43 protein-coding genes and 3 pseudogenes (1 of these 46 running past the window's edge) are annotated in these 57,671 nt (G+C 68.9%); 18 read left to right on the top strand and 28 right to left on the bottom strand.

What is annotated here, in order from left to right; all coding sequences use genetic code 11:
* The 5 genes from ABH937_RS19330 to ABH937_RS19310 form a co-directional block, all read left to right on the top strand.
* On the top strand, window positions 1-280 hold the final stretch of the coding sequence (locus ABH937_RS19330) for a hypothetical protein (RefSeq protein ID WP_280691436.1). Its footprint begins 1,292 nt before the window's first position; 280 of the gene's 1,572 nt are visible here — the last part of the coding sequence; its start codon lies beyond the left edge, outside the window; it ends in the stop codon at window positions 278-280.
* 149 nt (window positions 281-429) lie between these two features.
* Entirely contained in the window at window positions 430-1,104 is a 675-nt protein-coding gene (locus ABH937_RS19325) for a hypothetical protein (RefSeq protein WP_280691437.1), read from the top strand.
* A gap of 235 nt (window positions 1,105-1,339) precedes the next feature.
* Complete coding sequence (locus ABH937_RS19320) at window positions 1,340-1,780, top strand: hypothetical protein (RefSeq protein ID WP_280691438.1); 441 nt, start codon at window positions 1,340-1,342, stop codon at window positions 1,778-1,780.
* Between the two features lie 245 nt (window positions 1,781-2,025).
* Window positions 2,026-3,654 (top strand): hypothetical protein, encoded by a 1,629-nt coding sequence (locus ABH937_RS19315; RefSeq protein ID WP_370218937.1) that lies wholly within the window; start codon window positions 2,026-2,028, stop codon window positions 3,652-3,654.
* Window positions 3,655-3,825: 171 nt separating this feature from the next.
* Window positions 3,826-4,425 (top strand): transposase, encoded by a 600-nt coding sequence (locus ABH937_RS19310; RefSeq protein WP_280691440.1) that lies wholly within the window; start codon window positions 3,826-3,828, stop codon window positions 4,423-4,425.
* Between the two features lie 521 nt (window positions 4,426-4,946).
* Here ABH937_RS19310 and ABH937_RS19305 read toward each other — a convergent pair.
* On the bottom strand, window positions 4,947-6,590 hold the full coding sequence (locus tag ABH937_RS19305) for a phospholipase D-like domain-containing protein (RefSeq protein WP_370218936.1): 1,644 nt from the start codon (window positions 6,588-6,590) through the stop codon (window positions 4,947-4,949).
* A gap of 1,171 nt (window positions 6,591-7,761) precedes the next feature.
* Between ABH937_RS19305 and ABH937_RS19300 the strand changes: the two genes are divergently transcribed.
* On the top strand, window positions 7,762-8,319 hold the full coding sequence (locus ABH937_RS19300) for a hypothetical protein (RefSeq protein ID WP_280691442.1): 558 nt from the start codon (window positions 7,762-7,764) through the stop codon (window positions 8,317-8,319).
* An 845-nt stretch (window positions 8,320-9,164) separates the two neighbouring features.
* On the top strand, window positions 9,165-10,451 hold the full coding sequence (locus ABH937_RS19295) for a phenylacetate--CoA ligase family protein (RefSeq protein WP_370218935.1): 1,287 nt from the start codon (window positions 9,165-9,167) through the stop codon (window positions 10,449-10,451).
* A gap of 122 nt (window positions 10,452-10,573) precedes the next feature.
* Here the strand turns inward: ABH937_RS19295 and ABH937_RS19290 are convergent, their stop codons facing one another.
* The 10 genes from ABH937_RS19290 to ABH937_RS19245 form a co-directional block, all read right to left on the bottom strand.
* Window positions 10,574-11,104, bottom strand: a complete 531-nt coding sequence (locus ABH937_RS19290) for a hypothetical protein (RefSeq protein WP_280691444.1) — start codon at window positions 11,102-11,104, stop codon at window positions 10,574-10,576.
* Window positions 11,105-11,538: 434 nt separating this feature from the next.
* Window positions 11,539-14,130 (bottom strand): acyl-CoA reductase, encoded by a 2,592-nt coding sequence (locus ABH937_RS19285; protein ID WP_370218934.1) that lies wholly within the window; start codon window positions 14,128-14,130, stop codon window positions 11,539-11,541.
* Window positions 14,127-15,311, bottom strand: coding sequence for an acyl-protein synthase (locus tag ABH937_RS19280; RefSeq protein WP_280691446.1), 1,185 nt, complete (start codon window positions 15,309-15,311; stop codon window positions 14,127-14,129). Before ABH937_RS19280 ends, ABH937_RS19285 begins: the two co-directional genes overlap by 4 nt.
* Entirely contained in the window at window positions 15,308-16,465 is a 1,158-nt protein-coding gene (locus ABH937_RS19275; RefSeq protein ID WP_280691447.1) for a GNAT family N-acetyltransferase, read from the bottom strand. Before ABH937_RS19275 ends, ABH937_RS19280 begins: the two co-directional genes overlap by 4 nt.
* Before the next feature lie 195 nt (window positions 16,466-16,660).
* Window positions 16,661-19,861 (bottom strand): non-ribosomal peptide synthetase, encoded by a 3,201-nt coding sequence (locus tag ABH937_RS19270; protein WP_370218933.1) that lies wholly within the window; start codon window positions 19,859-19,861, stop codon window positions 16,661-16,663.
* Between the two features lie 244 nt (window positions 19,862-20,105).
* Window positions 20,106-20,798 (bottom strand): formyltransferase family protein, encoded by a 693-nt coding sequence (locus ABH937_RS19265; RefSeq protein ID WP_370218932.1) that lies wholly within the window; start codon window positions 20,796-20,798, stop codon window positions 20,106-20,108.
* 226 nt (window positions 20,799-21,024) lie between these two features.
* Entirely contained in the window at window positions 21,025-22,071 is a 1,047-nt protein-coding gene (locus ABH937_RS19260) for an NAD(P)-dependent oxidoreductase (RefSeq protein ID WP_280691450.1), read from the bottom strand.
* Window positions 22,068-24,032, bottom strand: a complete 1,965-nt coding sequence (locus ABH937_RS19255; RefSeq protein ID WP_280691451.1) for a fatty acid CoA ligase family protein — start codon at window positions 24,030-24,032, stop codon at window positions 22,068-22,070. The genes ABH937_RS19260 and ABH937_RS19255 overlap by 4 nt, the downstream gene beginning before the upstream one ends.
* The gene (locus ABH937_RS19250; RefSeq protein ID WP_280691452.1) at window positions 24,029-24,973 is read right to left on the bottom strand and encodes a hypothetical protein; all 945 of its coding nucleotides are present in this window, start codon (window positions 24,971-24,973) and stop codon (window positions 24,029-24,031) included. The genes ABH937_RS19255 and ABH937_RS19250 overlap by 4 nt, the downstream gene beginning before the upstream one ends.
* A 3-nt stretch (window positions 24,974-24,976) precedes the next feature.
* Window positions 24,977-26,038, bottom strand: coding sequence for a 3-oxoacyl-ACP synthase III family protein (locus ABH937_RS19245; protein WP_280691453.1), 1,062 nt, complete (start codon window positions 26,036-26,038; stop codon window positions 24,977-24,979).
* Window positions 26,039-26,623: 585 nt separating this feature from the next.
* On the opposite strand from ABH937_RS19245, the pseudogene ABH937_RS19240 reads away from it, so the two are divergent.
* Window positions 26,624-27,919, top strand: a pseudogene (locus ABH937_RS19240) (transposase family protein); the annotation flags it as partial.
* Between the two features lie 364 nt (window positions 27,920-28,283).
* On the opposite strand, the gene ABH937_RS19235 reads toward ABH937_RS19240, so the two are convergent.
* From ABH937_RS19235 to ABH937_RS19225, 3 genes and pseudogenes are all read right to left on the bottom strand, one after another.
* A complete protein-coding gene (locus ABH937_RS19235) occupies window positions 28,284-28,709 on the bottom strand; it encodes a hypothetical protein (protein WP_280691454.1) in 426 nt (141 codons plus the stop codon).
* 782 nt (window positions 28,710-29,491) lie between these two features.
* Window positions 29,492-29,596: pseudogene (locus tag ABH937_RS19230) on the bottom strand (transposase); the annotation flags it as partial.
* A 423-nt stretch (window positions 29,597-30,019) separates the two neighbouring features.
* A complete protein-coding gene (locus ABH937_RS19225) occupies window positions 30,020-30,610 on the bottom strand; it encodes a TetR family transcriptional regulator (protein ID WP_280691455.1) in 591 nt (196 codons plus the stop codon).
* 153 nt (window positions 30,611-30,763) lie between these two features.
* Between ABH937_RS19225 and ABH937_RS19220 the strand changes: the two genes are divergently transcribed.
* Together ABH937_RS19220 and ABH937_RS19215 are read left to right on the top strand one after the other, a co-directional pair.
* Window positions 30,764-31,930, top strand: coding sequence for an alkane 1-monooxygenase (locus ABH937_RS19220; protein ID WP_280691456.1), 1,167 nt, complete (start codon window positions 30,764-30,766; stop codon window positions 31,928-31,930).
* Window positions 31,927-32,094 carry a rubredoxin gene (locus ABH937_RS19215; protein WP_280691457.1) on the top strand — a complete coding sequence of 56 codons (168 nt, stop codon included), beginning with the start codon at window positions 31,927-31,929 and terminating at the stop codon, window positions 32,092-32,094. Before ABH937_RS19220 ends, ABH937_RS19215 begins: the two co-directional genes overlap by 4 nt.
* A gap of 93 nt (window positions 32,095-32,187) precedes the next feature.
* On the opposite strand, the pseudogene ABH937_RS19210 reads toward ABH937_RS19215, so the two are convergent.
* Window positions 32,188-32,505: pseudogene (locus tag ABH937_RS19210) on the bottom strand (RNA-guided endonuclease TnpB family protein); the annotation flags it as partial.
* A 118-nt stretch (window positions 32,506-32,623) separates the two neighbouring features.
* On the opposite strand from ABH937_RS19210, the gene ABH937_RS19205 reads away from it, so the two are divergent.
* Window positions 32,624-32,797, top strand: coding sequence for a rubredoxin (locus ABH937_RS19205; RefSeq protein WP_280691458.1), 174 nt, complete (start codon window positions 32,624-32,626; stop codon window positions 32,795-32,797).
* Entirely contained in the window at window positions 32,790-33,977 is a 1,188-nt protein-coding gene (locus ABH937_RS19200) for an NAD(P)/FAD-dependent oxidoreductase (RefSeq protein WP_280691459.1), read from the top strand. The genes ABH937_RS19205 and ABH937_RS19200 overlap by 8 nt, the downstream gene beginning before the upstream one ends.
* 95 nt (window positions 33,978-34,072) lie before the next feature.
* Here ABH937_RS19200 and ABH937_RS19195 read toward each other — a convergent pair whose 3' ends face one another.
* Complete coding sequence (locus tag ABH937_RS19195) at window positions 34,073-36,439, bottom strand: glycoside hydrolase family 65 protein (RefSeq protein ID WP_370146537.1); 2,367 nt, start codon at window positions 36,437-36,439, stop codon at window positions 34,073-34,075.
* A gap of 310 nt (window positions 36,440-36,749) precedes the next feature.
* Between ABH937_RS19195 and wecB the strand changes: the two genes are divergently transcribed.
* The 4 genes from wecB to ABH937_RS19175 all read left to right on the top strand — a co-directional run bounded on the left by wecB (window position 36,750) and on the right by ABH937_RS19175 (window position 41,076).
* Complete coding sequence (wecB, locus tag ABH937_RS19190; protein WP_280691461.1) at window positions 36,750-37,937, top strand: non-hydrolyzing UDP-N-acetylglucosamine 2-epimerase; 1,188 nt, start codon at window positions 36,750-36,752, stop codon at window positions 37,935-37,937.
* Window positions 37,938-38,102: 165 nt separating this feature from the next.
* Window positions 38,103-39,446 carry a hypothetical protein gene (locus ABH937_RS19185; RefSeq protein WP_280691462.1) on the top strand — a complete coding sequence of 448 codons (1,344 nt, stop codon included), beginning with the start codon at window positions 38,103-38,105 and terminating at the stop codon, window positions 39,444-39,446.
* The gene (locus ABH937_RS19180) at window positions 39,431-40,198 is read left to right on the top strand and encodes a DUF4239 domain-containing protein (RefSeq protein ID WP_280691463.1); all 768 of its coding nucleotides are present in this window, start codon (window positions 39,431-39,433) and stop codon (window positions 40,196-40,198) included. Before ABH937_RS19185 ends, ABH937_RS19180 begins: the two co-directional genes overlap by 16 nt.
* 383 nt (window positions 40,199-40,581) lie before the next feature.
* Window positions 40,582-41,076 (top strand): GNAT family N-acetyltransferase, encoded by a 495-nt coding sequence (locus tag ABH937_RS19175; protein ID WP_280691464.1) that lies wholly within the window; start codon window positions 40,582-40,584, stop codon window positions 41,074-41,076.
* 34 nt (window positions 41,077-41,110) lie between these two features.
* Here the strand turns inward: ABH937_RS19175 and ABH937_RS19170 are convergent, their stop codons facing one another.
* Together ABH937_RS19170 and ABH937_RS19165 are read right to left on the bottom strand one after the other, a co-directional pair.
* Window positions 41,111-41,734, bottom strand: a complete 624-nt coding sequence (locus tag ABH937_RS19170) for a hypothetical protein (protein WP_280691465.1) — start codon at window positions 41,732-41,734, stop codon at window positions 41,111-41,113.
* Between the two features lie 1,221 nt (window positions 41,735-42,955).
* Window positions 42,956-44,086, bottom strand: coding sequence for a sigma-70 family RNA polymerase sigma factor (locus ABH937_RS19165; protein ID WP_280691466.1), 1,131 nt, complete (start codon window positions 44,084-44,086; stop codon window positions 42,956-42,958).
* A 1,637-nt stretch (window positions 44,087-45,723) separates the two neighbouring features.
* Here ABH937_RS19165 and ABH937_RS19160 point away from each other — a divergent pair.
* Both ABH937_RS19160 and ABH937_RS19155 read left to right on the top strand, forming a co-directional pair.
* On the top strand, window positions 45,724-46,305 hold the full coding sequence (locus ABH937_RS19160; protein ID WP_280691467.1) for a hypothetical protein: 582 nt from the start codon (window positions 45,724-45,726) through the stop codon (window positions 46,303-46,305).
* Between the two features lie 637 nt (window positions 46,306-46,942).
* Window positions 46,943-47,665: a class E sortase gene (locus tag ABH937_RS19155; RefSeq protein WP_280691468.1), complete on the top strand. Its 723-nt coding sequence runs from the start codon at window positions 46,943-46,945 to the stop codon at window positions 47,663-47,665.
* 158 nt (window positions 47,666-47,823) lie between these two features.
* Here the strand turns inward: ABH937_RS19155 and ABH937_RS19150 are convergent, their stop codons facing one another.
* From ABH937_RS19150 to ABH937_RS19105, 10 genes are all read right to left on the bottom strand, one after another.
* Complete coding sequence (locus ABH937_RS19150) at window positions 47,824-48,210, bottom strand: transposase (protein WP_280691485.1); 387 nt, start codon at window positions 48,208-48,210, stop codon at window positions 47,824-47,826.
* Between the two features lie 282 nt (window positions 48,211-48,492).
* Complete coding sequence (locus ABH937_RS19145; RefSeq protein ID WP_370146497.1) at window positions 48,493-49,893, bottom strand: alkaline phosphatase family protein; 1,401 nt, start codon at window positions 49,891-49,893, stop codon at window positions 48,493-48,495.
* Window positions 49,884-50,477, bottom strand: coding sequence for a hypothetical protein (locus tag ABH937_RS19140; protein ID WP_280691470.1), 594 nt, complete (start codon window positions 50,475-50,477; stop codon window positions 49,884-49,886). Before ABH937_RS19140 ends, ABH937_RS19145 begins: the two co-directional genes overlap by 10 nt.
* Window positions 50,478-51,563: 1,086 nt before the next feature.
* Window positions 51,564-51,902 (bottom strand): hypothetical protein, encoded by a 339-nt coding sequence (locus ABH937_RS19135; protein ID WP_280691471.1) that lies wholly within the window; start codon window positions 51,900-51,902, stop codon window positions 51,564-51,566.
* Between the two features lie 729 nt (window positions 51,903-52,631).
* Window positions 52,632-53,165 (bottom strand): hypothetical protein, encoded by a 534-nt coding sequence (locus ABH937_RS19130; RefSeq protein WP_280691472.1) that lies wholly within the window; start codon window positions 53,163-53,165, stop codon window positions 52,632-52,634.
* Between the two features lie 667 nt (window positions 53,166-53,832).
* Entirely contained in the window at window positions 53,833-54,141 is a 309-nt protein-coding gene (locus ABH937_RS19125) for a hypothetical protein (RefSeq protein WP_280691473.1), read from the bottom strand.
* A gap of 139 nt (window positions 54,142-54,280) precedes the next feature.
* Complete coding sequence (locus ABH937_RS19120) at window positions 54,281-54,592, bottom strand: hypothetical protein (protein WP_280691474.1); 312 nt, start codon at window positions 54,590-54,592, stop codon at window positions 54,281-54,283.
* 77 nt (window positions 54,593-54,669) lie between these two features.
* Window positions 54,670-55,116, bottom strand: a complete 447-nt coding sequence (locus ABH937_RS19115; protein WP_370146533.1) for a hypothetical protein — start codon at window positions 55,114-55,116, stop codon at window positions 54,670-54,672.
* Window positions 55,117-55,333: 217 nt separating this feature from the next.
* Window positions 55,334-55,693, bottom strand: coding sequence for a hypothetical protein (locus ABH937_RS19110; protein WP_370218931.1), 360 nt, complete (start codon window positions 55,691-55,693; stop codon window positions 55,334-55,336).
* Between the two features lie 6 nt (window positions 55,694-55,699).
* A complete protein-coding gene (locus tag ABH937_RS19105; RefSeq protein ID WP_280691477.1) occupies window positions 55,700-56,833 on the bottom strand; it encodes a hypothetical protein in 1,134 nt (377 codons plus the stop codon).
* Between the last annotated feature and the right edge of the window lie 838 nt (window positions 56,834-57,671).

Raw genomic sequence — 57,671 nt, 5'->3', positions numbered from 1 at the left:
CTTCTGCGCGGTCATCCTCACCGACGGCGCCAGCGGCCCCTTCCAGGAGACGGTTCCCACCGTGTACTGCACCCTTCTGCTCATCCCGCTGCTGTTCGCCACTCTCGGTCTCGTGGGCGACAACGTTCCTCCGCGTCCCCAAGACGACGACCGGGGCCAGGGTGCCGGCCAGGCAGTTCGCGTTGAGCAGCGGCCGGTGGACACTCCCCGTTCTCGGGTGGGCACGCGTGCGGGGACACCCGAGACAGCAGGCGGCGCTCGGGTGTCCCCGCCGTCATAGCGGGAACACCCGCCCCCTGCTCATGGCAGCAGGTGAAATGACGATCCGTCACCCACCTTGCCCACAAACGGCGGTGGTTGCGTCATTGACCCCCCTCTGAGCGCTCTCCCCGAGCAGTAGTTCCACTTCTTTCCCGAAAGGCACACATCATGATGAAATCCATCCAGCGGGGCCTGGCAGCGATCGGCGCCACCGGTGCTATCGCGGCCGGTCTGGTGCTGGGCATGGCGGGCAACGCGTCGGCCACCACCGGCGACTGGGGGTGGGGTACCCCTGGGGGGACCATCTTCCAGCCGGGCACGACGACCTTCACCGGGACGTACCCCAGCTCCGCCCTCTCCATCAGCTGCTTCAGCAGCAACGGGTGCCAGTACGACCCGACGATGGTGATCGTCGGTACCCCGCTGAACGGCGCCACCCTGGGGCCGGTGGGCCAGACTTCATCGCTCGTGGCCCTCCAGAACAACGGGACCCCGATCGGCCCGGTCGGCACCTGCACCATCACCAGCTCGACCCAGGTGGTGTGCTCGCCCACCAGCACCGGAAGCATCTCCGATGGTCAGCTGCTGTCCATGACCGGCTCCGCGACCCTGACGGTGCCCAGCAACCTGCCCAACGGCACCCCGGTGTACGAGACCTCGTGGCGCGACGACGGTGGGATGACCGGTAACTACGACGGCAACGACAGCAACATCGCCACCGTGATCAGCCCGGCCGGCGCGCCGATCATCGACCCGGCGGTGGGCGCTGGCACCACTGCGGCGGCCGGCGTCGGTGTCGGCGGCCTGGCGCTGCTTCGCCGCCGTCGCGCCTCCCGGGGCTGACCTGGGCGTTCACCACAGCCGTGCCACGTCAAGTCGCACCCCTTAGCGGACTCCTGACGCGGCACACGCCATGCAGCTGGGGCGGGGCTTTCTCGAAAAGCTCCGCCCCAGCCGTCCTTGGAGGTTCACGATGGAGCTGCGCGGTCGGGTCTGGGGAGCTACCGCACTCGAGCAAGGCGGTCATTACCCGTGTGACGGCCTCGTGCCGACCCCCTACGAGGGCTGGACGCGCGCCGTGAGTATCGGGGCCCCCACCGTGGTGGTCTTCCACTGGGTCCAACAGCTGACACTCGCCCCCTACAACCGCGGCCGGGCCAACTCCCCTCTGCGCAGGGGACCGCGACGTCTCAAGGTCGGCCTGGCAGCGCTGGTCCTGCGGCGCGACTTCTGGGTCTTGGACACCGCCGGCCCCACAGATGTCCAGCAAGTCACCGCCCTGCTCCCCGAGCCCACATGCAGCCGCTACGGCCGCATGGCGATCACCTGCACGGTCCAGCCCCAGGACGAGACCGCCCGCCTCGTCATCAAGTTCGACATCGAGAAGAAGGACGGGCTGCAGCACACCGTCTTCAGGCAGCTGCTGGCATGGGGCGACCTACTCGTGATGCGCAGGCAGCTGCTGAGGCTGAGGCGACTCGCCGAGCGGGATGCGGCACTGTGGCGCTCAGGCATGTGATGCCCTGGCACGGCCCGAGACTGCTTCACACCTCCTGCTTTCCCACAGCAAGGACGCCCCCGTCTGGAGAGATGATGCGCCGCCTGCGCCGGGCCCGGCTCGTGAGCCGAGCAATCCTTCGGTGCATCCGCCGGCTTTGGCCGCACACCGCCGTACCGCACCAGCCAGGTGCCAACAGGATCCGCGCGCGCTGGGCAAGCGCTCCGAACCCTCACGACGACCTGCGCAGCGACGGCAAAGCCCAGGTGCCGCAGAGCAGCCCCAGGCTGATCCACCACGACGGACGGCTCGCCGAGCTGCGTGACGACCTCCTGTCCGCGGATGTCTTCGTGCGCAACTTCGCCGAAGTCGCCGACGTCCTGGCCACCGCCGGGCTGCGCTTCGCGCCGATGCCTGGGCAGGACTGCCGGATCTGCGCCGTGATCGCCCCGGGACAGCGCACCAGGGTCCTGGCAGCTCTCGCGAAAGCCTTCGCCGGGCAACCGGTCTACGCCGACCTCCTCGGACACGACGTCACCTTGGGCACCTCACTGGCCGAGCACCTGCCACAAGCCGTACGCGCCCTGGAGTCCCCGCCCACCCACCAGTCGTTGCCGGAGCTCGGCAACACAGCGCCGCCCGCACCCGCGGTGAAGGTGAAGGGCGTTCGAATCTACCGCCCGGTGGTAACAGGAAGACGCACCCTGGGCTACGGACCGGAGCACGGCTGCGATCTGGATTTTTGGGACTCGGCCACGCCTTCGCTCGGAGCCATCGCCGCCATCCATGAGCCGCCGTTCGGCTGGTGGCTGCCGTCCCTGGCATCGGACAGCACACTGCGCATCGGCGAGCGCGACTACCCGGTGCCGGCAGCATTCACCCAACCCCTGCTGGAAGACGTCACCTTCCCGGTGGACGCGGTAGTCACCTGGGTCGACGACACCGACCAGACCTGGCGCCAGCGCCACAGCCTGGCCCAGGCTCAGGCCCAGCTGTCCGGACACCCACCCTGCGGGGCCCGCGAGGAGCGTTTCCGCAACCGCGACGAGCTGCGCTACTGCCTGCGCTCGATCGCGATGTACGCCCCGTGGATTCGGCACATCTACCTGGTCACCGACGATCAGCGACCGACCTGGCTGCAGGCCGAACGCCCAGGGCTCACCGTGGTCTCGCACCGCGAGATCTTCCAGGACCCCACGGCGCTTCCGGTCTTCAACTCGCACGCGATCGAGTCACAGCTGCACCGCATCGCAGGCCTGGGCGAACACTTCCTCTACTTCAACGACGACGTGTTCTTGGGACGCCCGGTCAAGCCTGAGCAGTTCTTCCAAGGAAACGGCGTGCCGCTGGTGAACCTCGACTCCCGCATCATTCCGCCAGGTCCAGCCACACCGGAGGACGACAACTACGTGGCTGTGCTGAAGAACACCAGGGCTCTAGTGGAGCGCGAGTTCGGCCGCTCGACCAGCCGCGCCTTGAGCCACTCCGCCCATCCTCTGCTGCGCAGCCTGCTGGCAGCGACCGCGGATTCCTTCGCAGCCGAGCTGGTCCAGACCACCCGTTCGGTCTTCCGCTCGCCCAGCGACCTGGCTCCGATCACCCTGGCGGTCAGCTGCGGCTTCCTCGCCCGCCAGGTCGCCTGGGGCGAGGTCCGTCACCGGCACGTCAACGTGGACTGTTCCACGAACATTGACCACTTGTCCGGCTTGCTCAAGGCACGGGACATGGACACCTTCTGTCTCAACGACGGCACCGTGCAAAAAGCGCTGCGGGCCCAGCAGGACGAGATGGTTGCCACCTTTCTGGAGGACTACTTCCCGGTCCCCGGGCCTTTCGAGCAAGACCGGCCCACGCCTCCCCCACAGCCCGGGGGCTTGGTCGAACGGGGCAGGTGACGCATGGGAAAACCAGCAACTGGCGAAGCCCGCAGGGCCAGTGGCCGCTGAAGCACCCAAGCTCACCAGCTACCGGATAGGTGGCGGGTTGAGGCCCAGAGCGGTGGCCGCCACGGCGACCTCGCCGACGCCGGCCGGCTGCCCGACCAGGAACTCGTCGACGCCGACTACGTGAGTGTCGACCACATCCTGGCCGCCCGGGCACTGCACGAAGTCGAGCGGATCGGCCCGCTGCCTCCGGACTCCGCCTGGCAGGCCCACGGCCCCGAGGACTTCGACCTCACCCGCTTCACCATCGACTGGGAGCATCAGAACGTCATCTGCCCCAACGGAGCTGCCAGCCGCAACTGGAGGGACGCCAGCAGCGCCGACGGCCTGCCAATCGTCCAGGTGCCGTCAAAATGCCCGACTGCGGGCCCTGCCCCGACCGGCCCTGGTGCACCCGCCACCAACGCCCGAGGCCTGACCTTCCGGGACCAGCCACAGTTCGAGGCCCAGCGTCGCATCCGCGAAGAACAGGCCACCGAGGCCTGGCGCGATCAGTACGCCACCCGCTCCGGCGTCGAGGGCACCATGGCGCAGGCCTCCCACCGCTGCGACGTCCACCACGCCCGCTACCGAGGTCTGGCCAAGGTCCACCTGCAGCACGTCCTCACCGCGATGGCCCTCAACCTCGTCCGCGTAGACGCCTGGCTCACCGGAACCCCACCCGGCAGCAGTTGGACCTCGCGACTCACCGAACTGCGCCAGTCACTCGCCCTCGCTGTGTGAATTGGCCAGCAGAGCCCTCAGCGGGGGTACTTCAAGCGGCGCGTCGCCCGTAACATCGGGCTGCTGCACACCCACGCAGGGGCACCCAAAGCCGCACGGCGAGCGCTGCAAGTGACGAACCAGCAACGCCATGTAGCCAGCCTGGCAAACCGGCATGTACGCTGCGCTCGTTGCCGTGGGCGGAACAAAGGCGGGGGTCCGGTCGCCTTCCGTGGGGGAATCACGACCGGACCCGGACGCGTACCGCCCGGCTCGACCGCTGCCTCGTGGGGGAGACGGCGACAGAGCCGATCGATCCGGCGGCACGGTCCGGCCGTCGTCTCGTGGGGAGCGCGGCCGGACCACCACTTGCTATCTGCTGTCATACCCGCAGGCGTGGGAGTCCCTGCATGCCCCAAGCCTCAATCAGATAACCATTTTCCCAAGCCGGGACAGGGCGGAGCGCACCTGACCAAGCTGTACAACCAGTCCGATCCCTCTCCTGGAAAGCCGCCCGTGGACAGATGCCTGGCCGCAGCAGGTCAGGCAGAGCAGATCCCCCGCTTGTAGTCGACCGTCGCAGCCGCCTGGGAGTACTGCCACTGGGGCGTGAGGAGCACGGCGTCGAGCTGGGAGGCCGCTGCCGGAGCCTCCACGATGTAGCCGAAGTCCTGCAGCCAGACCGGGTAGAGGTTCTTGGAGCCGATGTAGAAGGCCGAACTGTCCACGGATACAAGCTTGGTGTGCAGAGCGTAGGAGTGACCGTCGGCCCAGGTGGGATCCGCAGCCGCGCGCAGCGGAGCGAGCTGCAGGTTCTGACACATCGCCGCGTTCGCACTCGACGCGTGAGCGGTGATGGCGGTCAGCCGGTTGCGCAGCAGGTCGGTGATCTCGGTCAGCGACTTCATGTTGGAGTACCCGCTGCCGAAGCTGCCGCCGGAGTCCGGGGTGCTGACGACGATGCGGACCTTCACCCCAGCGGCGAGCTTGGCGGCGAGCAGGTCGTAGAGGCGGATGTCGTAGCGAGGCAAAGGCGGGCAGAGGCCGTTGAGGTCCTGCTGGGAGATCTCGATGTGACTCGTGGCGCTTGCGATCAGCGCGCGCAGGGCGCTCTCCTCGGGGTTGACCGTTTCGTAGTCGCGGTCCTGGTTGGTGTTGTCGTGCAAGGTGATCGGGCCGCACCTACTGTCGGTGGCGAGCGGCGGGAGCGGGCGGTAGGTAGAGGTCGGGTCGACGTCCTTGATACCGACTCCCAGTCCTCCGATGGCGATCACCGGCACATCGCCTGCGGGTGGAGCGGGAGTCGGATTGCGGTCCTTCTCCAGAGTCGGCTGGCAGGCGGCGCCGTTGGAGGAGGCGAACCAGGCGGCCGAGAAGATTCCCGTGTTCCGGCAGGTCCAGGTCCACAGGGTGTCGAGGTAGGCGCCGGCGGAGGACGCGGCGGGGCCGACCAGCGCGAGGTCAACGTCGGTGACCGGGTGCGCGGTGTTGATGTAGTCACCTGTCCAGCTGTTGATGCCGCCAGTGATGACGCTCCGCCCATCGACCACCAGCAGCTTCGAGTGGTTCCACGACAAGGCGGTCTTCGCGGTGGTCATCGACGCGACGTTGAGCGTGATGCGCGCGGCCGCCCGGCCTAACTTCCTGACCAGCTCATCGCGGTAGGCGGAGGGCAGCACGGTGGCATGGGCGATCGGTGCGGCGCCGACCAGGATGCGGACCTGGAGCGTGCTGCCGGCCTCCGCCGCGGCTTTGAGCCCGGTGACGATCGCGTCCTCGAACGGTCCGTCGGGGAAAGGTGCGAGTGTGGAGACGTCGACCGTGCGGGTCGCATGCGCGATGTTCTCGGTCGTCTTAGCGAGCAGCCGTTGGGTTCCGGGGCGCTGGGAGCAGGTCGCGTCACCCCAGCAGCCGGGGGTCTGCAGCAGCCATCCCGTCGGATCTCCGGCGGTGGTATCGAGGTTGTTGCCCGAGGTACGTTGCCAAGCGGATCCTTCGAGGCCAGGGGAGACTTGATGAAGCGTCTGCTGGATGGCGTCCAGGTGCGGGGTGGTGGAGGAAAAGGAACGCACGGGGCGGGAGACCGAGGCGGAGGCGGGCGTGGCGGCCTGTGCGGCGAGGACCGCGGCCAGGGCCAGGGCGGATGGGGTGAGCGGGCGGAGGCGATGGCCTCGGCGACTGAACATGGCGACGTCCTCTCAGAAATGACGGCTGGTGGGCCTCGTGGGACTGTGGGGCTGGCAGGTCGCCTGGGGCGGCGCACAGTCCGACTCGCCCACCCGCCACGCAGACATTTCCCATAGAATTATCAGACTTGACTGAGGCTTGACCTCTGTCCAGGGAAAACCTGACAAGCTTTAGCACTTGACGGGGCGGCGGATTGACGCCGGCCGCCGATCGGCATTCTGGCATCGGACACTCCACGTCCCGCCTAGCTGCGCCAGGCGCCCGGATGGTAGCTCGAAGGCCGGAACGACAGCGCATCGAGCGTGTCGGGCGCCCCCTCACCATCCCTGTCCGCAGCACATTCAGCGCCACGCCGGCGAAGGGACAACCTGTTTAGCGAGCGTGCGATCGACGGGCGCACCCAGTCCCGTCGGACACCACAGCGAGCACAGCACGCGTCAGCAGTTCGGGTCCGAGGCAGGCTAGTTCGGACATCAGCCCGACCTACGCCCACAAGCACGAGGACCGGGCCAGCAGCTCGCCGCCCCGGCGACGGTCGGGCTCAGCCATAGATGCGGCAGCAGGTGGCCGCTGCCACAATTGCCTGCTTCGAGAGTTGAGCTCACGCCCTCCAACTGAGGCCTGATATTTGGTGACTGAGGGCCAGGCGGTGAAGCCTGGCTCCGCAGCGCGGGACACCTCGGCTCTTCCGGGCGGCAACCGTCCCCCGCTTTCTCTGAGCATCACCGAGTGGCAGATCCGGAGACAGCTGCCTGGCGGAACCCGCCTTGCTGTCAAGGCTCCGCAGGAGAAGCAGGCGCGCGCCCAGGTACGCCGGTCGACCAGCGGCATCGGGGCTGGACGCACGAGGAGGGGCTCGACCGGCCCTCGCAGCCGCGCTGAGCTGGGACGGATGAGTCGAGAAACGTAACGACCCATGGGCCAAAATACGTCATCGTGAGCAGCATTGACCTAGACTCGGTGGCCGAACCAGCAGCTCGGGCAGCCAGTGAAGCGCATAAAAACAATTTGGTAACTACTCATCATACGTCACCTCCGTTATGAATTTTTACGCACCAAGTCAGCAATGCCGCGTGATTGCACCTATCGAGAGGGCCAGGAATGCCTGATGGGCACGCCGGATTGGGGGCGTGATAAGCACTCCTGATCCGGACCCTTGTGGAGCTGAGCATGGAACGAGGTCATTCGCCCGCAACCCGGCTGGCGTTCGCCCTGGAGCGCCTGGACGCCACAGCAGCTCTGCTTGACACCCTCGACGAACAGATCCACCGCGCTGAGGCCGAACTCAGGCAGCCCTCGCCTCAAACCGCAGCCGCCCCCACAGCCCTGCAGCGCCTCAACGACCTTAACGAATGGCACATCCTACGCCGACGCCTGTCCAATACCTACGCCAAACAGGCGTACGAAGCGCTGGTGAGCTGCCTGGATGCAGGCCAAGGGCCGCACGCGTCGGCCGTACGAGGAGGCGGCCCGATGGGCTTCTGGTTTCAGCCGCCGTCACTTGGCACCGGGCTCCGCGAGGACGAAGTGCGCATCGAGGCGGCCCGACAGCGCGTGCTCGAGGCGCTCCAAGCAGCGCAGGCCCCCGCTGCTTCATCACCTGCCTGCCCCTCATCATCCGACAGCCAGGACGCGGCACAGGAGCTGGCATGGCAGCTGCCCGACCGTCTCCGCCGGTACGCGGAGACCATTCGGGCCGTCTTGACGGGCCTCCAGAAGGCACCGTAGCGGCGACGGGGCGTGCGGGGAGACGTCCGTGGGCACAAGGCAGGGACGCAGGTCCGAGCGTGGGACACCCAGCCCGCCTTCGATCCGGTCGCCCTCGGCAGCGGCCCGCCCATGCTGCTTGAACGAAACCGGGCGAGCGTGAGGCACCCACGGCCCGGGATCGGGCGGACCCTCTGGTCCGGTGCACTTCCTCCACGACCCGGCTCGGCCGTGTCACCCTGACGCCGGGTCCGTTTTGCCCGGGCCGACGCTCTGAACAGCCCCTCTACCCGGCCCCGAGCACCTCTGTGAGTGCGTTGACGGGATGGCGGTGTGGTGCGCCACGCCGTCTCAGCGTGCGTGGTAAACGCGCACAATACACACGCGCTCGTCACACGGATACACGGGATGCGACGCGATCAGGCGCGGACGGATCGCATCTCCCAGGCGGGCGCGTCCGGACCCGTGCCAGCCAAGCATGTCAGTGTCGGGCCCGGCAGGGCACCCAGGCGGGTCGAGGCGGTGTGCGACAAGTCAAGCGCCTGGCGGACCGGGGCTGGCCGTGGAGCAACCTCAGCATCGGCGCACTCCGCCTCGCAGGCGCCCACGGCATCGCTCCCGCCCTGCGACACGACACCAGAGACCCGCAGCGACCACTCGCCATACGCGGGCTCAGGTGCTCGCAGACCGGACATCCCGCAACTTGCCGAGCCCTGGGAGCCATGCGCCACCAGCTCTTACGACGAAAGACTGTGGGCATGCACCCACCAAAGCCTACGCCACAGCGGACCGTAAGCGAGTAGACACCACCGCAGCAGATTACAGATATTGATGGCTGCCCATATCCGACAAGGAAGTTGAAGCATGTGAATAAGCCTCAGGTGGCTGACTTAGTCCAGTTCGCCCGCGATCACTCACCGTTCTACCAAGCACTGTATGCCGACATTCCAGTGGGCATCGACGACCTCGCTGCCCTGCCCCTGATCGACCACGCGACGTTCTGGGCCGCCCACGGGCCGCAGCACAGCCAGGTCCTGACGGCACCGCATACCGACGGGATCGTGTTCAAGACCGGCGGGACCACCGGGGCACCACGAGTGTCGCTCTACACCCGAACGGAGTGGCGCCAGATGAGCCGCCGGTTCGCCAAAGGGCTACCCGCCACCGGACTGCGCGCCGGCGACCGTGTGGCAAACCTCTTCTACGCGGGAGAGCTCTACTCCAGCTTCGTATTCACTCTGAACCTCCTCCAGGAGGCGTCACTGCCCACCGTCCAGTTGCCGATCGGCGGTGCCGCCCCTGTGCAGGCCACGGTTGCCGCCCTGCGGGACTTCGATGCCACCGTGCTCGCCGCGCCCCCCACCTCCCTGCACCGCCTGGCCCGGCATGTCACACAGACCGTCGGCACACTGCCGAGGATCCGTCTGCTGCTCTTCAGTGGCGAGGCCTTCTACGACGACCAGCTCACCCTGCTGGCCCAGGCCTTTCCCGGAGCCGTTGTCCGCTCGATCGGGTACGCGAGCGTGGACGCCGGCATCTTGGCCGGCCCTGTGGCCCGGGAGAACGACACCCGAGTCCACCAGGTCTTCGGCCCTGACAAGGTAGTGGAGCTGCTGGACACCGAGACCGGCGAGCCGATCGAGGAGCCGGGCCGGAGCGGGCGGGTGGTGGCCACCGACCTGGTGCGGCGCCTGATGCCGATCATCCGCTACCCCGTCGGCGACCTGGCCCAGTGGGTGGACTACCCCCGGCGCCGACTGCGACTGCTGGGACGCGCTGAAGAGGGAGCACGGGTGGGCCCGGTCACGCTGTACCTGGATGACTTGCGCACCCTGGTGAAAGAGAGCGACGTGCAAGGGCGCGTCAGCGAGGTGCAGGTGGTCCTGCGCCACCGCGAGGCCCGCGACGAACTCGTGCTGCGCCTGGCCCACACGGCCAAAATGGTAGAGCTGGCCGTGGCAGCGCAGCAGGCGCGCCGCGCTATCGAGAACGCCCTCGCCAGGCGTCTCGCCGTGGAGAGGCCGATGTTCACCGATCACGTGGAGCGCGGCGTCATCCACCCGTTGGCGGTGGAGTGGGTGAGCCTCGAGGAGTTGGCGGTCAATGCACGCACCGGCAAACTCGTCCGGCTCGTAGACGAGCGCGGGCACTGACGCCGCGTCACGCAACGATGGCCGCGTGCGCGGTGAGTGACACAGCATACGGACCCGTAGGCCATAGCAGCTGGCCGACGCCCACGGCCCGGGCGTCGGCCAGCTTCAGGACACTGCAGGCCTCATTCCGCTACACGATTCTCGCTCCGACCGCCCACCCATGCGCGCCGGTAGTGCTTGACATGCTGGTGGGCGACCTTGACCACCTCATGCCAGAACGGGACCGCGGTCAGATAGGTACCCAGCGCCGCCAGAACGCCGAAGGCCGCATCCACGCTCTTGCGCCCCTCCTTGGCCCAATAGACGTCTTCGAGGTCGAGCAGCAGAGCGAACTCGTCCACGATCAGCGCCGCACCGGCTCCGTAGGCCCCGGCCACCAGTGGATGACGAATCGCTCGTTCGTCGCCGCGCACCGCCACCAGCCCGACCCCGGACAGGACGCCGATACCGAAGTTGTAGTGGTGCAGATGCTTGGTCCCGACCGAGACGTTGCCCCAGGGCAGCCACCCCCCGCGAATGCCGTGCGTGATCACCCGCGTGATGGCGAACGTCGTGCCGAAAGCGCTCCAGGTCACCAGTAGCGACTGCTTGGTGGGCGACAAGTGCTTCTCTGCCGCCAGCCGCCATCGACGGACCAGCTCGAATATGTCCACAATTTCCACTTCATACTGAACCAGTTGGTCTCGCGAAGCAGTCATCGGTTACCTACCAGCCGCCTCGGCCCGGTTGGGCCTTGTCCTACGGTCGCCGCAGAGTTCGCGTCGCCCGTCCTGCCCACTGCTGTTGCGCATCACATCCGCGACCCGAGCAGGTTTGCTGTCCTGTGGCCGGTCCGCTGTGGCCTCGTGCTCCGGGCAGCCCCTCGGATCTGGGCTCTGGCCGCTGTGCCCTGGACTCGACTGAGAAGCTCCTTCCACGTCAGAGCCCGGCCATGAGACCATAGGAGGAGCGTGCGAGGCGTCGGGGAGAACACGCAGGGGCCTGCGGATCACGGCGAACGCCTCGTAGCCGCGGGTCAGGCGGCGGCGAGTCATGAGCCAGCGGGGTGCGTTCGACGACCGAGCGTCGGGGGCTGGCCAGTGAACGCTCAGCGGTTGCGTTCGCGCCGGTCCAGGACCTCGCGCAGCTTGCCGCTGCCCGCCGTGCGCTCGAAGGCCGCGGCCGGCACTAGCTCGACGCGCAGCTCCACCAGCTGGTCCCGCTCGACTGCCGCCGCGAGCTCGGCGTAGCCGTCCAGGAACGCGCGGGCTGCCGCGTCGGCGGTGAACTCCGAACCGTCCACGACCTCCAGACGTACCATCAGTGACTCGTTGGCGGCCCCGTCCTCTTCCAGCACGAGCTGCAACGCCCCCCGGTGGCCCAGTGCCTCCTCGGCCACCGTCGTGAAGCGGCGGTAGTTGAGGAAGTGGCTGCCGCTGCGGAAGATGTCGCCGAACCGTCCCAGCAGCTCGAAGCGCGGGGTGCGGCGCCCGCACGCGCAGTCTCCTGGCAACCAGCGGCCCAGGTCGCCGATCTCGTAGCGGTCCAGCCGCTGGCCGCGTCGGGTGTGTGCGGTGAAGACCAGCCGGCCCGCCTCGCCGGCCGCGGCCGGCCGGTCCTCGTCCAGGTCGAGGATCTCCAGCGTCTGCAGCCCGCTGAACAGGTGGTGCGCCCGGGTCGGGGCGTGTACGCACTGGTAGCCGAGCGGCCCCGCGTCCACGCTGCCGTAGGCCGCCGAGCGGATCAGTTCGACCCCGAACTCCGCGCGCAGCCAGTCCTGTTGAGCCTTGGGGAAGTGCTCGCCGCCGAAGAAGACCTTGCGCACGCCCCGGTAGGCGCGAAGCTCCACCGCGCCCTCGGTGAAGACCCGCAGCAGATAGTTCGGCATGCCGAAGAGGGTGTCTACCCGGTGCTCGACGATCGAGCGGGCGACCAACGCGTGGTCGTCCTGGGCCGCCATCGGGAACTGCACGGCCTGCAGGGTCTCCAGGACCGAGTAGAAGCTGAGGAACCCGCCGTAGAGCAACCCGCCGAAGAACAGGTTCATCGCCCGGTCGGTGCGCGGCTCGAAGCCCGCCGCCAGCAGGCCCTCGGCGCCCGAGCGCATGTGCTCGTGGTAGTCGTCCCAGGCGAAGGCGGAGAGCTTGGGCGCGCCGGAGCTGCCGCCGCTGCGGAAGAACACCTCGGCCCGGCTCAGGTCACCCTGCAGCTGCTCGAACTCGGTCTTGGCGGTCACTGCGACCTGCGGCGGGGTCAGCTCGCGGGCGCCGACCAGGTCGTCCAGGCAGGCGTCGGTGGTGAACCGCTCGTCCAACTGGACGTCCACCCGGCGGCTGTAGCGCTGCAGCGCGTAGACGCCGTCGTGCGGCTCGCCGTTGTAGGAGCTCAGCATCTGGCCGGGGACGGTGACCCGCTGGGCGCCGGCCGCAAGCACCTGGCCGGCCAGCACGGCGGTGTCGGCCCGTTCGGCGCCGATGCCCACGGTCTGCAGGTAGCGGCGCATCGGGCGCAGCACCTGAAGGATCCGGGTGCGGGGCAGCGGCTTGACCCAGACCGTGCGGTGCAGTGGGGAGGCCCGCATGGCGCTGCGCAGGTCGGCCAGCACGTGCCAGCTGCCGTCGGGGGCGGCGTGCACCCGGGTCAGGCCGAGGTGCTCCTCCAGGCCGGCCACCAGCACGGTGTTGCTGATCTCCGCGCTCTGAAGCAACTCGGGCGCGCGCGGAGCGAATTCGGTGACCGCCTCGGCCAGCACGGCGGCGAACCGCTCGGCGAAGGCGACGACCTGCTCGGGGTCCTCGGTGTCCAGGTAGACCAGCTGCGGGCTGGAGCAGGCCTGCTGGTCTAGGCGGCAGATGTCGGCGGCGATGCCGCGCAGCGCGGTCGGCTCGGCCCAGGCGTCCGCGGTCAGGTAGGCGAAGGAGAGCTTGGGGCCCCAGTCGACCAGCCGGCAGCCGGCCGGCACCAGCGCGGCCACCCCGGCCAGCGCCTCCTCGCCGCCCCAGGCGGCGACCGCGTCGGCGGGGGCCAGCAGCTTGGCCAGCCACTGGGTGCGCGCGGATGAGAAGGCCAGCACGATCGTCCGGGCGGCGATCGCCCCGCTCGGATCGAGGTCGGCCAGCTCGGCCAGCAGCAGCTGGGTGAAGCGCGAGCCGCCGCTGGTCTTGGCCGCGTTGATGTTGCCCGCGAGCAGGCCCTCGATCACGCTGAGCGCACCGGCGGCGGGCGCGTTGCCCGGCGCGACGTGCACCAGCAGGCCGATGGGCAACCAGCCCTCGAAGATCTCCCGGCGGAAGTCGAAGCGGGCCAGGCGGCCCGGGTCGATCCCACCGAGCTCGCGCAGCAGCTTGGCCTCCAGGGCCTCGCGCTCCAGCGCCTGGGCGAGGTCGCGCAGGGTCCGCTCGATCTCGTCGGCGGATATCTGACTGTCCGCCAGCTCCTGCTTGAGCGCCTCGGACTGCCGGCTGTTCGGGTCACGCAGCGCGGCGGCCAGCAGGTCGCAGGCGGCCAGCACGGTGAGTGGGCTGAGCCGGGGCTCGGCGAGGACGGCGCGGACCCGCTCCTCGATCACGTCCAGCCGGCGCCCGGCCTCGGCGTCGTCGACGAACTCGCCCTGCCAGTAGTGGATGGGCGCTTCGGTGGGCAGCGAGGCTGGTGCGGCGCTCCTCATAGAGGTCGGTGCCGCAGTCGTCGCGGAGGTCATGACGGGGTCCCCTTGAGCAGTTCGGCTGCGGCGATGGCGCAGCTGCGGTTACGGCTGAGTCCGGCCCGCCCGTGCACGGCGAACCAGGGCGTGGGCAGGCCACAGCCGCACTCCTCGGGTGCGTGCTGCGAGACCAGGTCGCCCATCAGCACGGACTGGGCGGGCACGGAGGTGATGTAGGGCGAGACGAACTGGGCGTAGCCGCGCTCGCCGAGGCCCAGCGGCTGGAGCGTGCGCACGTCGCGCACCAGCAGCCGCGACCAGGTCGGCACGTGCAGGCGGTGGTTGGCGCACTCCATGTAGAGCACCGAGTGCTCGACGGCGCCGTAGCCGTCCCGGATCCGCTCGTCCGGGATGCCCAGCTGCTCGTGGATCCGCCGGTACAGCTCGGGCTTGGCAACTTGCCTGTCGGCGTGGCCCTTCCAGCCTCCGCCGAAGACCACCAGTGACCTGGGGTTCAACTCGATCGGCGGCAGGCCCAGTTCGCGCATCCGGTCCAGGGTGAAGGAGAGGAAGGCGGGGAACCCGAGGATCCGTACCGGGGCTCCCTCTTCGGCGTAGCGCAGCAAGGCGCGCACGCAGCCGAACGGGTCGAACTCGTGTCCGCCGCCGGTGTGCTTGAGCGCGTACTCCACCGAGCGGACCGGCGCGAAGTGGCACAGGTACTCGTCGGTGAACGAGGTGCCGAGGTTGAGGCCGGGGCGGGGTTGGTAATTGGAGAGCAGGTAGTTGACCGGCTCCTGGTCGTCCAGCCAGCCGTAGGAGTCGAAGACCCGGGCGACCATCCGCTGACCGCTACGCAGCGTCCACTCGTCGAAGAACATCTGCGACTTCTGGCCGGTGGTGCCAGAGGAGGTCACGTGCAGCTTGACGTCCTGCTCGGCGATCGAGACCACCTCGTGCGCTTTGAAGAAGTTGGCGTGCACGAAGGGCAGTCGGGCCAGGTCCTCGACGCCTTCGAGCGGCTCCTTGGCCGCCTGGCTCGCGGCCCACAGCTTGGCGAAGAACGGCGAACGGGCCGCGTGCCAGGCGTTGGACTCGTTCATCGCCAGGGCGAAGAGCCGGTCGTGCTCGGCACAGACGGCGTAGGGCTCGGCCAGATCGCAGAGCCGCTGAACGTTCGGCAGTGCCTCGGGGTCCGGCACCTGCACCGGGTCGAGGTATCGGCTGTACAGGTTCAATGGAACACCTCCTGTGTGTTGAGGTAGTGCTGCTTCCACAGCTCGATGTACTGCTCGGTGAAGGGCTGGAAGGCCGCGTCGATGGACAGGCCGCGGAAGTCCAGGGGCTGCAGGCTGCGGGCCATCACCACGTAGTCGCGCCATCCCTCGCCCTGGCGCCGCATCGCGGGGTAGGCGGCGGCAGGCAGGAAGCCGCGGGCCAGCAGCAGCCGCAGGTCCTGGTAGCGGTCCAGCGGCAACAGCGCTTCCAGGTGTGAGGCGCCGTGTGCCGCCAGCGTGGTGATGACTGACTCGAAGTCCTCTGCCAGATCGGTCAGTTGTGGCTCGGTTGCGGCGATCAGTGCGCAGTAGCCGTCCGAGCGGTTGAGCTGGGCGTAGACCTCGAGGGTGCCGTCGACAGCGCTGAGCAGGACATTTGGGGTGTGGAACGGGTAGAAGCGCTGGCAGGGGTCGGGGATGGTCTCGGTGAAGCGGCGCAGGGCGAAGTGGGGGGCATCCACGAGTTCCATGTCGCGTGGCCGTCGGTGTGTGCGGTCGGTGGGCGACGGCGGCGGGGGCTCTGTGACCGGGGGAAGCTTCTGCTCTGGCAGGCCTACCGAGTTGTGCAGCGCGTTGACCAGTGGTTCCAGTTCGGCGGGTATGGCGGGAACGGGCAGGCGGCGCTCCAGTACGCCGGGGCGGTGCTTGGCGAGTAGCACCATGGTCTCGTGCCGCTCGGCCTTGTGCAGGTTGGGGAAGATGCCAAGGGCGCGGAACCCGGCGCTCAGGCAGATCCGCTGGGGTGCGGTGGAGGTGGTGCGCGCGGTGCCGTAGATGGAGTCCGCGGCGCCTTCCTTGCCGAGTAGTAACTCGCTGAGCTGGTGCACCGCTTGGCGGGCCAGGCCGGTGCCACGGGCGTCGGGGTGGATGGCCAGTCCTTGGAGTTTGCCCAGTCGCTGGTGGCGGTCGACAGTTCCGATGATGGATCCCACGATCCGCGCGCTGCCCGGCTCGCGTGCGGTCAGCCAGGTCGTCTCGGCGCAGGAGATCTCCCGGGCCATCACTGCGGGATCTGTGCCGAGCGGCAGGGCGTAGCTGCCTCCGTAGACCTGGCGGTAGAGCGTCAGCAGCTCGTTGATGTCTTCGGGTCGGGCCGAGGTGAAGTGTGGGGTCAAGGTGTCTCCACGGTGCTGGGATTGTGTCCAAGGCGCAGGTGAGCGTGTGCCGTCCTCGGCGCAGGGGGCGCTGCCGTGGGTGGGGCGGTGGTGCGGCTGGACGGGAAGCGGACCCTGCCGGCGGGGAAAGCTCCTGGCGGTCAGTGACGGTCCGGGGTTGTTCGGGTGGTCTCGCCAGGTGGGCTCTGCCGAGGGTCATTCGTGTAGCTCGCCCTCCTGGCGGGCGAGCTGCACTTCGGCGCTGACCTTTTTGAGGGTCAGATCGGGGAGAATCTCCGGGAGTCGGGAGGTGAAGTGCTGCTCCTGGCGGGGCTGCAGAAGGCGTGTGCCGATAGCGGAGAGCATCTCGAGCACCGCGAGGGAGTCGCCTCCCAGCTCCTGGAAGTGGCTGTGCGGGTACAGCGTGCGGTGATCGATGTCCAGGATCTGGGCCCAGATCCGTGCCACCTCGTCGATGACCGGCGGGCTTTGTGGCGCCGGGCCGTTCGGGTTCTGAGGGCTCGGCTCGTCCTCAAGCGGGTGCGACGGTGCGGGAAGCACGAAGGGGTCGGGCAGAGCGTGCAGGTCGGTCTTGCCTGCGATGGTGTTCGGCAGGTCGTCGACGGGTAGGACAGCCGTGGGTACCAGGTAGGGCGGCAGGTGCCGTGCGAGGTGGGCGCGTAGGGTGGCACCCAGGTCGCCGCTCGGGTTGCCGGCGGTGGGCACGACGTAGGCGCACAGGGCGGGAGCGCCGGTGCGCGGATGGGAGCGTACGGTCACGGCCGCGCGCAGCACGCCGGGGTGACGTTCGAGGGCGGTGACGACTTCGGCCGGTTCGATCCGGTGGCCCGCTATCTTGACCTGATCGTCGATGCGTCCGACGAATTCCAGTTCGCCGCTGGGCAGTCGGCGGGCGAGGTCGCCGGTGCGGTAGCTGCGTCGGCCGGCGGCGTCCTGGGGGAAGTGCTCGGTGTCGAGGTCGGGGCGGTGGAGGTAGCCGCGGGCCAGTTGCGGCCCGGATATCCAGAGTTCTCCCATCGCTCCCGGGCGTTCGGCGACCGGTCGGCCCTGGCGGTCCATCAGCTCGATCCGGACGTGGGGACTGGGGCGTCCGATCGGGATGGCGGCGCCGCGCTCGCTGCCGTCCACGACGTGGGCCATGCACCCGACGGTGGCCTCGGTGGGGCCGTAACCGTTGATGATCCGGCAGTGGGGGCCGAAGCGATGGCGGGCCCGCTGGGCGGCGGTGCGGGTGAACTGTTCGCCGCCGACCAGGAGGGCGCGCAGGTGCCTCGGTTCCAGGTCGAGGCGCTCGATGAGCTCCAGGTGGGTGGGGGTGATGGCGAGGGTGTCGGCCCGGTGGCGGTGCAGCAGGTCGTGCAGGGCGGCGCGGGTGGGTTCGCCGGGCATGAGCAGGCTTGTGGCGCCGGCGAGCATCGGGACGAACAGTGCGATGCAGGAGATGTCGAAGGAGAGGGAGGACAGGGACGCGAAGCGGGTGTCCTTCGTGGCCCGGCACAGCTCGGCGGCCCAGCTGAGGAAGGAGGCCAGCGAGTGGTGCTCGATCTGGACGCCCTTGGGGGTGCCTGTTGAGCCGGAGGTGTGGATGACGTAGGCCAGGTGCGCCGGGTCGGGGTCGGGCAGTTCGAGTTCGGTCTGGGCGTGCGGGGTGTCCTCCACCGCCAGCAGCGGGCACGGGGTGCCGGGGGTGAGCGGTGCGATCAGCTGGCGCTGGGTCAGGCACAGGCGTGCGCCGCTGTCGTGCAGGATTTGGTGGATCCGGGCGGTGGGGTGGCGCGGGTCCAGCGGGACGTAGGCGGCTCCGGCTTTCAGGATGCCCCACAGCGCCGCGATCCCGTCGGGGGTGCGCTCGACGACCAGGCCTACGAGGTCCTGGGGCTGGACGCCGGTGCGTAGCAGCTTACGGGCGACGGCGTCCGATCGGCGGTTCAATTCGGTGTAGGTGACGACGCCCTCTGGCCCATCGAGGGCTGACGCGTGGGGGGTGCGGGCCGCCTGCTCGCGCAGCAGGCGGACCACGGTGGTGTGCCGGGGGGGTGGGCCTTTCGCGGTGATCGGGACCGGTGGCTGGCAGAGGGTCGCGGCGGTGGCCGGCGGGGCCATGTCGGGGGTCGGTGGGCGGGAGCAGGCGCTCGCTGCTGGGAAGGCGGCGAGGAGTGCGTCGAGCAGGCGCTCGGCTCTGCCGGCCAGCGGGGCCCTTCCTTGGATCCCGACCGTCAGCTCGGTGCCGGTGGGGGTCTCCACGATCACGCAGGACACCGGGACCAGAGGTGCGTGGACGGGCAGGGCGTAGACCGAGGTGGCTCGGAAGCCGGCGCCGGTGTAGCGAGCGGGGTCGATGCGGCCCAGGTGGGAGACAACGGCTGACGCCAAGTGGCGCTCGCGGCGCTCGGCTGCGGCCCGGGCCCCCGCCAGCAGCAGGGCAGATGCCGGCAGCGGGAGCTTGGCGAGGGGGGTTTCGAAGCCCTCGGCCAGCTCCTGCTTCCCGGCCAAGGCGCGCAGCAACTGCCCTTGTGTGTCCTGCCAGTGCGCTCCGCGGGCCAGATCCAGGAAGACCGGCAGGCTGAGGTTGGCGGTGGAGGACAGCTCGCGGCGGTGGCGCCTGAGGTCGACCGGGACCATCACCCTGGCCGAAGGGGCCCCTGTGGCGTCGGCGACGGCCCTGGCCAGGCGGGCGGTGGAGGCGAGGTGATGGCCCGTCAGGGTGTGTCGGCGCCACAGGGCGGCGCGTGGTGCGCCCCGGCGGGCGGTGTCCGGGCCCGCGGCCAGCGGGGAGGGCTGGTCGAGCAGCAGGGTGGGGCGCTGGCCGGTCCGTCCGAGTTCGGCGAGCAGGGTGTGGTCGGTGTGCGTGCCGTGGGCCGGGCTCGGCGGCTGCCCACGCAGGGCCTGGAAGACCGCCCCCGTCCAGGTCAGGGCGCCGTGTCCGTCCATCACCGCGTGCAGTGCCCTGAAGGCGAGCGTGCAGCGCTCTCCCGGGCCCGGCAGCAGGACGACTTCGCAGCTGGGGCCCGTGCGGGGGTCGAGGCCGTCCTGCAGTACCGCTGCGTGTGCGTGCAGGATGTCGGTGCTCGAGGCCGTCGGCATGATCCGCACCCGCGGGGGGCGCCCGCTGTCGTACCAGGTGCGGCCGTCGGTCACCAGGCGCGTGCCGGGGCAGGCGTCGGCCGCAGCGGCCACCGCCTCGCACAGAAGGCGGGGGTCGGGGATGCCCTCGCCTTCGACCAGCAGCTGCAGCACGAGCGGGGGGCCGAGCCGGCCTGCGGCCAGATAGAGCCGTTCGGTGGGCGCGACCGGGCGCTGGAAGTAGACGCTGCGCGGCCCGTGGGCCTGGGCGCCTCGATGGGGGCCGGCGGGTCCCTCGCCTACCTGACTGTCGTCGTTTTGACGTTCGGTCACCTGGATCCTTCCTTAACGAGTGGGGTGGCAGGGGCCCGGCTTCGTGCCGCGCTGCTGGACGGGCCGGTCAGTGTCTTCGCCCGGTGCCACGGCCCGCGGGCCGGACCTGGGGGCTCTTCGAGCCGAGGGACGGATCGGCGTGAGCAGGCAGGCCAGCCTCTACGGGTGGCCGGCGCGCCACCCGCAGGCACGCAATCGTCGTCGAGGATCGCTTCGGCGTCCGGGGTGTTCAGCGCACGGACGCCTACGGGATCCGGGCCAGGGCCGCCAGCACCTCTGGGAGGTACGGCGCCAGCGGACCCAGGTCGGTGGCTCGGGCGAAGGCCGGATGGCCGCGGTAGCGGTCAAGTTCGCGCAAGGCGTGCAGGCCGTAGTAGCCCGGTTGGCGGCCGGCCGACGTGTCGGGGGCATCAGCTATGTCCCGCCCGGCCACGATCGCCGACAGGCTCGCCTCGAACAGGTGGTGGCACTGCTGCACCCCCCGCAGCACGACGTCGTGGTAACGGGCGTCGGGGGGCAGGGGGAAACGCTCCTCGGCCAGTACCCGGCCGGTGTCGATCCCACGGTCGACCTCGTGGAGGGTGGCTCCGTACTCGGGGTGGCCGTGGAGCAGCGCGAAGATGACGGCCACCGAGGGCAGTCCCCGGTGCTGCGGGAGCAGACCGTTGTGGATGTTGTAGATCCGCAGGCCCGAGTCCACGAGCGCCGGCCCAAAGATCGTCCGGTTGTTGATGGACCACACGATGCCGTCCGTGCACCGCTCAACGATCCAGTGGGCCTGGGCATTGATGTCGGGGACGTGCTGGCAAGCACCAGCAGCGGCTTCGCGGCCCGCGTCCTTGGGGTCGTCCGAGCAGACCATGTCGATACAGTGACCGTTGGTGAGGGCGAACTCCACGGCCCGACGCAGCAGGGCACCTCTTCCCACGAAGATCATGCCGGACCTGCGGGCCACGGGCGGACGGCGGCGTTGCTGTGTGCGCGGACCGAGGTGTCAGTCGCCGGTGCCCGTCCTCGCGGCCTGCCCAGAATGGGTCTTTGGCTCGGAGCCGCGAAGCTTCGGAGGGTTGGACGTGAGCCGTTGTCAGAGGATGTCAACTGCAGGTGCCTTCCGTTCTCCTCGTGCCAGGCCTTCGGGGTGCCGTTTGCGTCCCGGGGGTGCCTCAACCCGGCTGCCGATAGGTGAGCGCCTCGACCCCACCGATCGAGTCGACCCATTCCACGAGCCGGCGCAGGCCGCTCTCCTGGTCCGTTTCGGGGGTGTAGCCGAAGGCTTCGCGGGCCGCGGTGGTGTCGTAGGTGCTGGAGCGGGTGAGCAGGGCCACCGAGTAGCGGCTCAGGGGTGGAGCAGTGGTGGCGGCCAGCTTCGGTAGCCGCCACAGCATGTCCGCCGACCTGGCCAGTGCGTCTGTGACCTGCGGGTGGATGCGCCTGGTGGGCGGGGTGGCGTGGAACAGTGCGGCCAGGCGGGCCAGGAACGCCCACAGGTCGGTGCGCTCGCGGTCCGCCACGAAGAAGGCCCGGCCGCCGACGTTCGCTGCGGGTGCCTGGGCGGCGCGCAGGCAGGCGGATACGGCATTGTCACTGTGGCACAGCGACACGAGTACCTGCTTGCCGCCGGATAAATCGGGCAGCCGCCCGGCCCTCATGGCCGCCACCATCCGGGGCACGAATCCCCTGTAGTCGCGCGGTCCCCAGATCCCCCGGGGCCGCAGCGCACAGGTGGTGAAGGCGAATTCGTCGGCAGCCAGAACCCGCTGTTCGGCGGCGGCCTTGGTCTCGGAGTAGAAGTTGAGCCAACGGTCGGGGTAAGGAGTGCCCTCGTCGATGTCGAGCTGGTCGCCGCCCTTGACTCCCATCAGGGCGCTGGGACTGCTGACGAACACCAGGCGGCTCACCCGCGAGCGTCGGCAGGCGTCCAGTAGCCGCTCGGTACCGCTGACATTGGCCTCCCAGAACTGGGCGCGGGTGCCGATGTCGGAGACCCGGGCCGCGCTGTGGTGCACCACGTCGATGTCCCGGGTCGCCCGCAGCAGGGATTGGCTGTCGCCAAGGTCCCCGTAGACCAGGGACAGGCCAGCGACGGCGCGCAGTCCGGTGATGTCGCTGCCGACCCGTACCAGGGCCCGTACCTGGTGCCCCTCGCGGATGGCGCGGTCCACGAGGTGACCGCCGAGGAACCCGGTGGCGCCGGTCACCAGGATCCTCATGCCACACCGTCCTTGGCGGTCGGTGACAGGGACCGCCACCAGGTGGCGCCATACAACATGGTGAGCGCGATCGTGGCCCCGGGCCGGCGGCCAGCCGCGCGCCCTCGTGGCAGGGCCACCGGTATTTGGGCCGCGTGCACCACCACACTCAGGAACGCATCGATCCACCACAGCACGGACAGCGGTATGGAGTCGACGGGGTGGACCGCGCCGAGCAGCAGGTAGGCCCAGCCTGCCAGCGGGATCGTCCGCAGCGCCCAGCGCCGACCCTGCGGCTGCAGCTGGCGCTGTGCCCAGCGGGCAAGCTCCTCCCGCCCGATCTTGGCGTTGTGGCGCACATCGACCGGGAAGGCGCGGTGGCGCAGGAACTCCCCCAGGCCCTGAGTGACCGGGTTGGCCGCGGCCAGCGCGTGCAGTTCGTCCCGCACGCGCCGCCACTGGCGCCGGCCGACCCCCGGCTGGGTCTCCACGCACACCACCGGTCGCTGACGGTCGGCCTCGCCGACGCCGACCAACGCGCTGCGCCGCACCAGGGGATGGGCGTTGAACACTCCCTCACAGCGCACCGTGTGCAGGTCACCTGCGCCGGTGCGCACCCGCTGGCTCTTGCGCCCGCAGAACCACAGCCGACCCATGGCGTCCAGGTAGCCCAAGTCCCCCGTGCGGTGCCATATCTTGGCCGGACCGCGGGGGCTGTCGTCGTGGATCTTGTGCAGGCGGTCCGCTGCGGGCGCGGCATGGTAGCGGCGGCTCACCGCCGGCCCTGCGACCGTGATCTCGCCGACCTGCCAGGCCGAGTGTGCTTGCACCTCCGCCATGGACGCCACCGGCAGATCGGTGACTGGGATGATCCGTACCTCGATACCCGCAAGAGGTCGGCCCACACAGGTGCCGTCTCCCAGCGCGCTCAGGTCCGCCGACTCATGGAGGATCTGCGCCGACTGCACGGAGGAGATCGGCAGCGCCTCGGTGGCACCGTAGGTCACGTGGACCGTGGCGCTGCTGTCCAACACGGCACTCAGCTTCGCCACCAGCTCGGCCGGTACGGGGGCGCCCCCAGACACTACGCAACGCAGTGCCGGCAGTTCGGCGTTGTGGCACTCCAGGTGCTCGGCCAGGACGCGCAGCAAGGCCGGTGAGGCGAACATGGTGGACACATCGAAGCGGGTCAGCGCCGCCACCAGCAGGCCGGGGTCCGCGTGCGCCACCTTGGCCGGTGCTACCGGCGCCAGGACCAGGGTGGATCCAAAAAGCAGATCCAGAATCCCGTACAGGGGCAGTGTCACCAGCGAGACCTCCTCGCGGTGACGCCCGTGGGCGGCCTGGATCTGACGGGCCATCGCGGTGGCCATCGCGTGGGTGTACTCCACGCCCTTGGCGGGTCCGGTACTGCCGGTAGTGAAGCCGATCATCATCAGGTCGCTGCCGCGTATGGTGCGCGGCTGGTGCTCCTCGGCGGTACGCCGGCGAAGTCCCTCAAGGGTGTGGCCGCCCCAGAACCAGCGCCGGCCCAGCGTCACCGTGATCCGGATCGAGGCGAAGGTCCGCCATCCCAGGACCCGCACGGCGTGGGCGATCGGCGGGCCGATGAAAGCCTCCGCGCCCACCGTTCGGTAGCAGTGCAGCATGCGCCGCACCCCCATCCCCGGGTCCACCACAACCGGCACCGCGCCAAGGCGGAACAGAGCGAAGGCGAGCGCGAACAGCTCGGGACCGGGGGCGGCCATCAGCACGGTCCGCATGCCCTTGGTGATGCCGATCGCGGCCAGCTCGTTCGCCAACTGCTCAACCTGGGCCTGGAGTTCCTGGTAGGAGAGCTCCCGGTAGCGGACCTCGCCGCCGGCGATGCGGCCATCGGGTGAAATGATCGCGACCTTGCTCGGGAAGGCATCGGCATTATGCGCCAATTGGTCGGCCAGCGAGTCCTGCGATTCGAGACGGTAGTGCGCCAGCGATGTCACAGTGCGGTGTCTCCCGTTTCCAGCGGGGGCCGGTAGCTGGCGCATGCCGCGCTCAGCCCCGCCCCGGCGGTGACGAGCAGCAACTGCTCGGTGCCGGCGGGCAGGCCCGCCGCGGTAGCCTGCAGGTAGCCCAGGACCGGGCCCGCGGTATGCGCCTCGCCGGTGCCCTCCATCGAAGGACCAGGCGGGGCGGATGCAAGCACCTGGGCCGCGTCCAGATTCAGACAGGACGCCAACCGAGCGCCGAAGTCCGGCGCCGGGCGGCCGCAGAGGACCAGCGTCCGAGCCAGATCCAGGCCCTCGGCGCGGGCGTAGTCCGCGACAACCGAGGCGGTGAACTCGAGCAAGCGCTCCTCCCGGTCCGCATCCCGCACCACAGTGACCACCGCACGGCCGCCGGCCCCCATGGTCGCGGTCTCCAAATGGCCCGCAACCGCGGGATCCCCCTGCCGGCTCCACGTGCGCACCCGTCCGAATCCGCGGTCTGGTTGCGTGCCGCGTTCCAACAGCAGCGCGCCACCCAGATCCGCGTACGGGTACAACGGGTCATCGCCGGCACAACCGCCGGGGTGAACGTCCGCGGCCGTCACCAGAACCCGGTCGCAACTCGCGGTCTCCAGCAACGCCTGCGCCACCTGGACGGCGTTCAGCACACCACAGGCGCCGTTCATCAGATCGAAGGAGAACGCGGCAGGGCCGGGATTCGCAAGGTAGTCCAGGTTGATCCCCACCTCCTTCTGGATCAGCGCGGCCATGGCCGGCTCGAAGGTATTGGCCTCGCGATAGACGCCCACGTTGATCAGCGCGCCGACGGACTGCGGCGCCAGCCGTGCCGTGGCAAGGCAGTCGCGCGCAGCCAGCGCAGCCAGCCCTACCGCAGTGCACCCGCTCTGCCCAGCGGGAGGCAACACACCCGAGGCCGCCGTGATGACAGTGGTCACAGGTCACACCCCCAGGGTGGAGATCGTCGCGGACAGAGCACCGGTCACCACGCCCGAGGCGGCAGGAACCAGCAGGAACTTGGCGCCCTGGCGAGCGCTGCCCGCCTTCAAATGCTGCTGAAGCGTCAGGAAATGCGCGGTCGAGGCAGTGTTGCCAGTCCACGCAACGACATTCAGGGAGGGCGGCATCGCCACGCCGAACTCCTCCTCCCCGGTAGCGTTGACGAACTCCACGAATCGGGTACCGACTTGATGCTGAATGATGTAGTCGAAGCCCTCATCCGCGAACGTACGTCCCTGCTTGGCCAGCAGGTCCCCGTGAAAGCTCGGCCACAGCCGCAGGCGGTCCCTCGTATGCATCTGCTTGTTGTCCGTATAGAGAGCGATGCCCTGGGTGCGGTCACTGGGCATCCCCATGCACAGATGCGCGTACTCCGCACACGTCATCAGGTCCACGTAGTGAATCCGATCGGCCTCGTCCACCGACTCGTCCAGGATCACCGCCGCCGCCGAGTCGCCCACCGACAGCGAGGCAAACTGCGGGTCATAGGAATCGGTCAGCTCCACCGCGGCGGTCTCGGAAATCTTCGTGGCCTGCTCGCCACTGACCACCAGACCATTACGCACCACACCCGCGCGAATCATCCGGTCCAGCAGGTAGACGCCGGTCATCATCCCGGCACAGGCGTTGGACACGTCGAAGTGGATCGCAGCATCGGCACCCAGCTCCTGCGACAGCATCCGGGCGAAGGAGGGCTCGAACGTGAACCGGCCGCCGTCCTTGAAACGGGTGATCGAGGCAGAGATGACCACATCCAACTCGGCTGCGGCATAACGAGAGTTGGCCAGGCACTCACGCGCCGCCTTCAGCGCCAGGCCATAGGAGTCCTCCCCCGCCTGCGGCGAAGGGTCGTAGACCCTTCGCTCGGCCACACCGGTGATCCGCTCCAGATCGACATCCGGGGTGCCGCTCACCCTCGCAAGGAGGTCCGCGGTCGACAACACCGTCGGTGGCAGATATGCCCCCAGCGCCTCGAACCGGCTACTACGCGTACTCGTCGTCATCGTCCCTCTCCATCTACGGTCTACCGGTCCAAATGCGCACCCCATGTCAACAACGCATGCCCGATACAGCCGGGACCGGCGCAACGCAGGAACGACGGACCCGGCGGTTCAGCGCGAAAAGCGAACAGGATCCCCCGGGTCGCCCGCGCAGGACTTCGCCCTCACCGCGCCCCGCGCCCGCCCGCCGCCTGGACCGGGCTCTGCCACATCCCCTGGGATACAGCGATCCCGCGCGCAGTCCAAGCCGCTACCCGCACGCTCCGCGCGGGACCGCGCAGACTCCCTCAACGGTTGCGCTGCCCGCGCAGGAGCCAAGCAGCCCCGAGAGCCCTCACCATCGACCCTTCCCACCCAGTGCCATACAGGACCGGTGATCAACTTATCCACCGCACAGCACCAACGGACCCGCAGAAATGCCACATCCGCCACCGACCAAAGTCGATGACGGGCGCGGCTCGTGGCCGCGAACCAAGCGACGGGAGCGCATGGGACTATCAGGATTCCGGCTCTGTTCCGTAGTCGGTGACGCTGCGTCTCCGGCTGCAATCATGGGAGATGGATGGTTCCAACTCTCTTGTGAACGTGGTGTTTTCCGGGTTGTCGGCGTTGGTCGTCGAAGATGTGGTGGGTGGCGATGAGGTAGTCCGGGTGACGGCCCGGACCAGGGACGTCCCGGTGCCGTGCCCGGTGTGCGGGGTGCCGAACGCGAAGGTGCACGACTGTCACGGGCGGACGGTGGCGGACATGCCGGTGGACGGCCGCCGGGTAGCCGTCCGGGTGAGAGTGAAGCGGCTGGTCTGCCCGGTGCTGGGCTGCCATCGGCAGACATTCCGGGAACAGGTCCCCGGGCTGCTGGAGCGCCTTCAGCGCCGTACTACCCGCCTGACCAGGCAAATCTCGCAGGTGCTCAAGGAGTTATGCGGCCGGGCGGCCGCCCGCCTCACACGAGCTCTAGCGATGCCGGTCGCCTACACCGCCGCCCTGCGCCTGCTCCAGCGCATCCACACTCCGTCGAGACCAGCGAGCGGATCGACGTCCTGCCGGACGCGGTGCAGGTCAGCAACAGGTGGCGCCTGTGGAGCAACCTGTGCGGCAAGGTCCTGGCCGAGGTTCGCTCCCACGCCGGCTGCTGGGCCACCGGCGTGGACCCCGCCCGGCCCGCAGGCGTACGCGAGCAGACCACCCGCGCGCGCTGGCAGCGGGTCCATCATCTCCTCGACCAGGGCGTCGGCCTGCTCGAATGCGCCCGCCGCCTCGACGTCGCCCTGAACACCGTCAAGCGCTACGCCCTCATGAAGGAGCCCACCGCAGAGCGCCGCACACCCCGCTACAAGCCCGCGCTCGTCGACCTTATCGCGACCACCTGCGTCGGCGCCGGGCCGCAGACCTTGCGGTAGCCGTCACCCACCTCTTGTGTGAGATCAAGGAGTTGGGCTACATCGGCAGCGCGAACCTCCTGGTCCACTGCATCACCCAGAGCCGCGCCGAGGGCGACAAACCGGTCACCACCCCGCAGCGTTTCGCCGCCTCCTGCTCACCCGCCCCGAGAACCCGCGCGACAAGGACACCACTCTCCTGCGGGAACTCACCCAAGCCTGCCCGGAGATGACCGAACTCTCCAGCCTCTCAAGCAAGTTCGCACAGCTACTGATCCCAGTGAAGGGCAACGACGCCAAGCTTACCGACTGGATCACCACGGTTCGCGCCGCCGACGTACCCCACCTGCGCTCCTTCGCGAACGGCCTCGAGCTCGACCGCGCCGCCGTCGACGCCGGACTCACCCTCCCGTGCCACAACGGCCGCAGCTCGGGGGTGATCTGTGGCCGGCCCCAGGTGCCGCGCGGGCCGGATCTGCTCGGCCGGCCAGGCCTCGGAGTGCTCCCGCTCCACCCACGCTTGGCGACCGGCCCGCAATTTGTAGAACTGGAGAACCGGGCGAGGGCACGAACTGGCGGTGCGCCGTGCGCTCGCCCTTGTCCACGGACGTCCGTTCGCTGCGACCGACTCGGGTGCCGCCGTCTCTTCGGGCTCGCCAGGCGATCGGACACCTATCCACTCTGCGCCTCTCCGCGCTCTCCTCACGAACTCGGCGACGCCTCCGTGGAGGCCGGGACCGCGCTGCTCCAGGAACTGCTGCCATGTCCGGCGTCCGCCCGCTGGCGCTCGATCCGAACACCGCTGACGTACGAAGTCGTGGGCGCCCGGCAAGCACGCCGCCGGGCGCCGTCACACGCCCGGCGAGGTGTCAGGCCGGAGTGATCGCGTTCCACGTCAGCTCACGCTGGTAACCATGACGCCAACCGCGGGTGTGGACCGGGTCAGTTCGGGGGTAGTCCCCGGCCGGGGACATGGCGTCAACGTTCTGACCGCTGTCCCAGAAGGACTGCAGCGCGCTGGCGCCCCAGTCCTCTCCTCCTCCCCAGGACCACAGCTGGGCGTTCGCGCCCAGGCTCGAGGCGCCGGGGACCTCCATCACCACTGCGCCCTGGTTACCGCCGGTGTACGCCATCACCTGTCCCTTAGCCAGGTTGAGCAGCGTGAACTGGGATGAGGCGCCGAGCTCCATCCACATGCAGTAGGGGTTGGCGGTGCTGATCGGCTGCAGCCAGACCGACTCGTCGTTCGGGCTGGCACACAACACGTAACCATGGAAGGTGCCACTTTCGATCATGACCGTCCCGGGAGCGGCACTTGGGGCGGCCGAGGCGGCGGGCGCCCCAGCCAGGCACACCGCAGTGAGTCCAGCGGCTGCGAAGGCGGCACTGAGGGGGCGTCGGATGGCAGAGCCACGGCGAAGTCGTGTCACGAGGGATCACTCCTGCAGCTGGTCGGATGGCGAATGTGTTCGAGGGCACAGCCCGCACCTGGATGTGGTGGAGTGCCCATTTCCCAAGCCTGCAATGTGCACGACAAAGCTTGGGAATGCAGACACTACAAGCACCCCCGCATGTGCGGTATGGATATTCCGGCCACTCCCCCCCCGGGGGGGGCGACAGCGCCGCTTGAAGGTGAGCCCTCCCATTCGATGGCCCCACATCGGCACTGCTCCCCCACTGGGACCTGGCTCTTCGCCCAGGACATCGAGTGGCCGCGCAGTGCACCCTCATGACCCGAACGGGAGAACCGGGGCGTCGACGACCCGACATGCCCCAGTCACAGGCCGACACGCTCGGTGGCCTGATCACGCCCCTGAGTGATCGATCCCTGGAGCTTGAACGTTCATCTGCCGACTGGCCGGGCACTGCCCGCTGCTGCAGTGCTCGGCCAGGCGATCCGCTTGGACATCGACTCCAGGATGAAGCGGGTCCACGGGGAAGCTGACACGCCGTTGCACAGCGCCCTGCCCTGGTGCCGCCGTCGCTTTCACCCTGGGCGCCATGGGATATCAACTTGCCCCCGGGCTTGTAGGTAGGGCGCGGCTGGCTGCCGCGTGGCCTCCCGCGTCTGAGCCACCTACCCCGCGATCCACGTGGCCTCGCCCCTGCGGGCGATATTGCGGGATGCATTGTGGTCCGCGTGCATGATCACGCCGCAGGCGCGGTACGCGAACGTCGCTTGATCGACGCGGTTATGGCGCCCTCATGCCACCTGGTCGCTCGCGGACGGTGCTTTCGAAGGGATTTCGCGAGCACCCAGGCAACACGAACCGGGGCTTCGCACTGCTAAGGACCACCACGGCGCTGCCCCCGGCTGCCGCATGTCCATTCTCGGCCGAAGGCCGTGGCTGCGGCAACGGACCGTGGGGAAGGCCGTACGGGGAGCCGCAGGTTCACCGATCCACGGTTCTTCGCTGGCGAGCGCAGCTGCTGCGGTCTCTGACCGTCCAGCGGCGCGGGCCGGGGTTCCGGCGCCAGGGCGGGCCGCTGGCGGAAGGCGAGGTGGGCCGTCGCCGCAGCCCGCGCGCATGCGGCCGGTCGCACCGCGAGGCGCGGTTGATCGGTGTTGTGCCGGATGCCAGCAGGCCGCCCTGTACGGCGGGGATCAGCGAGATAGCTGGGCGACGCGGGTGATCACTTGGGCGGTGCGGGCTGCCGCCTGCTCAGGAGCGGGGGTGCCCTGGACGATGTGGCTGATCGTCAGGCGGATCGCGGTGTCCGCTGCCAGGGAACGCGAGTGCGCGTCCATGGCGGGCCAGGCCTGGGCGAGGTAGGCGTCGAGCATGGTGGCGGCAGTATCGAGGAGGGGTTCAGGCCGGGTGGTGAGGTGGTCGAGCAGGTCGCGATCGCCCCTGTGTTCGACGCTGACGATGGCCTTGACGAGCGGATTGTCGGCGGCGTGCCGCAAGGCGTAGGAGATGGCCGCGTGCGCCGCGCTCTCGAGGTCCTCGCGGTGGGCGTCGAGTTGCTCCTGCACGCCCAGCAGGAAGCGTTCGGCCTCGCGCAAGATCAGGGCCTGCCCGAGGGCGTCCTTCGAGCCGAACTCGGTGTAGACGGTCTGCCGGCTCACTCCTGCGGCCGAGGCGGCGGCGGCCATCCGCAGCCCGCTCCAGCCGTCGGCCGATACGAGGTCATAGGCCGCGTCCAGCAGGCGTTCCCGGAGCAGGGAGCGAACGGTCTCACGGAAGCGGGTCATTGGCGTCAGCATAGCGAATCCGCTGGTCCGCCCCACGAAGCGGGTCCGCAGTTGCCGCCTGCCGCAGCTCGCACAATGGTTGACATATACGGCCTGTGTGTCTAGTTTCTGGACACTCAATCTAATTTTGTCCATCCAGGTGAGAGGGAGAGCATGGCAGCGGTGAGCATGGAGGCGCGGGCGTGGCGGTGGCATGACCGCAAGCGATACCTGTGGCCGCTGGGTCTGGTGGTCCCGCTGTTCCCGTTCCTGGCGTGGGCCCTGGTGGATGCCACCGGGCTCGGCCTGTTCTGGTGGACAGGGGCGCTAGTCGTCTACGGGCTGTTCCCGCTGCTGGACCAGCTGTTCGGCAAGGATTCGCACAATCCTCCCGACAGCGTCCTGGCGTACCTGGAGCAGGACCGCTATTACCGGTGGTGCACGTACCTCTTTCTGCCCCTGCAGTATGTCGGCCTCGTCGTGGCCTGCCGGCTGTGGAGCGCGGGAGGGCTGTCCCTGCTCGACAAGACGGGGCTGGCCGTCACGGTCGGCATGGTCGCCGGCATCGGCATCAACACCGCGCACGAGCTGGGACACAAGAAGGACACCCTCGAGCGCTGGCTCTCGAAGATCGCTCTGGCTCAGAGCGGTTACGGCCACTTCTACATCGAGCACAACCGCGGCCACCATGTGCGGGTCGCCACCGCTGAGGATCCGGCCAGCTCCCGCCTGGGAGAGACGTTCTGGCGCTTCCTGCCCCGCACCGTCACAGGCAGCCTGCGCTCGGGCTGGCAGCTGGAGAGGGCGCGGCTGCAGCGGCTCGGCAAGCGGCCCTGGAGTCTGCGTAATGACGTGCTCAACGCCTGGGCCATGTCGCTGGCAGTGTTCGGCATCCTGGTCATCGTCTTCGGAGTTGCCGTCCTGCCCTTCCTGCTGCTGCAGGCGGTCATCGGCTTCTGCCTCCTGGAGGCGGTCAACTACCTGGAGCACTACGGCCTGCTGCGCCGCAAGACCACCAGTGGACGCGACGAGCGCTGCACCCCCCAGCACAGTTGGAACAGCGACAACATCGCCTCCAACGTCTTCCTGTACCACCTCCAGCGGCACAGCGACCACCACGCGAACCCCACCCGGCGTTACCAGGCGCTGCGCCACGATGAGCGGGCCCCGGAGCTGCCCTCGGGCTATGCCACCATGATCCTGCTCGCCTATCTCCCCCCGGTGTGGCGCCGTGTGATGGACCACCGGGTGCTGGCCCACTACGCCGGCGACGTGACCCAGGCGAACATCCAACCCGCCAGGCGCGCCGCGGTCCTTGCCCGCTACGGGGCCGCCCGATGAGTCGCTACCGCTGCCCGTGCTGCGAGTACGTCTACGATGAAGCCGTCGGCGCGCCCCGCGAGGGCTACCCGCCCGGCACCGCATGGAGCGCGCTGCCAAGTGACTGGGTGTGCCCCGACTGCGCGGTGCGGGAGAAGCCCGACTTCGCGCCCACACCGGACTGAACGCTTGCGCCAACCCGACGAAGCATGTCAGTCCGGGGCAGGCCCCAGGTTCACCCGGCGAGCACGCAATTTTCCGTCCGCGGGGAGCGATTTTTCGCTTATCTTCGCCAGCGTCAGCCGGCCGTCGCGCAAGCGGAACGCACTGGACGTGTACTCGGCGCAGTTGCGGGACTGCTTCCGGGACTTGAACGTCGGGCATGAAGCCTGCTTCGCCCAGAAGTTGGTGAACGCTTCCTGCACGTGCCGAAGCGTCTGCTGCAACGGGACCGACGACACCTCAGCGAGGTAGGACAGTTCCTCGGTCTTCTTCCACGCTGTCAGCATCGCGCTGGTGGCGCTGCAGTTGACCCGATCCTGCCGCTGCTGCCACGCGGCAGTACGTGCCTCAATCGCCAGGTTGTACACCTTTTTTCCTCACGCAGCCCAGACGCCGGGCCGCCTTCACAGCGAACCGACCTTCCCCCACCCCGCCACGCGGGAATCCAATCCCTCCCCGGCCCAAAGCCCGGGGTTTCCCTGGAGGTAACCGATGAAGAGCTGGCAGTGCCTGGTGTGCGGCTGGATCTACGACGAGGAACACGGCTGGCCCGAGGAGGGCATCGCAGCCGGCACCCGCTGGCAGGACATCCCCGACGACTGGTCCTGCCCGGACTGCGGAGCTGCCAAGGCGGACTTCGAGATGATCGAGATCACCCGTGCCTGAGCCGATGGTGGTGATCGGCAACGGCATCGCCGGCTCCACCGCTGCCCTCACCCTGCGAGCCGAGGGGTATCGTGGCTCGATCGTGTTGATCGGCCAGGAGCCTGATGCCCCGTACCGCAGGCCGCCGCTGTCCAAGGGCTTCCTGCGCGGCGAGATGGCAGCACAGAGCTTGCGGTTGTACACATCGGACACCTGGACGCGGCTGGATATCAAGCTGCTTACCTCGACCACTGTCGCCGCCATCGACACGCGGCGGCGCACCGTCGACCTCGGTACCCGCGCGCCGTTGCCCTACGACCGGCTGTTGCTGGCTACTGGGGCGTACCCCCGCCCGTGGCCCTCGGCGCACAGGTTGGCGGGCGTCCACACGCTGCGTACCCTGGGCCAAGCTCGTGCCCTGAGTAGGCAACTCACCCCGGGCGCCCGTCTCCTGGTGATCGGGGCCGGGATGATCGGCCTGGAGGTCGCCGCCTGTGCCCGTGTCCGGGACTGCCAGGTCACCGTCATCGAGGCGGCGCCGCACCCGCTGGCCCATCTTCTGCCCGCGGAGGTGTCCGCCCCTCTCACCGCGTTGCACCGCGCTCGAGGTGTGGGGCTGCACACCTTCGTTCATCTGCAGGATCTGAGTGCGGGCGACAACGGCGTTCTGACCGCGACCGACCGGTCCGGGCGCAGTTGGGAGGCCGATGTTGTCGTGGTCGCAACCGGCACGCGTGCGAACGCCGAGCTCGCCGGGGAAGCCGGGCTGGCCGTCGATGACGGCATCGTGGTGGATCGCTACTGCGCCACCAGCGAGCCGGGCATCTTCGCAGCCGGCGATGTCACCAGTCAGCCCGATGCCCTCCTGGGCGGCCACCGCCGCATCGAGCAATGGGCCAACGCCCAGGAACACGGTGTCGTCGCGGCCCTCAACATGTTGGGCAAGCCGATGGCCCATGTGCCGCTGCCCTGGTGTTGGACCGATCAGTTCGGCACGAAAGTCCAGATCTGCGGATGGCCGCTGGCCGCCGACCGCACAAGGCTCAGTGGCGATGTCGACGCCCGAGACTTCACCGCGACCTTTCATCGCGAGGGGCTACTGATCGGCGCGGTCTGCTTCAACCGCCCTGCCCAGTTCCGCGATCTGCGCCACCAGATCACCCTCACGCTCCCCGCTGTGGACGGGGATGGCCCCGGGTGAACCGGCGGCCTTGCAGTGCTGTTTGACGGTCGGCGGCCGAGCCCGTGCTTCACGCCCAGGATCTGGGAGGTGTCTTCCTGCGCCTGTTTGCGGTGTCATTCGGCCCCAGGGTCGCGACCGTCCGCCGTAGGGACGCCGATGGGCGGGCCGGGCTGTGCCCGGCGGCGGGCCGGTTCGCGCCCGGCGGGCTGCTCGGCGCGTTCGCCCGGACTCACGCTCAGGGCCGGGAAGCTCTGCGGCTGCCCGCGCTTGACCAGCACCTCCCTCCCCTCGTGCAGCAGCCGCACTCCCTCACCCTCACGCACGGTGTAGGTGACCTCCTCACGGCCGATGTCGACCCTGATCAGGCTGTTCCGCACGCGCAGGCTGAACGCCAGGCGGGTCAGCCCGGCGGGCAGCAGTGGCCGCAGTGCCAACGCCTGTCCGTAGTCGCGCAATCCGCCGAAGCCCGCCACCAGCGCGAGGCAGGCACCGGCCAGCGAGGCCATGTGCAGGCCGTCGCGGGTGTTGCCGCCCAGGTCGTGCAGGTCCATCAGGGCGGCCTCGGCGGTGTAGTCGTAGGCCAGGTCGAGCTGGCCCACCTCGGCCGCCATCACGGCCTGGGCACAGGCTGAGAGCGAGGAGTCACGTACCGTCAGGCGCTCGTAGTAGGCGAAGTTGCGGGCCTTCTGCTCGGGCGTGAAGGCGTCGCCGCGGAACAGCATGGCGAGCACCAGGTCGGCCTGCTTGACCACCTGCTTGCGGTACAGGTCGAAGTACGGGTAGTGCAGCAGCAGCGGGTACTTCTCCTGCGGGGTGTTCTCGAAGTCCCAGACCTGGTGGTCGGTGAAGCCGTCCGCCTGGGGGTGGACGCCGAGCTTCTCGTCGTACGGGATGTGCATCGCCTTGGCCGCGTCGCGCCAGGCGGCCATCTCCTCGGTGTCCACCCCCAGGGCGGCGGCCTCCAGCTGGTGTCCCTGGGCGCACTCGGCCGCGGCGCGCAGGTTGGCCTGGGCCATCAGGTTGGTGAAGACGTTGTTGTCGGCGATGGCGCTGTACTCGTCGGGCCCGGTGACGCCCTCGATCCGGAAACGGCCCTGCGCGTCGTGGTGGCCGAGCGAGCGCCACATCCGAGCGGTCTCGACCAGCAGCTCCAGGCCGTAGCCGCGCTCGAACTCCACGTCCCCGGTGACCCGGACGTAGCGGACCACGGCGACCGCGATATCCGCTCCTATGTGGAAGGCCGCGGTGCCGGCCGGCCAGTACCCGGAGCACTCCTCGCCGTGGATCGTTCGCCATGGGAACACCGCGCCGGCCAGGCCCAGTTGGGCGGCCCGCTCGCGGGCCAGCGGCAGCGTGCTGTGCCGCCAGCGCAGCGCCTGGGCCACCGCCGCGGGTAGGCAGTAGGTGAGTACCGGCAGCACGAAGGCCTCGGTGTCCCAGAAACTGTGCCCGTCGTAGCCGGGGCCGGTCAGCCCCTTGGCGGGGATCGCCCGCTCCTCGATCCTGGCGCTGGCCTGCAGCAGGTGGAAGAGCGCGAACCGGACCGCCTGCTGGAGTTCGACGTCACCGTCGATCTCGATGTCGCTGGAGTCCCAGAAGTCGCCCAGGAACTCCTTCTGCTCGGCCACCAGGCCGTCCCAGCCGGAGTAGCGGGCGGCGGTGATCGCCGCCTCCACCTGGTCGCGCACGGCCGGCAGCGAGCGGGTGGCCGACCAGCCGTAGCCGATGAACTTGGTGACCCGCAGCCGCTGGCCGGGCCGCAGCACCGTGGTGGCGCTGACCCTGGCCTGGTCGCGCCGGGCCTCGGAGGTGACACTCACGCCCTTGGGGCCCTCGATGAGGTGGTCCATGCCGGCCGCGATCCGCAGGCCGCTGAAGCGGGTGCGGTGCACCAGGGTGGCGTTGGTGCCGTGCGCGTGGTGCGCCTCGGCGACCAGCGGCGCCTCGAACACGGCGGCCGCCCGCGGATCGCTGCTGCCCTCGGGGAGTTGCTCGTTGGCGACCAGCTCGGACTGGACCACGATCCGGACCGGACCGTCGACCGCCTCGACCTCGTACTGCACCGCGGCGATCGCCCGCTGGGTGAGCGAGACCAGCCGGGCCGAATGGATCTTGACGGTCCGCCCCGCTGGCGAGGTCCACTCGGCCTCGCGCCGCAGCACGCCCTCGCGGAAGTCCAGCGAGCGGCGGTGGCCGCGCAGTTCGCCGTACCGCAGGTCAAACGGCTCGTCGTCGACCAGCAGCCGGATCAGCTTGCCGTTGGTGACGTTGATGACGCTCTGCCCGGACTCCGGATAGCCGTAGCCGCCCTCCGGGTAGGGCAGCGGGCGCAGCTCGAAGACACCGTTGAGATAGGTGCCGGGCAGGCCGTGCGGCTCGCCCTCGTCCAGGTTGGCGCGCAGGCCGATGTGGCCGTTGGAGAGTGCGAAGACGGATTCCGCATGGGCCAGCCCGAGCGGTTCCAGGCCGTGCTCGACCATCGCCCAGGGATCGAAGCTGAAGGCGTTCGCTGCGCTCACTCGGATTCTCCTTCGTCGGCTGGGGGTCGCAGGCAGGGCAGCAGAGGCGCCGCCCGTCACGAGAGCCTGGCCGGGAGGCGAAGCCGCGGCACGCGGCCGGCTCCAAGGACAAGACGGCGTGGGCGGTGCGTTCATGACGGCGCGCAGAGTGCACCCCAGGGGCCCTGCCCGTGTGCCGACGGGGCAGCACCGCATCCGGCCGTACCTCCTTTCACCGGTTCGGAGGCGGTGCCCGCTCCCGTCTGGCCCAGCGGACAGCCCTCGGATCGTCATGACCAGCCTCGGGTGGGCTCCCTCCGGTGTAGGCAAGCTGATGTGGCTTGATCCAGGCCGTCGCTACACTTCAGAGGGAGCCATGCAGACCGGTTCAGTGGCAGTAGTTCTCGGCACCCGCCCGGAGATCATCAAGCTGGCTCATGTGATCCGGATCCTGGGTCCGCTGGCCCACGTCATCTACACGGGCCAGCACTACGACCGGACGCTGTCGGGGGCGTTCTTCGACACCTTCAAGCTCAACAATCCTGACAAGAGCATCCTTGGCGTGGGCGGTGCCTCGCGCGGTACCCAGGTCTCTGCCATCGTCAAGGAGCTGACCGCCATGTTCACGCGCCGCGCCCCGTCGGTCGTCGTCGTCCAGGGCGACACCAACAGCACCCTGGGCGGGGCCCTGGCGGCCGAGTGCAGCGGAGTGCCGGTGGTCCATGTCGAGGCGGGTCTGCGGTCCTTCGACCGGTCGATGCCCGAGGAGATCAACCGGCGGCTGGTGGGGTCGGTGGCCGCACTGCACTGCGTGCCGACCCCGGGCAACCGTCGCAACCTGCTCGCCGAGGGCGTCTCGGACCGCCTAATCCAGCGGACCGGGAACACCGTTGTGGAGGCCACACTCGAGTCGAGACCAAGTGCCGAAATGGCGCGCAGGCTGCTGGGGCGCTACGAACTGGCCGACGACGGCTATGTGCTGGCCACGATCCACCGGCCCGAGAACACCGACGACCCCCAGCGGCTCGCCGCGCTCCTGGAGTCGCTGCACTCCCTGAAACTGCCCGTCGTCTTCCCGGTCCACCCTCGCACCCAGGCGGCCGTACGGCGCCACAAACTGACCAAGCTGACGAACGGCCTGCGCCTGCTGCCGCCCCTGGATCATCCGCGCTTCCTCGCGCTGGCCGCTCACGCCCGGCTGCTGGTGTCCGACTCCGGAGGAGTGCAGGAGGAGGTGACCGTGCTGAAGAAGCCCCTGGTGGTGGTTCGCAACTCCACCGAGCGCCAGGAAGCGGTCGACGCCGGGTTCGCCGTCGTGGTCCAGCCCGGACGGCAACTGCACGACGCGGCCTGCGCCATGATCGACGACGATGGACTGGCGCGCCGCCTGGCCGATACCCCCTCCCCGTTCGGCGACGGGCTCGCGAGCACCCGCATCGCCACCGCGGTGTGCGCGCTGGCCAGCACCGGCGTCCGCTGAACAAGGGCGGGCCCGCCGAACGGCCCGCTTCCCGACGGCGTGCACAGTGCTGTCGGTGCTTGCCCCGCTCCGGGAGACCCGATCAGGCAGGAGCATGAAAGAACAGCAGTCCCGTGCGCGTGAACGCATCCAAGCGTTCCGTCCAGCATCGATGGAGGTCAGACGATGGCAGAAGACCACGCCCTCGCCCAACCCGCCAGGGGCCCGTTTGTGATTGACTTCCACCGCCTCACCCGGCCGGGGGCCGACCCGCGCTGGGCCTATGGGGTCTTCAAGTCCCGGTGCTGGACCGAGGAGGAACGCTATCTCGGCAGCCTGTGGTGGCACCGGCTGCGTGCCGGGTTCCCCCGCTCGACCAATGATCCCAACATCGCCTGGAACGACACGGGATGCACCGTGGGGATCGGCTACGACCTGCAGACCCTCCTCGAGCTGTACCCGGTCATCCACCGCAACCTCCTCAGGATCGCCCTCTGGAGCGAGGACTGGTGCGGGCGCCTCTACTACGCTGCCGCCGTCCTGACGGGCGTGCCCCGCTCAGAACAACTCGCTGCACGCGCCACCGAGCTGTTCACCACCGATCGGCACCGCAGGACACGAGCCTGCAAGACGGCTCACCTCGATGCACATGCGCAACAGGTTTGCCACGCCTACGACTTCGCCGCCTACGACCGCCTCTTCCCCCCAGCCCGCGTACAGGCCCTGGCCCGTGCCGCGCACGACAGCGACCCCGCCACCGCGCTGAGGACCCTGCTGAGCGGCCAAGGCCTCATCCTGGCGGACTACCACGCGTGCCCTCACACCATGGGCTTCACCGTGGACCACCTGGGCGAGCTGCACCAGGCGGGCGTACGTACGCTCTACGTCGAATTCCTGCGCGCCGGCCTCTACCAGGAACTCACCGACGCCTACCTGCGCCACGGCCGCATGGACCCCCGCCTGCACGCCCTGCTGGTGCGGGCCGATACGCACTGGGGGCACAACGGGCGAGAACGGCTCCTGCGCCAAGCCCGACAGATGGGAATGCGAGTCGTGGGCCTGGAGACGGCGGTGACGGTCGACCTGCCGATCGCCACACCTCAGGACCGCCTGCGCCGCGCACGGTCGATGAACGTCAACGCGACGCAGATCATCCAGGACGACCGCCGCACAACCGGGCCGGAAGCGGGAAAGTACGCCGTCCTCATCGGCATCGCCCATGCCCATACCCACCGTGGAGGCATCCCGGGCCTGTCCCAGCTTCTCGGCGTGCCAGCCGTCACCGCGCGACCACTCAAAGAACGCGGCCTGGTCCCGCACCTGCTGCAGGAGGACCCTGCCCTCCGCCACGACCAACCGACCCCGCCCGGGCACAACGGCCCGGCGGGCCGCGACGACGCGGCACGCGGCTGCAACCCGCTCCCCTCCCCCTCCCGACAGACGCCTGCCGCTACCCCCGGCGATAGCGGGCCCCTTGCGACCTGGGCACGAACCAGTACCCGAGAGGAACTGCCATGGGTGGCAGCCTGACGAGCGACCTCCTGCTCTTCTTCGGCTCCCTTGTCATCACCACGGGCCTCATGATCGCCGTCCACCGGCGTCTGACCGTGGAGCGCCGCGTCCAGTACAACGAAGTCGCCGGCTTCATCTTCGCGGTGATCGCAGCGGTGTACGCCGTCACCACGGGGCTGGTGGCAGTCACCGCCTGGGAGTCACTGTCCACCAGCCGTACCACCGTCCAGAGCGAGACCAACAGCCTCATGGACCTGTACCTGGTCGCCGCCGGCCTCCCGCAGCCCGCACACACCCAGATCCAGACCACCACCCGCCAGTACGCCCAGACCGTGCTGACCTCGGAATGGTCCCTGATGACCCACCACCACCAGGCCAGCCCCGCGGCATGGACGGAACTGGACAGCATGTCGGCGGTACTCGCCTCCGTCCACCCCGCCGACGAAGGAAGCCAGGCAGCGCTGGACCGCTGCCTGGACCGCCTGCAGGAAGTCTACGACGCACGGCGCGACCGACTGGCTGCAGCACAAGAAGGCCTGCCCGGATACCTGTGGATCATCCTGATCACCGGCGGCGTGGTCACCATCGGCTTCACCTTCCTCTTCGGCCTCTCCACCGACTTCGCCCAAGCAGTCATGGTCCTGTGCCTCACGAGCACCATCGCCCTGCTGCTCCTGCTGACTCATGAGATGGCCCTGCCCTTCACCGGAGTCCTGCGCGTGCGCCCGGACATGTTCCAAGAGGCGCTCGACCGCTTCGGCGGCACATGAAACCTGCACCAACGAGACCCGGCCGGGCCCGCGACGGCCTCCGCTCCCCTGCCATGCCCAGGCGAGGACGGGCCACGCCCTGGCGCCTCTCACCAGGGCGTGGCCACCGATGCGGTTCTGGGCCAGCTGGCGGTGCCCGCCGCCGCGGGCCCCGCCAGTTGGCCAAGTCGGTATTCATCCCGATGCGCTGCGGCTGCCACACCGGCCACAGTAGGAGGCAGCCTGTAGTAGTCCTCCAAGAGAGGTGGTGGTACTGCGTGGCGGACGGCACCGGCAGCAGAGCCCTCCCCCATGCCTCTCATGGAGAGCCGCTGCCCTGCCATCAGAACGGCGGGCCTGTACGGATATCCTCCATCGAGCTTGGCCTATGGGTGGAGAGAGCGGTGTCCGTCCAGGCCCGCGCGAACAACTTGACAGGCCTGCGGGCCCAGCACCGCTCACAACTCATCCTTCACCAAGGCACGGATCCGACTATCCGGGCATTCGGCGCCATGGTCAAGGACGAGCTCGTCGGATTCAGCTACGGCGCGCCGACGTGTCAACAATGGCACTGGGTACGCCTTTTCCAGGAGGCGCTGAGCGCATGGGACCATCCCGTCGATCTTGAGGACTCCTTCGCCGTCCTCGAACTCCATGTACTCCCCCACTGGCAGTGCCACGGGATCGGAGAAGCCCTCCTGCGCTCGCTGTGCGCCGTGGCCACCGAGCCGTGGGCCGTACTCACCACGCTGTCGCCCGCCCGCCCGGCCCACCGGCTCTACCAGAAGCTCGGCTTTTGCGATCTGGCCCCTCCTGGGCATATCAGCGGCAAGAGCTACACGCTCATGGGGCGCCCCCTGCCTTTGCCGCCCCGTGGCCTGCCGCCGTGGTGTCGCTGATTCGCGCGAATCCGCCCGGGCCCGTCAGGACGGGTCAAGTGGACGAGGTCGCATCGAGGTAGACAGCTCCCATCCGCACCAGCAACGGAAGAGAACGCAGGACGTGGGACAGGATGTCCTCGGGCACCAGCGCCCCGCTGTCACGCCCATATGTGTCCCCGCGATCGGCGACAGCGCAGCAGTTGGCCCACAGGTTCGTCTCCATCGCCGCGTGCATGAGCACCGCGTACAGCGTCGCGGTGACTGTCAGCAGCGGCCGTCCGGGGGTGCCGAGCAGGAACGCTTCGGGGTCCCCGGCGGTGTTGCCCAGTCCCCGCATCGTCAGGCAGCAGCGGCGGGTGGCAGCGAAATCGATCGCGTTGCCGCCCGAGGGATCAATGATCTGGATAGCCTCCTCCCTGCGCAAGGTGGCCAGGATCTGCTGCGCCCCGCCGATCTCGGCTGCCGCGAGGTCCTGTTGGAACTTGGTGGTCACCGACTTCTCGCCCGGGCCCGGATCGGTGAAGCTGGCGATCCGCCACGCCGTGTAGGCCGCCTCGGGCAGGTGGATGAACCTCGAGCCGATTCGGATGATGTAGGGCGGTTCCGCTTGGCCGTCCGCACCGTACAGCGGGCCGAAATCCTGTCCGACGGGCAGGAGTACACGAGCAGCCGGCATGTCACTACCTCAATCGGATCGAGCATGGCAACGGGCGTGAGAACCTGCCTGGCTTGGTGGGTGGGCCAGCGTCTCCGCGGCCCTGTCTCGCCTGGCCCTTGATGTCGGGTCGGGTGAAGAGAGCAGCGATACCCACGCCAGAGTTAACGGACATCTCACCGCCAGGTTCGTGGACGTCCGGCGGGCCGCCTCGGGGCTCGCCGGCACCTGGTCCTCACAGTGGCGTCCCGGCCGCGGGCCCCGGCCTGCCTCTCGGGTCCGATGGCGCCGGCAGGGACAAGGATCCCGCCAAGGAACGGTGTCGGTGCCTGCGGCCCGTGGGGCATCGAGCGGATCACCCCTGGGACGGGCGGCGTACTGGCTTTCCTGGGCGCCTGGGCCCGCGGGTACCGTGTACGTGCCCGGTCCGTGCAGATGGGCCAGCCCGTGCTCCTGACACCGCCACTGGCGGGTACCTCCACTCTCACCTCGATGGCGCCTGCCGCACCGGGCATGGGTCCACGACGGCGGCCGATTACGTGCCCTGCCATTCAGCAGCAGCGATCGCCGACCCTCGTCGCAGTCCATCTCTGAGGAGCTCAGCACCCGCCCGTTATGACGCCACCCGCACCAGGCACACCCCACCCGCACGCCCCGCTGTCCACGCCGACTCTGCAGGATCCGACCCGACTGGCTGCGCGGTTCAGGCCACCGGCGACCGCGTGAGGAGAGCGGTTGTCCCGGGAAGGGGCGGTTTTCTGGGTCGGGCGCGTCACGGCTCGGCCCGAATTCGCTCTCCTGGGGCAGGGGCTCGCCCCCAGGGGCCGGCTCCTCGCCGAACCGCTAAACGGAACGGTTCAGGGCCGGCCTCATGGGGCTCAGAGGAGCTCCCAGTACGCTCAGTCTTATAGCGACAACATACAACCAACAAAATCTGATGGTCTGGCAGTTTTCTTTTCCCGTCGGTCAAGCGTGCACGGCGGAGCGGTTCATGCTGTGGCCTGGAACCCGGAGCGCGGGCGCGAGACGGGAATGACTCCAGCATCCCAGGGGAGGTACCAACCTTCTTGCCCGGCCACTGGGATCCGCGGTGAAGGCCTGCGCGCTCCCAGCTGCGGCCACCGGTGGCAATGCAGGTTGGGATGCAGCCGGAGCGGGAACCGTTGGCAGCAGGGCCCGTCATGCTCGAGGGCGGGCTCGGCCCCTGGAGTCGCCCGGACAGTCTCCTCTCGGGGGACAGGCTCAGGGTCTGCCGAGCGGTGGGACCGGCCCTCGGATCGCGGCCTGAGGCGCCAGAGGAGGACGAATGCTGCCGCAGCCTTTGGGGGCCGCTGCAACCGGTACCGCCGGGCTGGCACAGACCGCTGGCGCTACGGGTGTATCCAGCTCCAGGTCCGGTGGCGAGTTGAGGCCCAGAGCGGTGGCCGCCACCAGCACAACACCAGTACCCAGCCGGCCCGCCCACGCCATCAGCCCCGCCAACGGACCAAGATCCGTCACCATATTCACCAACTGCCCACAGCCTCCTACCACATCACACCCGAATTGCCACACCTGACGAACCAACCCACCCCCACCCCGGAACAGCCCTACCGCACCCACCAACACCGGCACCACTCCCGCATGCAACGTCCGCTCCACATGACGCACCTCCGCGAACGCCACACGACACTCCCCACACTCACGCAGATGCTGCTCCTGACCACGCGAGGACTCCTCACTCAAAGCACCCCGCGCATGAGCACCAAACCGTTCCACAAACCGCCGACACCGCTGACGCCCCTGCCGCACATGCTGCGTCAAATACGCCCGACGCAACCCCTCACGCGCCCGATACGCCAACGCCGACACCGCATTGGGCGACAACCCCAACGTCTCAGCGACCCTCGCCGGCTCCTCCCCATGAACCTCCGTCCGCCACAACACCGTCCGCCACCGCTCCGGCAACGTCCCAAACGCCCGCAGCACCGTCGCATACTCGAAAAGCGCCAGAACATCAGCACTCGCCGCCGGAGCACACTCCCGCTCCGGCACATCCGCCACCGGATACGTCTGCGCAGCCGCCCGACCCGCCTCCACCGCAATCCGCCGAATCGTCGTCAACAAGTACGGCACAAACGACGTCGAAGGACCCGATCCCCGCGCCAACGTCTGCAAAATCCGCGTAAACGCCTCCGCCGTCAAATCAAACGCCTCGTCCGGCGAGCGCGACACCCCCCGCGCATACCGCAAAGCCGTCCGATGATGCCGACGAAACAACTCGCCATAGGCATCACGACCACCCGCCCGCACCAGATCCAGAAGCCGAGCATCCGGCACATCCTTCAGATCCCCGCAGACCGCACCCGCGTCAACATCAACATCAACATCCACAGACGCAGCCTGCGGGAAGGGAAACGGTGTCGGCACAAAGCCTCCAGTACAAGCTCGATCCGAGGCGCCCCGGAAAACAACGCCGCGCACAAGTGGTCACCGACCAGGCACCTCACACGGAGAACACCCAACCGAACAGCAGCCGCAGAACGAGCACCCGCCCTACTCCCACCACGGCAACCCACCACCCGCAGCCCTCGACCCGACGCCGATGACGCTTCCCTGTGTAGGAGACAAAAGACATCGTTGCAACAACGCAGACAGTGTCGTGCATCAGCTTGGCTGCAGCACACCACCAAGAAGAGTGACACACCCCCAAACCCCGTCATGACCAACCCCCCACCCCCTCACACCCGCCCCACCCCGCCCCCAACCAAACACCCAAAACCCAAACAACACCCGGCATATTCCACCAGCAACCCCAAAACACACCACCCCCCACCCACAACAAGAACCACCGGATCGCACTCCCGACCGAGTTCCGTACTCGCGACCCCGGCGCATGCACCCGCCGGCGCACCAAAGTCCTTACCCGATGCATCGGTACGCGCCGGGCGGAACCTCGAGACCCCGCGGCAAACCAGCCGCCTCGTGCCCATCACCGGTCTGCAAACGCGGCGTCAGCGGAATCGCACTCGGGCCTCGCAGCACCTGCGGTCCGAGCCAGGTCGGCAGGCGCCCGGCCCGCAGGTGAGCCCACCCAACGCACCGACGTCAAAACAGCGCCATCACGCAGACCCGGGTCACGCGAGCGGCGCCGTTGACCAAACAGCGCTGACCGAGTGCCCAGGGCGCGCCCCGCGCCCCGTGCGCCCCACTGCCACGCGGACCGACCTGGTTACCAGTTCGCCTGACCCACTACCCACCTCGCCAGGCTTCGTATACCGCCCAGCCCTGTGGCCCCCGGGTAGCATCGCCAGGGGGCTGCGATCTCTCGCTCGGGTCGCCAATGCGCCCGCGTCGCGGGCTCGAAAGCGGGGCGCATGGAACATCAACCGCGCCGCGCGAGGAAGCGTGCTCCGCCCTGGCTCTATCCGGCCGGGAGGGGGATCGACACCGATGCGAACCCGCCAGGGCAGCGACACGCACGGCGCGCCCGCTCCGCCGTACGCCGGTCGACATGGGATGGCGTGGACAGACAGCACGCGGGAGTTCGGCCTGGTCGTGACGCGTAGCGGCCCCAACTTCCATACACCTGCCCGAATGTGAGCCTGGGTTTTCGACCGGAACAGTCTCGGTGCATGGCGTCAGCGGCCGCGCCCGTCATGCGCGTCGGGCCAGGACGCGGTACCTCAGCAGCCCTCACGAGGCAGCGCCCTCACGCGGCGGGCAGTTGACGGTATGCCAACGACTCGTAGGCGGCAAGTACGCCGCTGCGGGCAGTACCGGGCATAGACTTCAGATGGCGAACCCGGGAACGACCGTAGCTCAAGCGACCGAAAACAGAATTGCCAAAAACACGATGGGGCGACTATTTACCGCTCGCGTCACCGACCGCCGTCTTCGGATTCTTACCTAGCAAGTCGGCACTGCCATATCCCTACGCCTATCGAGAGGGCCAGGAATGCCTGAGGCGCACGCCAGATCGGGGGGCGCGATTGCAAGCACTCCTGATCCGGACCCTTGTGGAGCTGAGCATGGAACGAGGTCATTCGCCCGCAACCCGGCGGGCGTTCGCCCTGGAGCGGCTGGACGCAACAGCCGCCCTGCTTGACGCCCTGGACGAACAGATCGATCGCGCCGAGGCAGACCTGGCCCGGCGCTCGGCCCAGGCCACAGCCGCCCCCGATGCCGCGCAGTGCCTGCGCGACCTCGGTGCCCTTGGTGACCTTACCGACTGCCGCATCCTGCGCCGGCGCCTGTCCAACACGTATGCCAGACAAGCATACGAAGTGGTGGCAGCCGGCCCGATGGCGCCACCCGGACCGTCCGCGCCCGGCGTGCACGAGGAGTTCCCGGTTGCTTTCTGGTTCCGACCGCCACCGATCAAGTGCGGACACCCGCAGGACGACCCGCGGATCGAAGAGGCCCGCCAGCACGTGCTCGAAGCACTGCACGCCGCACCGGACACCACCGTCCCTTCGCCTGCGGGGCGTCCCTGGCCCTGCGACAACCATGACGGGACACTTGAGTTGGCGTGGCAGCTGCCCGACCGGCTCCGCCAGTACGCCGATGCCGTCCGCGCCGCCCTGAAAGGCGGCCAGGTGGCACGGCGATGACAGCCGAGAATAACCCGCATGCCCTCTGCGTGTGGTGAGCACGACACGCCCCGGCGGGACTGGGCCTGGAGGCCCGGTTGAACGCGAGGGTGATCGCACATGCATGGCTTGAGCACATCCTGCCTAAGGTCGCTACGGGCAGGGATTCTGTATTCGTGGGCCTCCCGCGCCCCTCGTGCCGCGCAACGCTTGGCGATGAACCGGCTTTCGCCAGGTTCAACTTGCCCCGGATGCGGAGCCCGTTGCCGGTGGACCTGAGCGGCTCCTTGCTGGACGTGAACCAGGGCGGACCTACCTTCCGGCCGCCACGCGCCTGCCAGAAGGTGGGTCGAAGATATTCCGGTTGCGGCGGACCTGCTTCGCGCCGCCTAGGGCGCTCGTACACCACGCGAACAAACCCGACCCTCGGGGTGAGCCCCGAGCGCTGACCCACCATCGGATAGAGGCGAGCGACAGGAGTACCGCAGATGCACACGATCCACCTACCGCGAGGCCCCGGCAGCGCCTGCCGTCCTTGCCTGCCAAGCACAGGACGCAGCCTCGCGGCCTCGAGCCGAGGACCCTGCCCCGCCCTCCGCACGGCAGGACCCCCACCTCCCCCGCCTCCAGCTCGAGGCATCCTGGGAGCGATCCGCTGATGACCCGCTGCGAGGCGACCACCGAACGCCGACGGAGCAGCCTGCTCGCCCTGGTAGGCGTCCTGGGCGAGCTCTTGATCACGGGCGGACTGGTCCTGACTCTTTTCGTCGTCTACGCCCTCTGGTGGACGAATCTCACCGCTGATAACCGCTCAGGCCGGGCCGGTGAGCGCCTGCATCAGGTCTGGGCCGCTCCGCCCGGACCGGCGGCGCCCCGGCCGTTCCAAGGCGAGGGGGCGGTCGGTTTCCTGCACGTGCCGGCCATGGGGAAGAACTACCAGGTGCTGATCCGGATGGGCACCGGTTCGGAGATCTTGAACGAGGGCGCGGCGGGGGTGTACGAGACGCCCTACCACTCGGCGATGCCATGGGACCCGAGCGGGAACTTCGCTCTCGCGGCGCACCGAGACGGGCACGGCGCCAAGTTCCATGACCTGGACGCGGTGGAGAAGGGGGATGCCGTGGTGGTGGAGACCCGGGACTCGTGGTACGTGTACCGGGTGGACTCAGTTCTGGCGCGGACGTCCAAGAACGACACCGGTGTCATCGCGCCGATCCCGGAAGGCTCGGGCTATCAGGGCCCCGGGCGCTACATCACGCTAACGACCTGCACGCCGGTGTACACCTCCCGCTACAGGATGGCGGTGTGGGGCAGCCTGGTACGCGTCGATCCGGTGGACGCCGCTCGTACTCCGCCACCGGAGCTGACGGCAGACCATTGACGACTCGCTATCAACTGGCCTTCACCGCACGGGTGCACACCTGGGGGTGCGGCGGGGCGTGCCGCCGCAGCCTCGTGCACGGGTCCGCCATCCCTTGATCTTCGCAGGGAATCCCGGCCATTAGCGACTCCGTTGGGAAATCGCAGTGCGGGCTGGGATCAGGCTGCCAGATCGAGTGCTGCCAGGTGTGAGGTGCGGGTCTTGCCGAGGGGTGTGCCGGTGAGCCAGGCGTCGAGGCGGATGATGTTGATCGCGGTGACGGCGAATACATGACCGAGATGGGCTTTGGTCAGTGCGGTGTAGCGACTTCGGCGGATGCCGGTGCGCCGCACGGCCTGCGAGATCGTGCCCTCAGCACCTGCTCGGACGTCGTAGCGGGCCTTCGACTGCGCAGTCCGCTGCTCGATGTGGCGTTGCGCCAGGACCTGCTGCTGCTCGCGGGGTAGGAGCGTCAGAGTGCGGCCGTCCCGCTGGGTTTGCCCGCAACGACCCCACCTCGCAGATCCGCTCCGGGACCAGGTCCAGGACCCTCTCCTCCAAGCCATGCTCGACCAACCGGTACCGGAAGCCACCAAGCGCCATGAAGTCGAAGCCGGGACCATCCGTCCCAGTATCGAGCTGTCCAGGTCAGTGGGGGAACCTCACCAGGCGCACACCGAAACAGTTGGCAGCCGCCAATGTTCGACGGGCCGAGCTGGCCCGCCGCAACGCCAACCCGGCATAGCGAAAAGCCCCGGCGCTCACGCCAGGGAGGAGTCACACTGATGGAAGGTGCCGCTCGGTGGTGTTCGCCCGCCCGCGCCACGGCGGAGCATGGATGTATGGTCTCAGCGCCGCGGCTCCTGGCGTGGGAGTTGCTGGCTTGCGCCGGGCGGGGTGGCAGCGGGCAGGGTGGCGACGTCGTGCTTGGCCTGCTCCAGTGGTGCAGTGGTGTCAAGCAGAGGGGGCGCTGTACTGGGGCCCTTGTCGAACTGGAAGGCGGAGGTGAGGTCGCCAAAGGTCTGGCGGCGCCAGTCGGTGACGTAAGCGGCCCGTACGCCGGTGAAGCGTTCCAGGAACTGCAGGACCGAGGTGTGGTCGAAGAGTTCGGAGGCCACGCGGCCACCCGTGGTCCAGGGGGAGATGATGATGCACGGTACTCGAAAGCCTGCTCCGATCGGCACGCCCTGGACGAACTCGCCGGCGGTGCCGAAGGGGGGAACCGGCGGCGGGACGTGGTCGAAGAGGCCGTCGTTCTCGTCGTAGTTGAGAATGAAGACGGTCTTCGCCCAGACCTTGGGGTTGGCGGCGATTGCTTCGATCTTGGAGGCGATGAAGTCGGCGCCGGCCGCGGGCAGGGCGTTGGGGTGCTCGCAGCGGTCGGTGGTCGGCAGGATCCAGGAGACGGCGGGCAGCCGGTCGGCGCGGGCGTCGTCTTCGAAGGTGCCGGCGGGCTGAGCGGTCATCGCCTTGTCGTGGAGGGGGTCGCCTGGCTTGGCGTGCTTGAACGCCGCGAAGGCGGCCAAGGTGTTGAAGTCGCGGCTCTCGGATTCCTGGTAGACCCGCCAGCTCACCTGGGCGGCCTCCAGTTGTTCGGCGTAGGTGGTCCAGGTCAGTTCCCTGTCGGGAAAGAATCCGGTGACCGGGCCGCCGTGCCTGCCCTCGGCGTCGATGCCGCCGGTCATCCAATGGAGCCGGTTGGGCCAGGTCGGGCCCTGGACCGAGGAGAAGTAGTGGTCGCAGATGGTGAAACTGTCGGCCAGGGCGAAGTGGAAGGGGATGTCTTCGCGGGTGTAGTAACCCATCACGTAAGGCGCGTGCGTGCCGTCGGCGGCCCGGTGGGCGCTCATCCAGGCGTCGAGCTTCCCGCCGTTCCAAGCCCGGTGCTGGACGTGCCAGGAATGGTCGGTGGAGGGGATCGCCTGGGCGCTGGTGGTGCGGGTGTTCAGCCGGTAGGGCAGCAGGTAGCCGTCCGGGTGTGAGTTGTCGGGCTGATGGAAGACCGAGCGGCCGGTTTCCAGGAGCAGAGCATGCGGGTCGTCGAAGCCCCGCACACCCGCCAGCGTGCCGAAGTAGTGGTCGAAGGACCGGTTCTCCTGCATCAGCATGACCACGTGCTCCACGTCCTGCAGCGAGCCGCGCCGTGGGGTTCCTGCTGCCAGCGCGCGCTGCACGCTCGCTGGCAGCAGGTCGGCGCCCGCGGCAGTGGCCATCACGGTGAGCATCCTGCGTCGGGTCATCAGGGGCACGACGATGCCGCCTGCGGGTGGTCCTCGCCGCGGATCGGGCCGCGTGCGCTGGCGCCCTCAGCTGCCCGGTATCGGCGGACCCCGGCGGCGTCCATACGCTCCACAACCGGAGGGCGGGTGGAGCGTGCGGCGGGTGCTGGCAGCGTCGGGTAGTCGTGCAGGTGTGGGCAGCCTGCGTCAAGCCAGTCGAATGCCGCTCCGGTCTCAGCAGCCATCGCCGCGAAGAACCCTTCACCGTCAGGGGTCTGGTGGGTGGTGATCCAGGTATAAGTCGGGCCTTCCCACAGGGCACGCGCAATCAGCTGGCGGCCGTAACCGCGCCCCTGCCATCCGCGCCACAGATAGATCGCCTTGATCTTCCCGTAGCGGCAGGCATCGCACACCTGCCAGTGCAGGACCGCCACGTGGCGCCCGGACCGGTCATACATCCGCAGGGTCCGCGTTCCCGTTGGCCCCTGCGCCGGCCAGTAGACGCACCGTGTCGGCTGGCCGGCTGTCACCAGCCTCACCCACCACCAGCGGATCCGGCTCATGCCTTTGGGTACATTCCCCATGTCTGTTTCCCTTTCGCGGCGCTCGAGCATGCCGAAGACCCCGTGCCGAGAGCCCTTTCGGCACGGGGTCAGAACAGGGCCGCGTCCGGAAGTCGTCCCGTGCCGAATCCCAGTGCGCCAGACGCCCCGAACCGCAGGCCTGATGAGAGGACGGCGCTGGTCGTGCCCGATGACGCGATGCACGCACAGCTCACCCAATCGGGCGCACCACCGCGCGGTACCGGTGGGCGAGGTCCGCGCTGGGGCAGCTGCTCACCTGAGCTTGCTCCGCTTTGACTCGGACCATCGGTGTGGTGGTCAGAAGCCGTTGCTCTATCGATCTTGGCGAGCATGAGTTCGAGGGCGTCAACTCGGCCGGGTGGTCTTCTGGCTGGGCGAGCATGAACGTAGGGCCTCCCGCACAGCTCGTGGGTGTCGAAGCCATCGAGGGCACAGCTCCACATCGTCACGTCGGGGGCCAGAGTCGTAGACCGAACGGGCCGACACTGGAGGCATGTCGTCATGACCAGATAGAACCGCGCCTTCTCAGGGATGGGTGCGATCACTCGCTGCCTTGACCGGGAGAGGGATCACAGGCAGCGCTGGCGGCATCACGGTGACCCGTCTGCACACCGCGACGTCGTTACGTGCCCATACCTGGCCTCGGCCCGTTGACGGGCCGAGGCCAGAATCGTCGGACTATCGGACACGTCAAACTCCTGGGCACTCAGCGGCCGCTGGATACGGCCCCACCCGCGCTGAGCGGCCTCGAACGCCTGCCAGTCCACCTCAGCAAGCTCGGCAAGCAGGAACAGACGCTGAGGTCACGTGGGCGGAGCGGTCGCTCACGATGGCCTTCAACGAGGTGGTCTGCCGCATCCCACGGCGCCCCTCAACGAGACGTCCTGTGCCGTCAGGTCCGCCCCGGTGGGTTCCTGGAGTGCCCTCGCCGCCGCCGTGAACGTCCATACCCCGGGCCGGGCCTGCTGCCCCAACGAGCCGGGTTCGCCTGACAACGCCCACGCGGGAGCAGGACGTGGCCTTCGACATCCCCCTGCAGCGCGGCGAGACTGCGCCTCAGGACGCCGTCCGCGTCCTGCTGCGCCGCCGCTGCATGCAGGCGGCTGTCAACGGTGGTTACCGCACGTAAGGTGCCGATCGCGCCTGCTCATCGAAGACGGTCTCCTTGTGGATGGTCTCGGCCAGTTCACTCAGCTCCGCTTCCATCTCGATGCGAAACGGACCCTCGGGCTCGGTACGGAACAGGACCGCGTCGCCGTCCTCGAACACAACCCACAACTCTGCGCGGCCCCTCAAGCACCGCTCCAGCCTCGCCGCCAGGCGGGCGCGCTCGTCCTCCTGAGCGGGCACCCGCTCGAAGGCCTCGGCCTTGCCGCGGTTGTATGGGGCCGGGACGATCTCCCGGACCACACGCCATGCGCCGTTGATCAGCATTTCAACTCTCAAATTGGCCATACTCCAGCGTCCGTCCGCCAGTTGAAGCGCGCGCGCTGGGCAGCGGCGGTCCATCGGGGGCGGTGGCGGGGAACAGCAGGCTTGTACGGGTTCTTCCCGACTCGCCGCCCAGGCCGTGTCTGCTCAGCCCGTGCTCGACTGCGAGGCCCGCCAAACTGACTTCGGGTGAGCCGGCGGCGTGCCCGGATTGCGGTGCGCTGACCGGCCGCGTGCAAGGCTGTCGCGGGCGGATGGTCGCGGACGTGTTGGTTGATGCCCGCCGGGTCGTGCTCGCCGTGCCTGCGCCGACTGGTGTGCCCCGCCAGAGGCCTGTCGGCGAGGCCTTTCGCGAACAGATCCCCGGGCTACTGGAACGCCGCCAGCGCGGACGGTCCACCTGACCGGGCAGATCACGGCCAGGGCCACGGAGTTGGCCGCACGGGCTGCCGCGCGCACCCGGCGGGCGATGGCCATAACAGTCTGCCCGTTCACGGCGCTACCCATGCTCATACCGCTGCCGACCTGCGTCCACACCGCGAGGTGCACGGCGACCACCTGCTTTCGAGCGGACACCACGACACACTGCGCGCAACCCGGGCGATGGCGGTGCTCTGGCTCGGCGGACCTGGATCAATGCGGGACCCGGTTCCCTCTTCGTCATGGGAACCGGGTCTGCATCACTGCCCTCTGGGGCCGGCTGTGTGCCGCCTGCCCGCTGTGAGCACCCACTCAAGCTTCAGTTGCGGCGACTCAGATCGCGCCCACGTAGAAGGTCTGGTTGTTCTCGGCAGGGTTGTTAGCCCACATCCCGCCCGGGTCGAACCAGGTCTGCCTGCCCACGACCGTGCCGGGAGGAAGATTGGTCGGCACGATCATCACCGCGGAGCTGTTCGTGCTGATGAGCCCGTTGTAGGGCACGCTGACGTCGGTGGTGAAGATGCACTGGATGGTGCTGGGGCTGGTCACGTTGCAGTTGGCCACCGCTGAAGGGGTGCCGAGCTGCCAGGTCCCGACCGACGGCGGTAGCAAGGTCGCACCGTTCGCGGTCTGGAAGACGATCTGGGTGCCGGCCTTGAGGGTGCACCCGTCAACGGTCTGGCACGTCAGCCCATAGCCCGGGGCGACCGCGTTGACACCGTGTTGGAGCGTGACGGGGCCCGACCCGCCCTCAAAGGTCCAGTTGCCCGTCGAAGCGGACGCGGTGGGCGCGCCTGCGGCGAGAGTGACGGCGGCGCACACGCCAACGGTAGCGAGGGCAGCAGTGCGCTTGATGGTCTTAAGCATGTGGTCTTCCTTTCGAGAAGGAGGAGGACCCCTCGTGCGACACGGGGGCGGTCTCCTCGTGTGATAAGAGGAGCCGCGCCTGCTGATATGACGCCGCCGATGGCGTGTCAACGGCGTTAGGCGGGTTCATGACTGTGGGAGTTGCGCGCAAACCCCGGGCCGCGGCGGGGCTCCCGCTCGGCGGGCTGAGTGAAAGCGAGGCTGGTTCCCGAGGAGCTGACACCAGGCTTGACGCGTCGGTAGGTGATGGCGCAGCAGGCAGGGGAACGGGTCGTGGATGTCGTCGCGGCGCTCCCAGCGGATGCGAAGGCGTTGCGGCCGCGGGGCCGGGTGGGGCAAGACACGAACCTCACACCTGGCCGCACTCGAACTGGCAGCCTGATCCCAGCCCGGTTCGCGGATTCCCAACGGAGCCGTGAACGCCAGGGGCTCCTCGCAAGAATCCGCTGATGTCCTGCGATCAGCGACCGCCGACACGCCTGCGCCGCCCCCGCTCCTGACATTCGCCTGCCCCGGATGCCGTTCAGCTCGGGCGCGCCGGAGCATCTCGGCGGGCAGGTCCAGGCCGAGCGCCAATCCGCTGGGGCCGACTGCTCCCGCAGCGGGCAGGAGGCATGCGCCGCAGCCGAGGACCAGGACCGCGTCGCGGGGGGGCGAGTTCCGCGTGCTACACAAGGCGCCGGCCGGCTTGCCGCAACAGCCCGATGCCGACCTGGCCGTAGGTCGGCGCGGCACGGTCGAACAACTCTCCCAGGCGCCGTTCGGCAGGGCGAAGCATGGTCTCGAATCTCCAGGGCTGGTGCGACCGTATAGGGGTCAGGTCCAGCGGGTAGCACTGGGCCCGGTCGGCTATCGCGGTCACCAGTACGAGGCCGTCGATTCTGTCGGCCGGCAACTGGGAGCCTGCTTGGAGCCGCTGGTCCCAGCCCGAGACGGTGCAGCCTTCGGCCTGCAGCAGGGCTGCGGCGTTGGCCACGTCGGCCGGGAATTGGACGAAATGCCGTTATACCGTTCGAACTCGTCGGCGGGGATGACGAAGCAGATGTGCGTCACAGTGTGCTCCTGGGCACGGGCGGGCATGTGAGCGGGCGCAGGGGTGTGCGGGTGCCGGGGTCTCACGGGCGAAGTGCGGGGCGCAGCCGGTGCGCGATGCGGGCGATCCGCTCCAGCGGGGCCAGGTCGAGGGGAGCTGGGCCGGGCGCCGCGCGCAGTTGGCTGATGGCATCGCCGATCGCGGTGGTCAGTGGGGAATCGACGAGTATCCTCTCGAGGACGGTGCCGGGCGCCTCGATGGTCACCCGGTGGCAGTTACGGCCCATCGGGCGTTCGTCGCAGCGAAGTACGGGGTCGAAGTCGATCACCCCGCACGCCCGGTCGGCCCGGACCACGGCGCGCCGACGGCGGCCGGCCGGCCCGGCGGGCTCCACTATGGGGGAGCGCCAGGTGACGCGGATGCCCGAGGGAAGTCGCGCTCTCGCTGAGTGTGCTGAGGAACAGGTCGGGGTCATGGCGCGGGGTCAGCTGCGCGCAGGTGAGATCGCCGGTGACATATCCGTGGAAGTCCGCCGGATCGATGAGTGTGCGCAGGACTGCCAGGATGTGCAGCCATTCGTAGCCGAGGACGCCGTAGTCCCGATCGACGAACCGGCCCTGGGCGATGTCTGTGCGGCGGTCCTTGGTGAAGGTGATGTCGATGCTGCTGATCGATCGGTGCTGCGGCCGTGCTCAAGGCCAGCAGCTCGGCCAGGACGGCGGGGGCCTTGGAGTAGCGGTACTGGTCGACCAGGACCAGGCGGGCCTGGGGGTGGGCAGCCAGCAGCTCGGTGAACTCCTCGATCTCACCGCTGCGGCAGGCGGGCTTCTCCAGCAGCACACGGGCGCGCGGATCGCGTTCCAGTAGGGTGCGCACAGTGCTCAGGTGCGTGTCGGTGGGGCAGCACACGCTCCACATGTCCACCGCGGTGAGCACTTCCTGCGGCAGGTTACGTCAGATCGGTCCAGTGCGCAGGGCCGGCCCACCTGCCGTGGGCGGGATCGACGACCGCGCTGACGTGTGCGCCCAGGGCACGCAGGGCCGCCCGGTGCTGTCGGCCGGCCACTCCGTGGCCCACGATGGCGGTCCGGAGTCCGGTGGGCGGGTGTGCGGGGTGTGGCTGAGGGATCACGGTTCAGCTCCCGCCCAGGTAGAGGTCGTAGTACGCCTCGAACAGCCCGGATTCGGCGATCACCCGGTCGGCCAGGGCGGTGTCGAGGCCGACGGGCAGGTCGTGCGCCTGGCAGCACAGTGCCACGGCGGCGAGGAGAGTGCCGACCCGGTACGCGTCATAGCCGCGGTTGGGGATGCCCTCGTTCTCGAACAGGTTGAGCGAGCGGCCATCCCCCAGCAGGGTCACCGTGCGGCCATCGGGCAGCTGGTGGCGCACGCCGGCGACGGCGCACTCGATGCTGCCGCACGTGCACTCGGACAGGAGAGCGAAGTCCTTCGTTGCGAAGCCGGCCAGGTAGCTGCCGTCCGCAAGCAACGCCAATTCCCTTCAGTCGATGACCTGTTCGCCCGCGGTGCCGACAATCAGCAGCGGCCGGGTCGCGCTCAGCGCCTGCGCCATGGTCCGGTAGGTTTCGAAGCCCTGCTCGGCGGCCTGGATCAGGGCGAGGATGTCCGGATCGACGACCGCCACCCGGCGGCCGATGAACTTCTCGCCCGACACGACCTCGCGCAGGCGGCGCAGACAGCTGTCGGCGATCTCGTTGTAGCCCAGGTGGGTCTTCACGGCCGAGCGGGCGAGGTTCACCACCGGGATCTCCACTGCCCCGGCGGCCTTGATGCGCTTGAGTCCGCTGACGGTCAGTTCGATGGCCGCGTCCGCCCGGGCACCGCCGGCTGGGCCGTGGCCCAGTGCGAGCAACCCCCCGTTGTCGATGACCAGCACCCGGCGGTGCACGGCGTGGGCCTGGCGGATGAACTCGGCTACCCGCTCAGCGCTTTGACGGGCGTGGTCCTGCTTCGCGGCCGTGCTGGTGGCGTTGATGAAGGAGTTGTCCAGGACATCGCTGCGGTAGCCGCGGCGCAGGAACGTCTCGTGCACCTGGTCGCGGTTGCGCGTGCGGTCGCCCTTGGACAGCGCATAGACCCACTGCGCAGGTACGCCCACCCGCTCCATCGCGGCCAGGAAGCCAACACTGTTCTCCACGTAGTGGTCACGGAAGACAAGAGCCCATCCGGCCATGACCGGTTCCGGTATCGCGAAGCGGCCCAGCAGCGGCATGGCCGCATCGATCCCCGCCAGCTCCCGGTCGGTGAAACCGGCTCCGGCCCGGCGCACGGCCTCGATGACCCACCTCTCGCCAACCGACCCGGAGGAATCGCCCTCGCAGGCAAGGAGCACGACGTCAAACTGCGCAAGGGACGGCAGAATCACGTCCAAGGTGCGCGGTGCGCTCACCGGCCGCGGTAGACGGTGAACGGTGAACTGCTGTCCCTTCACGTACAGTTGCATAGCCCAGCTGCCCCCCAGCGGCTCGCAGCGCTCCCCCACCGCGGCCAGCGCCGCCCGCAGTTGCTCCTCGGTGGCCGAGGAGCCGACCACGGCGCAGACCCGGGGCGAGCCTTGCGGCTGCGCGTGCCGCCGCGGTGACCTTGCCGACGGTGTGGCCAAACGCGCGTCCACGATGGCTCCTTCACTTGTGGATCGAATGCTTGGGAAGGTCCGGCCCCGGGGAGCAGGGCCGCCAACCTGCCAGGAACGAAGGCCCTCATGATGGTGCGTCAGCGAGCCACAGGGCCGCAGCGCGCTGCGGGCCAGCCACGGCTACCGCTCCCACCCGCCCCCGGGGAGGGCGATGGCCCCATAGGTCAAAAGGCGCCCGTATACCGCCCGCGCCTCTCCGGCAGACCTACTGCCCCCAGCGCGGACAGTGCCCGCCCCGCCGGGCCACTCGGCCGCACGCCGCCACACCCGCGCGGCAATCCGCGCATCCACCAGGGCAGCCGCGAGAAAAAGAAAGTCCTTGGGCCCCTCCAGATCATTCGCATCGAAATTGCCGTTTCGGCGAGGCAGGTTCACCACGCTACGGGCTGTCCCGGTCCTCGCACCGGCTGGCAGGCGACGATTCCAACCGACTTAAGTCGGGGACACGATCCCCCGCCCTGGGGCGGTCACCGCCCTGCACGACAGCGCCCGCCGTTCTCCGACGGCCCGAGGGCGGCCTCCCGCCGACCGCGTCCGCCAGGCCACCCGGGCCCGGCCGCCTTTATGGGACTCGCCGCGAAGGCCCACCCGCAGCACCCGCTCGCCGACCACCGCGGTGAGCCGCGCCCCCTGCCTCGACGCATCGATCACCCGAAAGCACGACGTCCCGCCGCCTGACGGCGACGGGACGCATGCTCAGACACCATTGCCCACCAGCGACGTTGGCGGGAGCCACGGTGTTGTTGCGTGGCTGGGGTTGCTTGTTAGAGGAGGTGGGCGTGGGCGGTGCTGGCGGTGTGGTTGGTGTCGCCGGTGT

The sequence above is a fragment of the Kitasatospora sp. GAS1066B genome (genome assembly GCF_041262605.1).
GTDB lineage: Bacteria > Actinomycetota > Actinomycetes > Streptomycetales > Streptomycetaceae > Kitasatospora.
This window is presented reverse-complemented; position numbering and strand designations above follow the sequence as displayed.

Bases quoted from the DNA above. Each gene is read 5' to 3' on its own strand.
- ABH937_RS19325 (WP_280691437.1), top strand. From the start codon at position 430: ATGATGAAATCCATCCAGCGGGGCCTGGCAGCGATCGGCGCCACCGGT.
- ABH937_RS19305 (WP_370218936.1), bottom strand. From the start codon at position 6,590: ATGTTCAGTCGCCGAGGCCATCGCCTCCGCCCGCTCACCCCATCCGCC.
- ABH937_RS19300 (WP_280691442.1), top strand. From the start codon at position 7,762: ATGGAACGAGGTCATTCGCCCGCAACCCGGCTGGCGTTCGCCCTGGAG.
- ABH937_RS19285 (WP_370218934.1), bottom strand. From the start codon at position 14,130: ATGACCTCCGCGACGACTGCGGCACCGACCTCTATGAGGAGCGCCGCA.
- ABH937_RS19265 (WP_370218932.1), bottom strand. From the start codon at position 20,798: ATGATCTTCGTGGGAAGAGGTGCCCTGCTGCGTCGGGCCGTGGAGTTC.
- ABH937_RS19260 (WP_280691450.1), bottom strand. From the start codon at position 22,071: ATGAGGATCCTGGTGACCGGCGCCACCGGGTTCCTCGGCGGTCACCTC.
- ABH937_RS19245 (WP_280691453.1), bottom strand. From the start codon at position 26,038: ATGACGACGAGTACGCGTAGTAGCCGGTTCGAGGCGCTGGGGGCATAT.
- ABH937_RS19235 (WP_280691454.1), bottom strand. From the start codon at position 28,709: ATGATCGAAAGTGGCACCTTCCATGGTTACGTGTTGTGTGCCAGCCCG.
- ABH937_RS19225 (WP_280691455.1), bottom strand. From the start codon at position 30,610: ATGACCCGCTTCCGTGAGACCGTTCGCTCCCTGCTCCGGGAACGCCTG.
- ABH937_RS19220 (WP_280691456.1), top strand. From the start codon at position 30,764: ATGGCAGCGGTGAGCATGGAGGCGCGGGCGTGGCGGTGGCATGACCGC.
- ABH937_RS19215 (WP_280691457.1), top strand. From the start codon at position 31,927: ATGAGTCGCTACCGCTGCCCGTGCTGCGAGTACGTCTACGATGAAGCC.
- ABH937_RS19205 (WP_280691458.1), top strand. From the start codon at position 32,624: ATGAAGAGCTGGCAGTGCCTGGTGTGCGGCTGGATCTACGACGAGGAA.
- ABH937_RS19195 (WP_370146537.1), bottom strand. From the start codon at position 36,439: ATGGTCGAGCACGGCCTGGAACCGCTCGGGCTGGCCCATGCGGAATCC.
- wecB (WP_280691461.1), top strand. From the start codon at position 36,750: ATGACCAGCCTCGGGTGGGCTCCCTCCGGTGTAGGCAAGCTGATGTGG.
- ABH937_RS19185 (WP_280691462.1), top strand. From the start codon at position 38,103: ATGGCAGAAGACCACGCCCTCGCCCAACCCGCCAGGGGCCCGTTTGTG.
- ABH937_RS19180 (WP_280691463.1), top strand. From the start codon at position 39,431: ATGGGTGGCAGCCTGACGAGCGACCTCCTGCTCTTCTTCGGCTCCCTT.
- ABH937_RS19170 (WP_280691465.1), bottom strand. From the start codon at position 41,734: ATGCCGGCTGCTCGTGTACTCCTGCCCGTCGGACAGGATTTCGGCCCG.
- ABH937_RS19160 (WP_280691467.1), top strand. From the start codon at position 45,724: ATGGAACGAGGTCATTCGCCCGCAACCCGGCGGGCGTTCGCCCTGGAG.
- ABH937_RS19155 (WP_280691468.1), top strand. From the start codon at position 46,943: ATGACCCGCTGCGAGGCGACCACCGAACGCCGACGGAGCAGCCTGCTC.
- ABH937_RS19150 (WP_280691485.1), bottom strand. From the start codon at position 48,210: ATGGCTTGGAGGAGAGGGTCCTGGACCTGGTCCCGGAGCGGATCTGCG.
- ABH937_RS19140 (WP_280691470.1), bottom strand. From the start codon at position 50,477: ATGCTCGAGCGCCGCGAAAGGGAAACAGACATGGGGAATGTACCCAAA.
- ABH937_RS19135 (WP_280691471.1), bottom strand. From the start codon at position 51,902: ATGGCCAATTTGAGAGTTGAAATGCTGATCAACGGCGCATGGCGTGTG.
- ABH937_RS19130 (WP_280691472.1), bottom strand. From the start codon at position 53,165: ATGCTTAAGACCATCAAGCGCACTGCTGCCCTCGCTACCGTTGGCGTG.
- ABH937_RS19115 (WP_370146533.1), bottom strand. From the start codon at position 55,116: ATGTGGAGCGTGTGCTGCCCCACCGACACGCACCTGAGCACTGTGCGC.